39 protein-coding genes and 2 tRNA genes are annotated in these 43,981 nt (G+C 60.5%); 14 read left to right on the top strand and 27 right to left on the bottom strand.

Annotated elements, in window-relative coordinates:
• Nucleotides 1-60: 60 nt before the first annotated feature.
• The 5 genes from ACW9I6_RS10145 to rluD form a co-directional block, all read right to left on the bottom strand.
• Nucleotides 61-137, bottom strand: a tRNA-Pro gene (locus ACW9I6_RS10145).
• 10 nt (nt 138-147) lie between these two features.
• Nucleotides 148-223 (bottom strand) — tRNA-Asn (locus ACW9I6_RS10150).
• A 300-nt stretch (nt 224-523) separates the two neighbouring features.
• Nucleotides 524-3,088: an ATP-dependent chaperone ClpB gene (clpB, locus tag ACW9I6_RS10155; RefSeq protein WP_003215904.1), complete on the bottom strand. Its 2,565-nt coding sequence runs from the start codon at nt 3,086-3,088 to the stop codon at nt 524-526.
• A gap of 151 nt (nt 3,089-3,239) precedes the next feature.
• A complete protein-coding gene (pgeF, locus tag ACW9I6_RS10160; protein ID WP_134327335.1) occupies nt 3,240-3,965 on the bottom strand; it encodes a peptidoglycan editing factor PgeF in 726 nt (241 codons plus the stop codon).
• Complete coding sequence (gene rluD / locus ACW9I6_RS10165) at nt 3,962-4,924, bottom strand: 23S rRNA pseudouridine(1911/1915/1917) synthase RluD (protein WP_003215899.1); 963 nt, start codon at nt 4,922-4,924, stop codon at nt 3,962-3,964. Before rluD ends, pgeF begins: the two co-directional genes overlap by 4 nt.
• 149 nt (nt 4,925-5,073) lie before the next feature.
• Here rluD and ACW9I6_RS10170 point away from each other — a divergent pair, with 149 nt between their 5' ends.
• Both ACW9I6_RS10170 and ACW9I6_RS10175 read left to right on the top strand, forming a co-directional pair.
• Nucleotides 5,074-6,099, top strand: a complete 1,026-nt coding sequence (locus ACW9I6_RS10170) for an outer membrane protein assembly factor BamD (RefSeq protein WP_003215898.1) — start codon at nt 5,074-5,076, stop codon at nt 6,097-6,099.
• A 126-nt stretch (nt 6,100-6,225) separates the two neighbouring features.
• Nucleotides 6,226-6,459 carry a PP0621 family protein gene (locus ACW9I6_RS10175; protein WP_026078011.1) on the top strand — a complete coding sequence of 78 codons (234 nt, stop codon included), beginning with the start codon at nt 6,226-6,228 and terminating at the stop codon, nt 6,457-6,459.
• Here ACW9I6_RS10175 and thiO read toward each other — a convergent pair.
• The 5 genes from thiO to pilV all read right to left on the bottom strand — a co-directional run bounded on the left by thiO (nt 6,446) and on the right by pilV (nt 9,747).
• Nucleotides 6,446-7,555 (bottom strand): glycine oxidase ThiO, encoded by a 1,110-nt coding sequence (gene thiO, locus ACW9I6_RS10180; protein WP_008432849.1) that lies wholly within the window; start codon nt 7,553-7,555, stop codon nt 6,446-6,448. The two genes, ACW9I6_RS10175 and thiO, sit on opposite strands and share 14 nt — an antisense overlap.
• Before the next feature lie 62 nt (nt 7,556-7,617).
• Nucleotides 7,618-8,019: a type IV pilin protein gene (locus ACW9I6_RS10185; RefSeq protein ID WP_003215892.1), complete on the bottom strand. Its 402-nt coding sequence runs from the start codon at nt 8,017-8,019 to the stop codon at nt 7,618-7,620.
• Between the two features lie 12 nt (nt 8,020-8,031).
• A complete protein-coding gene (locus ACW9I6_RS10190) occupies nt 8,032-8,559 on the bottom strand; it encodes a pilus assembly PilX family protein (protein WP_087695242.1) in 528 nt (175 codons plus the stop codon).
• Between the two features lie 7 nt (nt 8,560-8,566).
• Nucleotides 8,567-9,274 carry a PilW family protein gene (locus ACW9I6_RS10195; protein WP_457339248.1) on the bottom strand — a complete coding sequence of 236 codons (708 nt, stop codon included), beginning with the start codon at nt 9,272-9,274 and terminating at the stop codon, nt 8,567-8,569.
• Entirely contained in the window at nt 9,271-9,747 is a 477-nt protein-coding gene (pilV, locus tag ACW9I6_RS10200) for a type IV pilus modification protein PilV (RefSeq protein WP_102369926.1), read from the bottom strand. Before pilV ends, ACW9I6_RS10195 begins: the two co-directional genes overlap by 4 nt.
• Before the next feature lie 218 nt (nt 9,748-9,965).
• Here pilV and ACW9I6_RS10205 point away from each other — a divergent pair, with 218 nt between their 5' ends.
• Nucleotides 9,966-10,547, top strand: a complete 582-nt coding sequence (locus ACW9I6_RS10205; RefSeq protein ID WP_003215883.1) for a GspH/FimT family pseudopilin — start codon at nt 9,966-9,968, stop codon at nt 10,545-10,547.
• On the opposite strand, the gene ispH is transcribed toward ACW9I6_RS10205, so the two are convergent.
• The 6 genes from ispH to murJ all read right to left on the bottom strand — a co-directional run bounded on the left by ispH (nt 10,501) and on the right by murJ (nt 17,952).
• Nucleotides 10,501-11,448, bottom strand: a complete 948-nt coding sequence (ispH, locus tag ACW9I6_RS10210) for a 4-hydroxy-3-methylbut-2-enyl diphosphate reductase (RefSeq protein WP_003215881.1) — start codon at nt 11,446-11,448, stop codon at nt 10,501-10,503. The two genes, ACW9I6_RS10205 and ispH, sit on opposite strands and share 47 nt — an antisense overlap.
• Before the next feature lie 116 nt (nt 11,449-11,564).
• Nucleotides 11,565-12,002 (bottom strand): FKBP-type peptidyl-prolyl cis-trans isomerase, encoded by a 438-nt coding sequence (gene fkpB, locus ACW9I6_RS10215; RefSeq protein WP_003215879.1) that lies wholly within the window; start codon nt 12,000-12,002, stop codon nt 11,565-11,567.
• A 7-nt stretch (nt 12,003-12,009) separates the two neighbouring features.
• The gene (lspA, locus tag ACW9I6_RS10220) at nt 12,010-12,519 is read right to left on the bottom strand and encodes a signal peptidase II (RefSeq protein ID WP_003215877.1); all 510 of its coding nucleotides are present in this window, start codon (nt 12,517-12,519) and stop codon (nt 12,010-12,012) included.
• Nucleotides 12,512-15,343: an isoleucine--tRNA ligase gene (gene ileS, locus ACW9I6_RS10225; protein ID WP_457339249.1), complete on the bottom strand. Its 2,832-nt coding sequence runs from the start codon at nt 15,341-15,343 to the stop codon at nt 12,512-12,514. Before ileS ends, lspA begins: the two co-directional genes overlap by 8 nt.
• Nucleotides 15,344-15,356: 13 nt before the next feature.
• Nucleotides 15,357-16,295 (bottom strand): bifunctional riboflavin kinase/FAD synthetase, encoded by a 939-nt coding sequence (ribF, locus tag ACW9I6_RS10230; RefSeq protein ID WP_003215874.1) that lies wholly within the window; start codon nt 16,293-16,295, stop codon nt 15,357-15,359.
• Between the two features lie 118 nt (nt 16,296-16,413).
• Nucleotides 16,414-17,952: a murein biosynthesis integral membrane protein MurJ gene (gene murJ, locus ACW9I6_RS10235; RefSeq protein WP_003215872.1), complete on the bottom strand. Its 1,539-nt coding sequence runs from the start codon at nt 17,950-17,952 to the stop codon at nt 16,414-16,416.
• A 254-nt stretch (nt 17,953-18,206) separates the two neighbouring features.
• Between murJ and rpsT the strand changes: the two genes are divergently transcribed.
• Nucleotides 18,207-18,485 (top strand): 30S ribosomal protein S20, encoded by a 279-nt coding sequence (rpsT, locus tag ACW9I6_RS10240; RefSeq protein ID WP_003215870.1) that lies wholly within the window; start codon nt 18,207-18,209, stop codon nt 18,483-18,485.
• Nucleotides 18,486-18,585: 100 nt separating this feature from the next.
• Here rpsT and ACW9I6_RS10245 read toward each other — a convergent pair whose 3' ends face one another.
• The 5 genes from ACW9I6_RS10245 to rplU all read right to left on the bottom strand — a co-directional run bounded on the left by ACW9I6_RS10245 (nt 18,586) and on the right by rplU (nt 22,351).
• Complete coding sequence (locus tag ACW9I6_RS10245) at nt 18,586-19,050, bottom strand: CreA family protein (RefSeq protein ID WP_008432835.1); 465 nt, start codon at nt 19,048-19,050, stop codon at nt 18,586-18,588.
• 17 nt (nt 19,051-19,067) lie between these two features.
• On the bottom strand, nt 19,068-20,186 hold the full coding sequence (gene proB / locus ACW9I6_RS10250; protein WP_003215866.1) for a glutamate 5-kinase: 1,119 nt from the start codon (nt 20,184-20,186) through the stop codon (nt 19,068-19,070).
• Between the two features lie 123 nt (nt 20,187-20,309).
• Entirely contained in the window at nt 20,310-21,533 is a 1,224-nt protein-coding gene (gene cgtA, locus ACW9I6_RS10255; protein WP_003215864.1) for an Obg family GTPase CgtA, read from the bottom strand.
• Nucleotides 21,534-21,726: 193 nt separating this feature from the next.
• On the bottom strand, nt 21,727-22,002 hold the full coding sequence (gene rpmA / locus ACW9I6_RS10260) for a 50S ribosomal protein L27 (RefSeq protein ID WP_003215862.1): 276 nt from the start codon (nt 22,000-22,002) through the stop codon (nt 21,727-21,729).
• A gap of 34 nt (nt 22,003-22,036) precedes the next feature.
• Nucleotides 22,037-22,351, bottom strand: a complete 315-nt coding sequence (gene rplU, locus ACW9I6_RS10265; protein WP_003176051.1) for a 50S ribosomal protein L21 — start codon at nt 22,349-22,351, stop codon at nt 22,037-22,039.
• Nucleotides 22,352-22,590: 239 nt separating this feature from the next.
• On the opposite strand from rplU, the gene ACW9I6_RS10270 reads away from it, so the two are divergent.
• The 3 genes from ACW9I6_RS10270 to ACW9I6_RS10280 all read left to right on the top strand — a co-directional run bounded on the left by ACW9I6_RS10270 (nt 22,591) and on the right by ACW9I6_RS10280 (nt 24,544).
• Nucleotides 22,591-23,559, top strand: coding sequence for a polyprenyl synthetase family protein (locus ACW9I6_RS10270; protein ID WP_457339250.1), 969 nt, complete (start codon nt 22,591-22,593; stop codon nt 23,557-23,559).
• Nucleotides 23,560-23,747: 188 nt separating this feature from the next.
• On the top strand, nt 23,748-24,089 hold the full coding sequence (locus ACW9I6_RS10275; RefSeq protein ID WP_003215858.1) for a zinc ribbon domain-containing protein YjdM: 342 nt from the start codon (nt 23,748-23,750) through the stop codon (nt 24,087-24,089).
• 197 nt (nt 24,090-24,286) lie between these two features.
• Entirely contained in the window at nt 24,287-24,544 is a 258-nt protein-coding gene (locus ACW9I6_RS10280; RefSeq protein WP_003215856.1) for a PA4570 family protein, read from the top strand.
• Nucleotides 24,545-24,598: 54 nt separating this feature from the next.
• Here the strand turns inward: ACW9I6_RS10280 and ACW9I6_RS10285 are convergent, their stop codons facing one another.
• Nucleotides 24,599-25,216, bottom strand: coding sequence for an FKBP-type peptidyl-prolyl cis-trans isomerase (locus ACW9I6_RS10285; protein ID WP_003215854.1), 618 nt, complete (start codon nt 25,214-25,216; stop codon nt 24,599-24,601).
• A gap of 113 nt (nt 25,217-25,329) precedes the next feature.
• Entirely contained in the window at nt 25,330-25,818 is a 489-nt protein-coding gene (locus ACW9I6_RS10290; protein ID WP_003215853.1) for a TIGR00645 family protein, read from the bottom strand.
• 166 nt (nt 25,819-25,984) lie between these two features.
• On the opposite strand from ACW9I6_RS10290, the gene ACW9I6_RS10295 reads away from it, so the two are divergent.
• Entirely contained in the window at nt 25,985-27,820 is a 1,836-nt protein-coding gene (locus ACW9I6_RS10295; RefSeq protein WP_003215851.1) for a hypothetical protein, read from the top strand.
• Between the two features lie 51 nt (nt 27,821-27,871).
• On the opposite strand, the gene ACW9I6_RS10300 is transcribed toward ACW9I6_RS10295, so the two are convergent.
• Both ACW9I6_RS10300 and ACW9I6_RS10305 read right to left on the bottom strand, forming a co-directional pair.
• On the bottom strand, nt 27,872-28,198 hold the full coding sequence (locus ACW9I6_RS10300; RefSeq protein WP_457339251.1) for a PA4575 family protein: 327 nt from the start codon (nt 28,196-28,198) through the stop codon (nt 27,872-27,874).
• Between the two features lie 200 nt (nt 28,199-28,398).
• On the bottom strand, nt 28,399-30,837 hold the full coding sequence (locus tag ACW9I6_RS10305; protein WP_003215847.1) for a Lon protease family protein: 2,439 nt from the start codon (nt 30,835-30,837) through the stop codon (nt 28,399-28,401).
• A gap of 267 nt (nt 30,838-31,104) precedes the next feature.
• On the opposite strand from ACW9I6_RS10305, the gene ACW9I6_RS10310 reads away from it, so the two are divergent.
• The 4 genes from ACW9I6_RS10310 to ACW9I6_RS10325 all read left to right on the top strand — a co-directional run bounded on the left by ACW9I6_RS10310 (nt 31,105) and on the right by ACW9I6_RS10325 (nt 34,854).
• On the top strand, nt 31,105-31,593 hold the full coding sequence (locus ACW9I6_RS10310; protein WP_003215845.1) for a DUF3015 domain-containing protein: 489 nt from the start codon (nt 31,105-31,107) through the stop codon (nt 31,591-31,593).
• Between the two features lie 93 nt (nt 31,594-31,686).
• Nucleotides 31,687-33,540 (top strand): Lnb N-terminal periplasmic domain-containing protein, encoded by a 1,854-nt coding sequence (locus ACW9I6_RS10315; RefSeq protein WP_087695249.1) that lies wholly within the window; start codon nt 31,687-31,689, stop codon nt 33,538-33,540.
• A 389-nt stretch (nt 33,541-33,929) separates the two neighbouring features.
• Nucleotides 33,930-34,286, top strand: a complete 357-nt coding sequence (locus tag ACW9I6_RS10320; RefSeq protein ID WP_003215838.1) for a hypothetical protein — start codon at nt 33,930-33,932, stop codon at nt 34,284-34,286.
• A gap of 70 nt (nt 34,287-34,356) precedes the next feature.
• Entirely contained in the window at nt 34,357-34,854 is a 498-nt protein-coding gene (locus ACW9I6_RS10325; RefSeq protein ID WP_003215837.1) for a GreA/GreB family elongation factor, read from the top strand.
• On the opposite strand, the gene gdhA is transcribed toward ACW9I6_RS10325, so the two are convergent.
• Together gdhA and ettA are read right to left on the bottom strand one after the other, a co-directional pair.
• Nucleotides 34,851-36,188, bottom strand: coding sequence for an NADP-specific glutamate dehydrogenase (gdhA, locus tag ACW9I6_RS10330; RefSeq protein ID WP_457339253.1), 1,338 nt, complete (start codon nt 36,186-36,188; stop codon nt 34,851-34,853). The genes ACW9I6_RS10325 and gdhA overlap by 4 nt on opposite strands.
• A gap of 350 nt (nt 36,189-36,538) precedes the next feature.
• Nucleotides 36,539-38,203, bottom strand: a complete 1,665-nt coding sequence (gene ettA, locus ACW9I6_RS10335) for an energy-dependent translational throttle protein EttA (protein ID WP_003215833.1) — start codon at nt 38,201-38,203, stop codon at nt 36,539-36,541.
• A gap of 285 nt (nt 38,204-38,488) precedes the next feature.
• On the opposite strand from ettA, the gene ACW9I6_RS10340 reads away from it, so the two are divergent.
• Both ACW9I6_RS10340 and glyA read left to right on the top strand, forming a co-directional pair.
• Nucleotides 38,489-42,340 (top strand): bifunctional diguanylate cyclase/phosphodiesterase, encoded by a 3,852-nt coding sequence (locus tag ACW9I6_RS10340; RefSeq protein WP_023659180.1) that lies wholly within the window; start codon nt 38,489-38,491, stop codon nt 42,338-42,340.
• Nucleotides 42,341-42,581: 241 nt separating this feature from the next.
• A complete protein-coding gene (gene glyA, locus ACW9I6_RS10345) occupies nt 42,582-43,835 on the top strand; it encodes a serine hydroxymethyltransferase (protein ID WP_008432824.1) in 1,254 nt (417 codons plus the stop codon).
• The last annotated feature ends 146 nt before the right edge of the window (nt 43,836-43,981 follow it).

Consider the following 43,981-nt stretch of genomic DNA (forward strand, 5'->3'; position numbering starts at 1 on the left):
AACCTACGACCAATTGGTTAAAAGCCAACTGCTCTACCAACTGAGCTAACGACCCAAATATGGTCGGGGTAAGGGGATTCGAACTCCTGACATCCTGCTCCCAAAGCAGGCGCGCTACCGGACTGCGCTATACCCCGGTTTTGAAATTGGCTCCGTGACCAGGACTCGAACCTGGGACCCAATGATTAACAGTCATTTGCTCTACCGACTGAGCTATCACGGAACTACGTATTTCAAAGTGTTACGTTGTTGCATGTTACCTTCTCTTCGACGCTTCCGTATCGCTACGTTAGTGTCTCTGAGGCGCGCTATTCTACAATCTTAAAAACCCCTGTCAACCCTTTAAATTGCTTTTAAGACAATGATTTGCGCTTCTTTCTGATTTCTCCTTGGGGAGAAGAAACCGTTGGGCTGACGTTGCTGCGGGGCGCACTTTACAAGCCTTTGCCTTACAGTTCAACGCCCTATCGAAAAAAAAGGCCCCGCAATGCGGGGCCTCTTCTTATAGCAGTACCGCTTGGGCTTAGTGGAAGACGATTTCGTCGTTCTCCACCGTCGCCTCGACGCTGGTGCCCGGCATAAAGCTGCCCGACAGGATCAGCTGCGCCAACGGGTTCTCGATCCAGCGCTGGATCGCACGTTTCAACGGCCGTGCGCCATAAACCGGGTCGTAACCAACCGCGATCAGCTTGTCCAACGCCTCGCGGCTCAGCACCAGGGACAACTCGCGCTCCGCCAGACGGCTGCGCAGGCGGCCCAACTGGATCTCGGTAATGCCCGCGATCTGATCCCGCGCCAGAGGCTCGAAGATCACCACTTCATCGACCCGGTTGATGAACTCCGGCCGGAAGTGGCTGGTCAGCGCGTCCATTACCGCTGCACGCTGGGCTTCACGGTCACCCACCAGCTCCTGAATCTGTACCGAGCCCAGGTTGGAGGTCATCACGATCACCGTATTGCGGAAGTCCACGGTACGCCCGTGACTGTCCGTCAGGCGGCCATCTTCCAGCACTTGCAGCAACACGTTGAACACATCCGGGTGGGCCTTCTCGACCTCGTCCAGGAGGATCACCGAGTAAGGCTTGCGCCGTACCGCTTCGGTCAGGTAACCGCCTTCCTCGTACCCTACATAGCCTGGTGGCGCCCCGATCAGGCGAGCCACGGAATGTTTCTCCATGAACTCGGACATATCGATCCGCACCATCGCCTCTTCGGTATCAAAGAGGAATTCGGCCAGGGCCTTGCACAGCTCGGTCTTGCCCACGCCGGTCGGGCCGAGGAACATGAACGAGCCGCTCGGACGGTTCGGATCGGACAACCCGGCCCGCGAACGCCGCACCGCGTTGGACACCGCGACCACCGCCTCTTCCTGGCCGATGACGCGCTGGTGCAACAGGCTTTCCATCTTCAGCAGCTTGTCGCGCTCGCCTTCGAGCATTTTCGACACCGGGATACCGGTCCACTTCGAGACGACTTCGGCGATTTCTTCCTCGGTCACCTTACTGCGCAGCAGCTGGTTCTCGGGCTTGCCGTGCTGGTCGACCATCTGCAGGCTACGCTCCAGGTCCGGGATCACCCCGTACTGCAACTCGGCCATGCGGTTCAGGTCGCCTTTACGGCGGGCTGCTTCCAGTTCCTGACGGGACTGCTCGATCTTTTGCTGGATCTGCGCAGAACCCTGCACTTCGGCTTTTTCCGAGGTCCAGATTTCTTCGAGGTCCGAATACTCACGCTCGAGGCGAACAATTTCTTCCTGGAGTTTTTCCAGGCGTTTCTTCGCCGGCTCGTCTTCTTCTTTCTTCAGGGCCTGGGATTCAACTTTCAGCTGAATCAGGCGCCGATCCAGACGGTCCAGCACTTCGGGCTTCGAATCGATTTCCATCCGAATGCGGCTGGCCGCTTCGTCGATCAAGTCGATGGCCTTGTCCGGCAACTGCCGATCAGTGATGTAGCGATGGCTCAGTTTCGCCGCCGCGATGATCGCACCGTCGGTGATCGCGACTTTATGGTGGACCTCATACCGCTCTTTCAAGCCACGCAGGATCGCGATGGTGTCTTCTTCGCTCGGTTCTTCCACCAATACTTTCTGGAAGCGACGCTCAAGGGCCGCGTCCTTCTCGATGTACTGACGGTATTCGTTCAGCGTGGTCGCACCCACGCAATGCAACTCGCCCCGCGCCAGTGCCGGCTTGAGCATGTTGCCCGCGTCCATCGAGCCTTCGCCTTTACCGGCGCCGACCATGGTGTGCAGTTCGTCGATAAACAGAATGATCTGCCCTTCCTGCTTCGACAGTTCGTTCAGCAGGGATTTGAGGCGCTCTTCGAACTCGCCACGGAACTTGGCGCCGGCAATCAGCGACCCCATGTCCAGGGATAGCAGGCGCTTGCCTTTAAGGCCGTCCGGCACTTCACCATTAATGATGCGCTGGGCCAGGCCTTCGGCAATCGCGGTTTTACCCACGCCAGGTTCGCCGATCAGCACCGGGTTGTTCTTGGTGCGACGCTGCAGGACCTGGATGGTGCGACGAATTTCGTCGTCACGGCCGATCACCGGGTCAAGCTTGCCTTCTTCGGCGCGCTTGGTCAGGTCGACGGTGTATTTGTCCAGGGCCTGGCGGGACTCCTCGTGGTTAGGGTCATTTACCGCCTCGCCGCCGCGCAGGTTGTTGATGGCGTTTTCCAGGGCTTTTTTGCTCACGCCCTGGCCCAGCAACAATTTGCCGAGTTTACTGTTGTCGTCCATCGCGGCGAGCAGCACTACTTCACTGGAGATGAACTGGTCACCCTTTTGCTGCGCCAGTCGATCCGCCTGGTTAAGCAGACGCGCCAGATCCTGGGACATATTCACGTCGCCAGTCGGGTTTTGGATTTTCGGCAGTTGGTCGAGCTCTTTGCTCAACTCCTTGCGCAGGCTGTTGACGTCGAAGCCCACCTGCATCAGCAAGGGTTTGATGGAACCGCCTTGCTGCTCCAGGAGCGCTTGCATCAAGTGCGCAGGCTCGATGGCCGGATGATCCAGGCCAACCGCCAGAGATTGGGCGTCAGATAAAGCCAACTGCAATTTGCTGGTTAAACGATCAATACGCATTAGTCACCTTCCTTTTGAGCAGGCCGGAGCTATGAACAAACACATCCTGAATGAAGAAACCTGCCAGATACCCTTATAGATGGGGTGGATTCTGGAAGATTCAAGCGGGCGACCGCTGACTTGCGTCAGGATTGACCCAAGTCAAAGGAGTCTAGCGTTCAAGCCAGACAAGGGAGGCAAACCGACCGGTGCGCGGGCTGCGACGGTAGGAATAGAAGCGGGGATCCGTCACGGTGCACAAACCACCACCGTACACGGCAGTGACGCCGCGGGCGGCAAGCCGCAGGCGAGCCAGTTGGTAAATGTCGGCCATGAACTTGCCCGGGTTCTGACTGGGCACGAACGCCTCAATCGTTTCCGGAAGTTGCTGCATAAAGGCTTCACGCACTTCCGGGCCGACTTCAAAGGCTTGCGGACCGATGGCCGGCCCCAGCCACACCAGTACGTCGGCAGGCTCGGTATCCAGGCTTTCAACGGTCGCTTCCAATACGCCAGCGGCCAGGCCACGCCAGCCGGCATGGGCTGCCGCGACGCGGGTACCGGCGCGATTGCAAAACAAGGCAGGCAGGCAATCAGCCGTCATCGAAGTGCAGGCGATGCCCGGAGTGCTGGTCCAACTGCCATCGGCTTCGGCAGTCCGGCCGGGATCCGCCTCGACGACAACCACACCGTGAACCTGGCGCAACCAGGCGGGCTGGATATTGAAGGCAGCGCAGAGACGACGGCGATTTTCGAGCACGGCTTCGAGGCTGTCCTCGACATGATCGCCGAGATTTAGGCTGTCGAACGGCGCCACGCTGACGCCGCCCGCACGGGTGGTAACGCAGGCTTTCACCCCGGCCGGCGCGGGCCAGTCAGGAATCAGCCAGTCACTCATCCGATAAACGCCTCGCGATCCTGCTTGAGCAGCGACAACAACCAGACAAAATCGTCTGGGAGTGGCGATTCCCAGCTCATGCGTTTACCGCTCGTCGGATGATCCAGCTCCAGGAAGCGTGCATGCAGCGCCTGGCGCGGGAAGGTTTTCAGCGAATCAACCATGGTTGCACTGGCCGCCGGCGGAATGCGGAAGCGCCCACCGTAGGCCGGATCTCCGACCAACGGGAAGTTGATGTGCGCCATGTGCACCCGAATCTGGTGGGTACGACCGGTTTCCAGCTTTACCCGCACGTGAGTGTGGGAGCGGAAACGCTCAAGCACGCGGTAGTGGCTGACGGCTTGCTTGCCGCCTTCCATCACCGCCATACGCTGGCGCTGCTGGCCGTGGCGGCCGATCGGGGCATTGATTTTGCCACCGGCGGTTACCACGCCGATCACGATGCATTCGTAGATCCGGCTGACGCTGCGGCTCTGCAGTTGTGTGACCAGCTGCGTCTGCGCCTGAATGGTCTTGGCTACCACCATGAGGCCGGTGGTGTCCTTGTCCAGGCGGTGCACGATGCCGCAGCGCGGGACATTGATGATGTCCGGCACGTGGTGCAACAAGGCATTGAGCAGCGTGCCATCAGCGTGCCCGGCGGCCGGGTGAACCACCAGGCCGGCAGGTTTGTTGATCACCAGGATGTCGTCGTCTTCATAGACGATGTCCAGTTCAATGTCCTGGGCGATCCATTCTCCCTGGGCTTCCTGCTCGGCAGTCAGCTCAAGAATCGCACCACCATGGACTATGTCTCGCGGGCGGATAACCGCTCCATCCACAGTCAGGCGGCCGTCTTTGATCCAGGCGGAAAGGCGCGAGCGCGAGTGCTCAGCGAATAATTGTGCGGCGACTTGATCGAGGCGTTGGCCGCCCAATTCGGACGGCACCTCTGCGCGAAGTTCAATTTTATCGGACATGCTCAGACTAGGCGTGGCACAGCCTTTGGTTTCGGCTGCGCGCTTGTGGTTAAATACGGCGTCTTTTGCCCCGAGGCTTTCCAAGGGGCGCTCATCATAACAGGACGGCCCCGCCCAAGACAGCGGCCGTCATAGGGACGCAAGCCGCCATGCAAGTGAAACACCTGCTGCTGATCGCCATCCTCGCCATGACTGCTGCTTGCTCGTCAACAAAGGAAGTCGTCGACGAAAACCTGAGCGAGGTCGAGCTGTACCAACAAGCTCAGACCGACCTGAACAACCACAGCTACACCAGCGCCACGACCAAGCTCAAGGCACTGGAGTCGCGGTATCCGTTCGGGCGCTACGCCGACCAGGCCCAGCTCGAGCTGATCTACGCCAACTACAAGAACGCCGAGCCGGAAGCTGCCAAGTCCGCCGCCGAGCGTTTTATCCGCCTGCACCCTCAGCACCCGAACGTGGACTACGCCTACTACCTCAAGGGCCTGACCTCGTTTGACCAGGACGTTGGCCTGCTGGCGCGCTTCCTGCCGCTGGACATGACCAAGCGTGACCCGGGCGCTGCCCGCGACTCCTACAACGAGTTCGCCCAGCTCACCAGCCGCTACCCCAACAGCCGCTACGCGCCGGACGCCAAGCAGCGCATGATCTACCTGCGCAACCTGCTGGCTTCCTACGAAATCCACGTAGCCCACTACTACCTGACCCGTCAGGCGTACGTTGCTGCCGCCAACCGTGGCCGTTACGTAGTGGAAAACTTCCAGGAAACCCCATCGGTGGGTGACGGCCTGGCCGTGATGACCGAGGCTTACCAGCGCCTGCACCTGGACGCCCTGGCGGCCACCAGCCTGGAAACCCTGAAGCTCAACTACCCGGACCACCCAAGCCTGAAGGACGGCCAGTTCGTACCGCAGGTTGCCGAAGCCGACAACCGCTCGTGGTTGAGCAAGTACACCCTGGGCCTGATCGAGTCCCGTCCACCGCTGCCGCCGGGCGAAACCCGCGCCAACCAGGACATCATCAAGCAATACCAGGACGCCAAGGATTCGATTCCATCGGACCTCAAGCCGCGTGACGAAAACGGCGACATCATCGAAGAGCAAGGGCCTCAAGCCTTGGGCAATAACGAAGATCGCTCGTGGTTCAGCTACATGACTTTCGGTATCTTTGACTGATTGTTCGCCGCGATGCGAAAAGGGAGCTCTTCGGAGCTCCCTTTTTTATTGCGCTGCATAATTGCGCTGTGCGCCCATCACGTCCTTGGCTAAACTGCGGGATTCCTTGTCGAGAAGCTGCCCACCATGGTTCGTCTACTGTTCTGGATCGCCGTTATTGCTGCCGCGGTATGGTTTTGGCGCAAATTCAAAAGCCCGGCCGCCAAACAGCAGCGGCCCAGCGAACAGGGCCCGATCCAGATGGTTCGTTGCGCCCACTGTGGCCTTCACCTGCCACAGGATCGAGCCTTGAGCCTGCGCCAGGAATGGTATTGCACCCAGGCGCATCTGGAGCAGGGGCCGAAATCTATCCAGCGTTGACTCGGCCTGCCGGCGCATACGGGGCCGGATCAATGATCGGCTCATGTCCCAGCAACAAATCGGCAAACAGTTGGCAGGACGCCGGCGCCAGCACCAGGCCGTTGCGGTAATGCCCGCAGTTGAGCCACAGCCCGTCGAAACCTGGCACCTTGCCAATATACGGAATGCCCTCCGGCGAGCCGGGCCGCAAACCGGCCCAATGCCCCACCACTTCGGCATCGGCCAGGGCCGGAATCAACTCGACGGCAGAGGCTTTCAGGCTTTCCAGTGCAGAGTCGGTGGGCGTCTTGTCGAACCCCTCGTGCTCCAGCGTGCTACCAATCAGAATGTGCCCATCCCGCCGGGGAATCGCATAACGCCCCTTGGCCAGGACCATGCACGACAAGAAGTCCGACGCACACTTGTACAAGATCATCTGCCCCTTGACCGGCTCCACGGGCAACTCAAGCCCCAGGCGGCCCAGCAACTCACCGCTCCAGGCGCCGGCGGCCAGCACTACCTGATCGCCATGGATCGGCCCGAGCGCCGTATTCACCCCAACAACCTTGCCGCCCTGCTGAATAAACCCATCAACCGCACACTGCTCGTGAATCGTCACGCCCGGCAGGGCCAACAAGGCCGCCTTGAGGGATTTGACCAACCGCGGATTACGCACATTGGCCACATCCGCCATATAGATCGCCTGGGAAAACCCGGCACCCAGCACCGGCACAGCGTCATGGGCAGCTGAAACATCCACCTTGCTCAGCGGGCGCCCTTCGCGGGCTGCCCAGGCAAGCGCCTCGGTTTCATCATCCAGGTCCAGCCAATACAGGCCGGTGGTGTGAACTTCCGGGTCAATGCCAGTAGCCGCGAACAGACGCTCTGCCAGTTGCGGGTAAAAATCCTGGGACCAGTGCGCCAGGGCCGTCACGGCCGGGCTGTAGCGCCACGGGTAGAGCGGGGAGACAATGCCGCCGCCGGCCCAGGAAGACTCCTGACCGACCGCCGAACGATCCAGCAACACAACCGCTTGCCCTTGGGTCGCCAGGTTGAACGCCGTCAACAACCCGATTACCCCACCACCCACAACCACTACTTGCTGTTGCTTAGCCATTGTTCGATCCAGCCGATAAAAAGAAAAAGGCACGCCCGGCGCCCAATCGTCCAGCTTCCTCATCATTGCCCCCAGCACGCCTTGCGCGTCATATCAGGCGCGGCTCCCGGATTGCTTCGCGCACCGGTACTGCTCAGACTGAAGGCGGCACAGGGATCGCCCGCCATCACCGAGTCAATTGCCGGCGTGGCAAGCAGAACGAAATCCTGAGGGTTCAATGCAGGGGTGATTCTATAGCGATCATTGCCGGCGATGACGCCAGTCGCATCAATAAAAGTGCCGTTCCTCGCGTAATAGCGCTCAAGGTACTGTGCCTGCTCACTCAGCAACCCGGCAATTTCCGCGCGATAGACCTTTTTCATATGGCTGAGATACCCGGGATAGGCGACGCCCGCCAGGAGTCCGACGATCGCCACGGCGATCAGTAATTCGATCAGGGTGAAGCCTGTGCAATCCTTGCCCATCGTGCTGCTCACCTATTGAAGTTGTCGCCACATGATTCGTCGAAAACGCTCGCCGGGCCCACTGCCCACACGGGCATACACAGACTCCAGGACGGAGCGTGAGTGCCCACTGACGCCCACTGATGTCACGCGATAGACCGTGGCCTGGGCCTCTGCCGGGAGCTGAGCCAAACCCGTTCCCGGCCCCAGGTTTTGAATACCGTAGACGCCATCTTTCATCCCTATCCAGGTCACAGTCGATACGGGATTCGTCCCCGGCCCCACTACCGAAACCGATTCGGCAGGTGGCGCGCACGCAGCCGTCGAGTGGCAAGGGCGCAGGGCGAAACCTGACGCCTGCACCAAAGACTCGCCAAGCCTGAGGCCGCTTTCGGCCTGCTGAAACGACTGGTTGCGCTGCCGAAGGCTGCCGGTAATTTTTTCTTGCGAGATTGCTCCCTGCATCGAAGACAATCCGAGGAGTGCCAACAGCAGCAGGAATACCAGGCTGATCAGCAAAACCATGCCTGCCTGCCTCGAACGGGAGAGGTAATAACCCATGGGCACGCTACTCCAGGCGATTACGTAGTGCCGCGACCACGCTGTAGGCCTGGTCTTTCACCAACCCATTTGGATCCTGAAGTGTCAGCAGAATCCGCACGCTGCGGATGAGCGACTCATCGCCGGGGTTGGGGTCATATCGGCTGACAACCGTTGAGCCTGGCTTCTCGGCCACGCCGAAACTGATATCGAATGCCCCCACGTTATCCACCAGCACCGCTTTGCTCGGGGCCGCCAGCGTGCTGAACTTCAGCTGCCCGCCCTCAAAGGTGTAGGTCAGCTTGCGCAGTGGGAAGTGGATTTGCCGGGGCGTCGCTGCCGGCGGGCTCCCAACATAGGCGTGGGCAGAACCGGTGCAATCGGAAAGCACCGTCCAGTCCGGCTTGCTGCCACCCTGCCCGACGTCGGCGGTCACCAGCGTCAGGGACCGGGAGCTGCCGGTGGTACTCCATCCAATGGGACGATCAAAACCTGCGGGAGCGTTGCTGATTGATGCAGCGGACAAGCAGCCAAACATGCCCGCCTGGCGTATTTCCTGAATCAGCTTGCCAAGGGCGAACCGTGCATCATCCTGCAACAGCGAAGCCGCACTCTGGCTGGCATAAGTGGTTCGGGAGCTGAGTGCAATCTGGGTCACCCCCAGGATCAACATCAGGCCGAGGGCCAATGCCAGCAGCATCTCCACCAGGCTGAAACCGCACACTGGACCTCTCATGGCAACACCCTCGGGTCGACTGCAATCCGGCTGGTCAGGGTGAACGTTTCCCGGGTGCCTTGAGCCTTCGCTCCACGGGAGTCGTCCCAACTGATGCTGATGGTCACTTCTCGCTGATTGACCGCAACCGACCCCTTAGCGCTTTCCCCGGCGAACCCGGCGATATTCGCTTCAAAGTCGTGCAGGTCCAGATCACGCACACTCGCGACCGAGGTGCTGGAGGGCGCGCGTTCACCCTGGCCCCAGGAGTAATCAGCACCCGAATTGGCGCGGATCCGGTCGAGCATGTCGTAGGCAATGAAACTGGCCTGACTGGTCATCCTGGAACTGTCGGTGTATTTCAATGCATTGAGCTGAATGACTGCCGCCCCTAGCAGGCCGACAGCGAGGATCAGCACAGATACCAGGACCTCGATCAGGGTCATTCCGGCCTGGGTCGGTTGCGGGTGGGGCGTTACGGGAAAAGCGTTCATTACCATCGCCATCCATGTCGAAGGTCATCAGAAAGCAGCGCAAACCTGCTGTGCGACGCAAGACTAGCGCCGGTATTGCCTGAGCGCTGCCCCCCGGAACAAAGCGAAATACTTTGGACAGAATGGCCACCATTCGACCCGCCGGACTGGGCGCTATAACTATGTCTGCCATCCGGCACCGACTGAAAAAGCACACCGCGTCCACGGAGGGACGGCCCATGAAACAACGAGGTTTCTCGCTGATTGAACTGATACTCGGCCTGTTCCTGAGCGGCATCCTGGCCAATCTGGCAGTGCCGAGCCTCAAGGGGCTGCTCGAGTCGCAACGACGCCAGAGCGCCGCCGAATCCCTTGCCGGCGGACTGCGTTATGCCCGCACAGAAGCCATCGCACGCAATCGCACGGTGGTTATCCATGCATTGGACGATGACTGGAGCCGGGGTTGGAGGGTGATACTGGACCTGAACGGTCGCGGCCATCTGGACGACAAAAACCCGGTGCTGCTGGAGCGCCAGGACAGTGGGCAGATACCGATTGTGGGGAATACGCCGGTGAGAACCCAGATACGCTTCAGCAGCCTGGGCGAACCGCTGCTGTCAGCAGGGGCATTCAGCGCCGGCACCGTCCACGTGTGTGCGACGGACCAGCAACTGAGCCTGTATCAAATAGTGCTGGCCGCCAGCGGGCGTATCAGCCTGCGCAGTAACAAGACCGAGCAGGCTTTGTGCCGGGGCTATGCCGGTACTCCGGGCCTCAGAGCAGCGAACGAACCCGCAGCTCCTTGGGCATGGAGAAAGTGATGTTCTCTTCACGGCCAGCCAGTTCATCAGCGCCCGTGGCGCCCCAGGCCTGCAGTTGCTGAATAACGCCACGCACCAGGACTTCCGGGGCCGAGGCTCCGGCAGTGATGCCGATGCGTTCGACACCGTCGAACCAGCTGCGCTGCATGTCTTCGGCACCATCGATCAGGTAGGCCGGGGTGGCCATGCGCTCGGCCAGTTCGCGCAGGCGGTTGGAGTTGGAGCTGTTGGGGCTCCCCACCACCAGCACAACATCGCATTCGTCGGCCAATTGCTTGACCGCATCCTGGCGGTTCTGGGTGGCGTAGCAGATGTCATCCTTGCGTGGACCGCCGATGGCCGGGAAGCGCGAGCGCAAGGCATCGATGACGCGGCTGGTGTCGTCCATGGACAAGGTGGTCTGGGTAACGAAAGCCAGCTTTTCAGGGTTGTGCACCTGCAATGCAGCGACGTCTTTTTCGTCTTCCACCAGGTAGATCGCACCACCATTGCTGCCATCGTACTGGCCCATGGTGCCTTCGACTTCCGGGTGACCGGCGTGGCCGATCAGGATGCATTCACGACCATCACGGCTGTAGCGCGCGACCTCGATATGCACCTTGGTCACCAGCGGGCAGGTGGCGTCGAACACTTTCAGGCCACGGCCTGCTGCTTCGGTGCGTACCGCCTGGGAAACGCCGTGAGCGCTGAAGATGACGATAACGTCGTCCGGCACCTGGTCCAGTTCTTCAACGAAGATGGCCCCGCGGCTGCGCAGGTCTTCGACCACAAACTTGTTGTGGACGACTTCATGGCGCACGTAAATCGGCGGCCCGAAAACTTCCAGGGCGCGGTTGACGATTTCAATCGCCCGGTCCACGCCGGCGCAGAAGCCACGGGGGTTGGCGAGTTTGATTTGCATGCTGTGCCTCGTGTCTTGCCCTGTAGGATCGAGCTTGTGTGGCGAGGGCGCTTGCTCCCGCTGGGCCGCGAAGCAGCCCCAACAAGCTCGCCCCTGCAGTAGGCCGATTTCGTTAGTTACAGCGCTTTAACGTCGATGATTTCGACATCAAAGGTCAAGGTTTTCCCGGCCAACGGGTGGTTGAAATCGATGGTCACTTGCGCGTCATCAAAGGCCTTCACCACACCCGGCAGTTCAGTATTCGCCGCATCGTTGAAGATCACCAGCAAGCCTTCCGACAGCTCCATGTCCTGGAACTGCGAACGCGGGATGATCTGCACGTTTTGCGGGTTGGGCTGGCCAAAGGCGTTTTCCGGCAGGATCTGCAGGTTGCGCTTGTCGCCGGCCTTGAAACCGAACAGTGCCGCTTCGAAACCCGGTAGCAGGTTGCCGTCGCCGACCTTGAAGGTCGCCGGGGCCTTGTCGAACGTGCTGTCGACCGTGTCGCCATTCTCCAGGCGCAATGCGAAATGCAAGGTGACTTCCGTGTTCTGGCCAATGCGTTGCTCAGCCAATACCTGTTCAGTCATGAACGGTCTCTCCGGTTTTCTTGCTTTTGAACATATCCAACGCCAGCATGATTGCACCGACGGTGATGGCGCTGTCGGCAAAGTTGAACGCCGGGAAGTACCAGCGGTTCTGCCAATGCACCAGAATAAAGTCGATCACATGGCCCAGGGCAATGCGGTCGTAGAGGTTGCCCAATGCGCCACCCAGCACCAGCGCCAACGCAACGGCCAGCCAGGTGTCGTTACGCCCCAGGCGCTTGAGCCAGACTACCAGCACGGCACTGACCACCACGGCGATCAGGGCAAACAGCCAGCGCTGCCAGCCGGAGCTGTCAGCCAAGAAGCTGAACGCAGCGCCGGTGTTGTAGGCCAGGGTCCAGCTGAAGTAGTCGGGAATCACCACGATCTGCTGGTACATCTCCAGGGCGCCTTCGAAGTGAGCCTTGCTGAGCTGGTCAATGACCAGCACCAGCACGCTCAACACGAGCAAGCCCAGGCGTCCAAAACGACTGGCTTCAGGCATAGTGACGAACCTCGCCAGCGCCAGAGATGTTGTCGACACAGCGACCGCAGATTTCCGGATGCTCGGGGTTCACGCCGACATCTTCACGGCAGTGCCAGCAACGGGCGCACTTGGCGAAGGAGGACTTGACCACCTTGAGCTTGAGACCCGGGACTTCGGTCGCGACTGCGTCTGCAGGCGCCTGGGCAAACGGCGCCAGGCTGGCGGTCGAGGTGATCAGGACGAAGCGCAGTTCGTTGCTCAGCTTGGCCAGGTCAGCGGTCAGGCCTTCCTCGGCAAACAGCGTGACTTCGGCCTGCAGGTTGCCGCCAACGGCCTTCGCCGCGCGCTGCACTTCCAGCTCCTTGTTCACGGCAACCTTGACGGCCATTACGCCTTCCCAGTACTCGCGGCCCAGCTCGAAGTCGGCCGGCAATTCGGTCAGGCCTTCGTACCAGGTGTTGAGCATCACGGACTCGTTCCGCTCGCCCGGCAGGTATTCCCACAGTTCGTCGGCGGTGAATGCCAGGATCGGGGCGATCCAGCGCACCAGCGCTTCAGAGATGTGGTACAGCGCGGTCTGCGCCGAACGGCGGGCCTTGCTGTTGGCGCCGGTGGTGTACTGGCGGTCCTTGATGATGTCGAGGTAGAAACCACCCAGCTCCTGCACGCAGAAGTTGTGGATCTTCGAGTAGACGTTCCAGAAGCGGTATTCGCCGTAGTGCTCTTGCAGCTCGCGCTGCAGCAACAGGGTACGGTCCACGGCCCAACGGTCCAGGGCGAGCATTTCCTCGGCCGGCAGGATGTCGGTGGCCGGGTTGAAACCGGTCAGGTTCGACAGCATGAAGCGTGCGGTATTACGGATCCGGCGGTAGGCATCGGCGCTGCGCTGCAGGATCTGCTCGGAAACGGCCATCTCGCCCGAGTAATCGGTAGAGGCAACCCACAGGCGCATGATGTCGGCGCCCAGGGTGTCGTTGACCTTTTGCGGCGCGATCACGTTGCCCAGGGACTTGGACATCTTGCGACCGTTCTCGTCGACGGTGAAACCGTGGGTCAGCAGCTCGCGGTACGGGGCGTGATCGTCGATCGCGCAACCGGTCAGCAACGAGGAGTGGAACCAGCCACGGTGTTGGTCCGAACCTTCCAGGTACAGGTCGGCACGCGGGCCGGTCTCGTGGCCCATCGGGTGCGAGCCGCGCAGTACGTGCCAGTGGGTGGTACCCGAGTCGAACCAGACGTCGAGGGTGTCGCTGATCTTGTCGTACAGCGGCGCTTCGTCGCCCAGCAACTCGGCGGCGTCCAGCTTGAACCAGGCTTCGATGCCCTCTTGTTCAACGCGCTGGGCAACCTCTTCCATCAGCTCGACGGTACGTGGGTGCAACTCGCCGCTTTCCTTGTTCAGGAAGAACGGAATCGGCACGCCCCAGTTGCGCTGGCGGGAGATGCACCAGTCCGGACGGTTGGCGATCATCGAGTGCAGGCGCGCCTGGCCCCAGGCCGGAACGAACTTGGTGTCTTCGATCGCCTTGATCGCACGCTTGCGCAGGGTTTCGCCGCTGGTCGGCTCTTTGTCCATGCCGATAAACCACTGCGCAGTGGCGCGGTAGATCAGCGGGGTCTTGTGACGCCAGCAGTGCATATAGCTGTGGGTGATGGTTTCGGTGTGCAGCAGCGCACCGACTTCCGCCAGCTTGTCGACGATCGCCGAGTTGGCCTTGAAGATGAACTGGCCACCGAAGAATTCCAGGGACGGCACGTACACGCCGTTGCTTTGCACGGGATTGATGATGTCGTCGTTGACCAGGCCGTACTGCTTGCAGATCACGAAGTCGTCTACGCCATAGGCAGGCGAGCAGTGAACCACGCCGGTGCCGGCGCCCAGCTCAACGTACTCGGCCAGGTAGATTGGCGACAGGCGGTCGTAGAACGGGTGACGGAAGTTGATCAGTTCCAGCGCGGACCCGGTAGTGGTCGCGATCACCGAGCCTTGCAGGTTGTAGCGGGCCAGGCACGCCTCCACCAGCTCTTCAGCCAGCACCAGCAGTTTGTCACCGACGTCCACCAGGGCGTAGGTGAATTCCGGGTGCACGTTCAGCGCCTGGTTGGCCGGGATGGTCCACGGGGTGGTGGTCCAGATCACGATGGAGGCTGGCTTGGCCAGGCTCGCCAGACCGAAGGCTTGCGCCAGTTTGGCTTCGTCGGCGATCGGGAAGGCCACGTCGATGGTCGAGGACTTCTTGTCTTCGTACTCGACTTCGGCTTCAGCCAAGGCCGAGCCGCAATCGAAGCACCAGTTCACGGGCTTGAGGCCCTTGAACACGAAACCGCCCTTGACGATTTCGGCCAAGGCACGGATTTCACCGGCCTCGTTCTTGAAGTTCATGGTCTTGTACGGGTTAGCCCAGTCGCCCAACACACCCAGGCGGATGAATTCGGACTTCTGCCCTTCGATCTGCTCGGTGGCGTAGGCACGGCACAGTTCGCGGGTTTTATCCGCGCCCAGGTTCTTGCCGTAGGTCACTTCGACCTTGTGTTCAATCGGCAGGCCGTGGCAGTCCCAGCCCGGGACATAAGGCGCGTCGAAACCCGAAAGGGTTTTCGAGCGGATGATCATGTCCTTGAGAATCTTGTTCAGCGCATGACCGATGTGAATCGTGCCGTTGGCATAAGGAGGGCCGTCGTGCAGGACGAATTTCGGACGATCCTTGCCAATCTCGCGCAACTTTCCGTACAGGCCAATACTGTCCCAGCGCTGCAGGATCTGCGGTTCGCGCTGTGGCAGGCCGGCCTTCATTGGGAAGGCGGTGTCCGGAAGGTTTAGCGTGGCTTTATAGTCGGTCATTTAAGGCTCTTCATTAGCGATGGGCGCTAGGTGCGGCTAGTGCACGGGCGGCGGCGACATCCGCATTGATCGCCGTTTTCAACGCCTCCAGGGAGGCGAAACGCTGCTCTTCACGCAGCTTTTGGTGGAAAGCCACCGTCAAACGCCGGTCATACAAATCACCGGCAAAATCCAAAAGGTGAACTTCCAGGTGGGCTTTGCCATCACCTGCAACCGTGGGCCTGACGCCTATGTTGGCGACTCCGGGCCACGATTGGCCGTCGATGTCGACACTCACCAGGTAAACCCCGGTCAGTGGCACACGACGGCGCTTGAGCTGCACGTTGGCGGTTGGCGTGCCCAGTTGGCGCGCCAGCTTCTGGCCGTGCAGCACCCGCCCGGCAATCCGGAACGGGCGACCGAGCAAACGCTCGGCCAAGGCGAAGTCGGCAGCGGCCAGGGCGTTACGCACCTGGGTACTGCTCACGCGCAGGCCGTCCAGTTCGACGGTTTGCGCGGCTTCGACGGTAAAACCCTGGGTGACGCCGGCCTGCTGCAGGAAATCGAAATCCCCTACCCGGTCGCAACCGAAACGGAAGTCGTCGCCGACCTCCAGATGCTGCACGCCAAGGCCGTCCACCAGGATACGGTCGACGAACTCGGCGGCGCTGAGGCTGCGCAAGCGCTGGTTGAAAGCCAGGCAGAGGACGCGGTCCACACCTTCTTCAGCCAGCAGTTGCAGCTTGTCCCGCAGGCGGGCCAGACGCGCCGGCGCCGTCTGCGGGGTAAAGAATTCTCGCGGCTGTGGTTCAAAAATCACCACGCAGCTGGGCACGCCCAACTCAACCGCACGCTCACGCAGGCGGGCCAGGATAGCCTGGTGGCCACGGTGAACACCGTCAAAGTTGCCAATAGTGGCGACGCAGCCCCGATGCTGGGGGCGCAGGTTGTGGAGACCTCGAACCAGCTGCATAACGCGCTTCTTGCTCATAAAGTGGTCGATTATAACCACACCCGGCCCCGGACGACAGGCAACAGCGCAGGCCATTTGCGCGAATCGATAAAACAACCGTCTTATCGACGAAAAGTCTCTAGCTCAGCGACTTGCGATTGAAATCCCGCAAGCGGAAGCCCATCAGCAGCAACATGCCGAAGTACACCAGCACACCAGCCGCCACCAACGCTCCCAGGCGCATGAAGCGCTCGAGCATATGGCCCTGCTCCCAGGCCGGCATGAAGTGCATCAGGCCCAGCAGTACCGCGGCCATCGTCCCCACCGCCACCACCAACTTGAGCGCAAACAAGCCCCAGCCCGCCTGAGGCTGGAACATTTTCTGTTTACGCAGCTGATAAAACAGCAGCCCGGCGTTGATGCAGGCCCCCACACTGATCGCCAGCGCCAGCCCGGCATGCTTCAGCGGACCGATGAACGCTAAGTTGAGCAGCTGGGTAACCACCAGGGTGAAGATCGCGATCTTTACCGGGGTACGGATGTTTTGTTGAGCATAAAAGCCGGGAGCCAGCACCTTGATCACGATAATGCCCAGCAGCCCAACGGAATAGGCGATCAGCGCACGCTGGGTCATCGAGGCGTCAAACGCAGTGAACTGGCCGTACTGGAACAGCGCGACCGTCAGTGGCTCGGCGAGCAACCCCAGGGCCACGGCACACGGCAGCACCAGCACGAAGCACAGGCGCAGGCCCCAGTCGAGAATCCGCGAATATTCGTGGCGGTCTTTGCTGGCATAGGTACGCGACAGCGTTGGCAGCAGGATGGTGCCGAGTGCCACGCCGAGCACGCCGGACGGCAATTCCATCAGACGGTCGGCGTAGTACATCCACGACACCGAACCCGAGACCAGCAGCGAGGCGAAGGCGGTGTTGATGATCAGGGAAATCTGGCTGACGGAAACCCCGAGGATGGCCGGCAGCATGTTGCGCATCACCCGCCAGACGCCGGTGTCCTTGAGATTCAAACGCGGCAGCACGAGCATGCCGATTTTCTTCAGGTGCGGCAGCTGGTACAGCAGTTGTGCCAGGCCACCAGCCAGGACCGCCCAGCCGAGGGCCATCACAGGCGGATCGAAATACGGTGTCAGGAACAGCGCAAAAATAATCATGCTGACGTTAAGCAGGGTCGGCACGAAGGCCGGCACCGAGAAACGGTTCCAGGTATTGAGGATCGCCCCGGCCAGGGACGACAGGGAAATCAGCAATATATAAGGAAAGGTCACCCGCAACAGATCAGTGGTCAGGGCGAATTTTTCCGGTGTATTGGCAAAACCGGGGGCCGTGGCCCAGATCACCCAGGGCGCGGCGAGCATCCCGGCGATCGTCACCAGCGTCAGCACCAACGTCAGCAAACCCGAAACATAGGCAATGAAGGTGCGGGTCGCCTCCTCGCCTTGCTGGGCCTTGTACTCCGCCAGAATCGGCACGAATGCCTGGGAAAAAGCCCCCTCGGCGAAGATCCGCCGCAGCAGGTTGGGCAGTTTAAAGGCAATGAAGAAGGCATCCGTGGCCATGCTGGCGCCAAAAATACGTGCCAGCAGCGTGTCACGCACAAACCCCAGAACCCGGGAAATCATAGTGATAGAGCTGACAGCGGCCAACGATTTGAGCAGATTCATTGAAAGAGTTTTTGCCTATAGATAAAGAGCAGGCGAACAAACGGCCCACATATGCGATACTCCGCGCCTGCAACAAGCACAGAGCCAAAGCTCGCGAGTTTACAGGTCAAGCGCCGGAAATAAATCACCCGCCTCTTAAGATCGACCACTCAGCAGTTCGCATCACACGCCCTTGACAAGACTTCAACTCATCGGCATGATTCGCGGCCTATTTTGTTTGCTATTTCCTAAAAAGTCTTTCGAGGAGCTCGACGGTGGCCAACACACCTTCCGCCAAAAAACGTGCAAAACAGGCTGAGAAGCGTCGCAGCCACAACGCCAGCCTGCGTTCCATGGTTCGTACCTACATCAAGAATGTAGTTAAAGCCATTGACGCAAAAGACGCTGAAAAAGCTCAAGCTGCTTACGTTCTGGCTGTGCCAGTTATCGACCGTATGGCCGATAAAGGCATCATCCACAAGAACAAAGCTGCTCGCCATAAAGGTCGTCTGAATGGCCACATCAAGGCTCTGAACCTTGCTGCTGCAGCCTAAGCGATAAGCTTGTTAAAAAACCGACCCCAGGGTCGGTTTTTTATTGCCTGCGATTTGGGAAAGCCAAAAAAAGAGCCGGCATGCCGGCTCTGCTTCAGATTTATTGCGCTGTGGGCCACGGCAGGATCGGAATCGCCGTCACCGCATTCTGGGGGCTGCCTTCGATCAAGCGGTCGCTGTAGACCAGATACACCAGGGTATTGCGCTTCTTGTCGAGGAAACGCACCACCTGCATGGTCTTGAAGACCAGGGACGTGCGCTCCTTGAACACCTCATCCCCATCCTTCAGCTCGCCCTTGAAGCGAATCGCACCTACCTGGCGACAGGCAATCGACGCCTCGGCGCGATCCTCCGCCAGACCCAACCCACCCTTTACCCCGCCCGTCTTGGCGCGAGACAGGTAGCAGGTCACGCCATCCACCTTCGGGTCATCAAAGGCCTCGACCACGATCCGGTCATTGGGGCCGACAAACTTGAACACCGTCGACACCTGGCCAATCTCTTCGGCCGACGCCAGCAACGGCATCGCCAGCAGCAAACCGAGCAATCCCTTCATTACGCGCATCGAGACTTCCTTTTTACTTAAACCAGAATCAGGTTATCCCGGTGAACCAGCTCCGGCTCAGCCATGTAACCCAACAGACCGACAATCGCCTCAGACGACTGCCCGATGATTTTCTGCGCCTCAAGGGCGCTGTAGTTGGCAAGGCCACGGGCAATCTCACGACCGTCCGGCGCCACGCACACCACCATTTCGCCACGGCGGAAGCTGCCCTGGACCAGTTTTACACCCACCGGCAGCAAGCTTTTGTTGCCTTGGGACAACGCTGAAACCGCACCAGCATCCAACACCAGGGTACCGCGCGTCTGAAGATGCCCCGCCAGCCACTGCTTGCGCGCCGCCAGCATGCCACGCTCAGGCGACAGCAGCGTACCGATGCGCTCGCCCGCCTTGAGGCGATCCAGCACCCGCTCAATCCGACCGCCAACGATGATGGTATGCGCGCCGGAACGCGCCGCCAGCCGTGCCGCACGCAGCTTGGTCTGCATGCCGCCACGCCCCAGGGCACCGCCGACACTGCCAGCCACCGCATCCAGCGCCGGATCATCGGCACGCGCTTCGTAAATCAGCTGGGCCTCAGGGTTATTGCGCGGGTCAGCGTCGAACATGCCGTCGCGATCCGTGAGGATCACCAGCAAATCAGCCTCAACCAGGTTGGCCACCAGCGCTGCCAGGGTGTCGTTGTCACCGAAGCGAATCTCGTCGGTCACCACGGTGTCATTCTCGTTGATCACCGGGATCACCTTGAGTTCAACCAGGGCACGCAGGGTGCTGCGGGCATTCAGGTAGCGCTTGCGGTCGGACAAGTCGTCATGGGTGAGCAGAATCTGCGCCGTGTGGCGCCCGTGCTCGGCAAAGCTGGACTCCCAGGCCTGCACCAGGCCCATCTGACCAATGGCAGCAGCGGCTTGCAGCTCGTGCATCGCGCTGGGTCGCGCGGTCCAGCCAAGGCGGCTCATGCCGGCGGCAACCGCCCCGGACGACACCAACACCAACTCGACGCCGGCCTCATGCAAGGCCACCATCTGGTCCACCCAGACACTCATGGCCGCACGATCCAGCCCCTTGCCATCCGCCGTCAGCAGCGCGCTACCGATCTTAACGACCCAACGCTGCGCACCTGTCACCTTGCTCCGCATCATCTTCAACCTTAGATAGAGGGCCGCGCGACCCAGCGCCGCCCATAACGTTATTCGTGACTACCGATTTCCAGATACCAAAACGCCGCTCGATTGAGCGGCGCTTAAGTTTACTGCAACGAATCAGTCGCGCACGTAAATGATTTCCGGACCATCTTCATCATCCACGTCTTCCTCGTCCCAATCATCGTCACCGATATCATGGACCGACTTGACGCCACTGCGACGCAGGGCACGCTGATCATCCAGCGCCTGCAACTGGGCACGAGCCTCGTCTTCGATGCGCTGATCCAGTTCAGCCAGCTCGGCCTTGTAGACAGGGTCGGCGGCCAGGCGATCGGCACGGTCTTCGAGGTAACGCATGATGTCGCGAGTCAGGCGCTCAGTGCCTTCTTTGGCAATGGCCGAGATCACGTAGACCGGACCGGTCCATTCCAGGCGATCAACGATCTCCTTGACGCGCTCTTCGTGCTCTTCCTCGAGGATCTGGTCGCACTTGTTCAGCACCAACCAGCGATCACGCTCAGCCAGGGACGGGCTGAACTTGGTCAGCTCGCTGACGATCACTTCAGCAGCGTCCGGTGCACTGGTGTCATCCAGCGGCGCCATGTCGACGAGGTGCAGCAGCAAACGGGTGCGGGACAAGTGCTTGAGGAAACGGATCCCCAGGCCTGCGCCGTCGGAAGCGCCTTCGATCAGGCCCGGAATGTCCGCAACCACGAAGCTTTTCCAGCGGTCGACGCTGACCACACCCAGGTTCGGCACCAGGGTAGTGAACGGGTAATCGGCGACTTTCGGCTTGGCAGCAGACACCGAGCGAATGAACGTACTTTTGCCGGCATTCGGCAGACCCAGCAGGCCCACGTCAGCCAGCACCTTCATTTCCAGCTTCAGGTCACGCTGCTCGCCTGGCTTGCCCGGCGTGGTCTGGCGTGGCGCACGGTTGGTACTGGACTTGAAACGGGTGTTGCCCAGACCGTGCCAGCCGCCATGAGCCACCAGCAGGCGCTGACCGGCTTTGGTCAGGTCACCGATGACTTCCTGGGTTGCGGAGTCGATCACGGTGGTACCAACCGGAACCCGCAGCACCAACTCTTCGCCTTTTTTACCGGTGCAGTCAGTGCTGCCGCCGTTGGAGCCACGCTCGGCATCAAAGTGCCGGGTGTAACGGTAGTCCACCAGGGTGTTGAGGTTTTCGTCGGCGATCATGTAGACCGAGCCGCCATCACCACCATCACCACCGTTAGGACCACCGTTTTCGATGAATTTTTCCCGACGGAAACTCATGCAACCGTTACCGCCGTCGCCAGCTTTTACTCGGATCGAAACTTCATCAACGAACTTCATAACAAAACGCCTCTCGTCGCACGGACGAGCTTAAGAAACCAAGACATAAGACTCTTGCAAAAATGAGCGCAGCGACCTCAAGCAACGACCGCAAATCCACTGCTTTCGCCCATCACAAACAGCTTTGCAAGAGACTCACCCCACAAACGAAAAAGCCCCGTCGCGAGACAGGGCTTTTCCAGCAACTACGTAATTATGCCGCGACGACTTCAGTCTTCGGGACAATGCTCACGTAACGGCGGTTGAAAGCGCCTTTTACTTCAAACTTGATCACGCCGTCGATTTTAGCGAACAGAGTGTGATCTTTACCCATGCCAACACCGTAACCGGCGTGGAATTGGGTGCCGCGCTGACGCACGATGATGTTGCCCGGAATGATAACCTGGCCGCCATACATCTTCACGCCAAGGCGTTTGGCTTCTGAGTCGCGACCGTTACGGGTACTACCACCAGCTTTTTTGTGTGCCATGAGTCAATTCTCCTAGTGAGGAATTAGGCTGAAATTAAGCCTGAATACCGGTGATTTTGATCTCGGTGTACCACTGGCGGTGGCCCATACGCTTCATGTGGTGCTTACGACGACGGAACTTGATGATGCGGACTTTATCGTGACGACCTTGGGAGATCACTTCAGCCACAACGGTAGCGCCTGCAACAACTGGAGCGCCGATGTTCACGTCATCGCCATTGGCGACCAACAGAACGCGATCAAAAGTAACGGATTCGCCAGTAGCGATTTCCAGCTTCTCGATCTTCAGGTATTCACCTGGGGCGACCTTGTATTGCTTGCCACCAGTAACAATTACTGCGTACGACATGGTATTTCTCCGATAATCCTGCTCACCCAGCGCTTTATAAGAAGAGGTATTGGCTGGCATGGCTGCATGGGATGGACGTCCCGAATGCAATTGCGTAAGGCAGGTGCTGCCCAGGAAGTTCAGGGTGCGCGATTGTACGCAAGCTATGGAGGTGTTGCAAGTAGCCGTCTATCGCGCCTTGACACTACGGGACGCGGGTCCTAGCATGCCGCGCAACCCTTCTGGAGCGACTGTCGCTGATGCAACCCCAAGCTTTCTACCGCGCGGTGGCGGACGATTTTAGCGCCGTCGACGGCATCATCAAGAAGCAGCTGACTTCTAAAGTGCCGCTGGTCTCCAAAATTGGCGACTACATTACGTCGGCCGGCGGTAAACGCCTGCGTCCTTTATTAGTGTTGCTGTGTGGCAAGGCCCTGGGCCGCGAAGGCGATGACCTGCGCCTGCTGGCCGCGACCATCGAGTTCCTGCACACCGCCACCCTGCTGCACGACGACGTGGTCGACATGTCCGGCATGCGCCGTGGTCGCGAGACGGCCAACGCGATGTGGGGCAACGCGCCGAGCGTGCTGGTGGGCGACTTCCTGTACTCGCGCTCGTTCGAAATGATGGTCGAGCTGGGCTCGATGCAGGTGATGAAGATTCTTTCACAGGCCACGCGCATCATCGCCGAAGGCGAAGTGTTGCAGCTGTCGAAGGTTCGCGACGCCAGCACCACCGAAGAAACCTACATGGAAGTGATTCGCGGCAAAACCGCGATGCTCTTCGAAGCCTCGACCCACAGCGCCGCCGCCCTGTGCGAAGCGACGCCCGAGCAGAGCGAAGCCCTGCGCACCTTCGGCGATCACCTGGGCGTGGCCTTCCAGCTCGTGGACGACCTGCTGGACTATCGCGGCGACGCCGAAACCCTGGGCAAGAACGTCGGTGACGACCTGGCCGAGGGCAAGCCGACCTTGCCACTGATCTACACCATGCGCGAAGGCACGCCGGAACAGGCCGCCCTGGTGCGCAAGGCGATCCAGAAAGGCGGGATCGAAGACCTGGAAAGCATCCGCGAAGCCGTGGAAGCCTCGGGTTCCCTCGAATACACCGCGCAACTGGCCCGTGACTACGTGGCTCGCGCGATCCAATGCCTGGAAGCCCTTCCAGCCAGCGAATACCGGGACGCCCTGGTTGAGCTGAGTGAGTTCGCGGTCGCCCGTACTCACTGATTCTGCTCTGCTCCATGCAGGAGCTGGCTTGCCTGCGATTGCATCACCGCGGTGTAACAGACAAACCGAGGTGCCTGCATCGCAGGCAAGCCAGCTCCCACGGCGTTCTCTGGGGTTGCTGCCCCCTGCCCGGCTAAAACCCTATACAATGTGCGCTTTTTAGCCATCCTGAAACCAAAGGAGCTTTAGTGAGCACGTTGCCACCCTGCCCGAAATGCAATTCCGAATACACCTACGAAGATGGCGCCCAGCTGATTTGCCCGGAATGCGCCCATGAGTGGGCCGTCGGCGGCGAAGCCGAGGCGGCCAGCGATGAATCCGTGAAGAAAGACTCTGTGGGCAACGTCCTGCAGGACGGCGACACCATCACCGTGATCAAGGACCTCAAGGTCAAGGGCACGTCCCTGGTGGTCAAGGTCGGCACCAAGGTCAAGAACATCCGCCTGTGCGATGGCGACCACGATATCGACTGCAAGATCGACGGTATCGGCCCGATGAAACTCAAGTCCGAGTTCGTCCGCAAGGTCTGAATATGCTGCCTCCATCCCGTGCCCTGCACGGGATGGCGCTTCACCCTCCCCGCGTCAGTTCCGCACTGGCGGCAAAAGGCCAGGCCTTTTGATCAAAAACAATATCCACACAGAAAAGTCCGGAAATGGCCAATAGGGACTTGCTATTCTACGAATAAGAATTATTCTCATTGAAACCCATCAAGGAGATACTTCCCATGACTTATTTGATCGATGCCTGGCTGGACCGTCCACACCCTTACCTGCGAATCCTCCATCGGGAAACCGGGGAAGTCTGCGCGGTGCTGGAAGAAGAGGCGTTAAGCGAACTGCAGGATCAGGGCGACCTGGACGTCAATGGCCTGAGTTCCAGTGAGCCCGGGGTGCTGAAGGAAGTGGTGAGAAATCTGTTTCTGTTCTGCTATGCCCGAGCGTTGCGCCCGGTGACGGATCTCAATGGCAAGTTTCATCCATGAGCAACCGCGCAAAACACTGCAGGAGCGAGCAGGCTCGCTCCTGCAGGTAAGGTCTTACAGAACGTCGAGCAGCTCGACGTCAAACACCAGAACGCTGTGCGGCGGGATGCTGCCAACACCTTGAGCGCCGTAAGCCAGTTCGCTCGGCACGTACAGGCGCCATTTGCTGCCGGCATTCATCAGTTGCAGGGCTTCGGTCCAGCCGGCGATCACGCCGCCAACCGGGAATTCCGCGGGCTGGCCGCGCTCGTAGGAGCTGTCGAACACAGTGCCGTCGATCAGGGTGCCGTGGTAGTGAGTACGCACCTGGTCTTCACGGGTCGGCTTGGCGCCGCTACCGGCAGTCAGCACTTCAAATTGCAGGCCGGAAGCCAGGGTGGTGATGCCGTCACGCTTGGCGTTTTCAGCCAGGAAAGCCAGGCCTTCGCCAGCAGCAGCTTCAGCCTTTGCAGCGGCTTCGGCTTGCATGATTTCGCGGATGACCTTGAAGCTGGCGGCCATTTGCTCCTGGTCCACACGGCTAGGCTTGCCGGCAAAAGCGTCGGTCAGGCCAGCCAGGATCGCGTCCAGGCTCACGCCCGGTGGCGGGTTGTCGCGCAGCTGGTCGCCCAACTGACGGCCAATGCCGTAGCTCACGCGGGTTTCGTCGGTGGACAGATTAACTTCGGACATAGAAAGGCTCCGCTGTAGGACGACACAGGTGCCGTCCAAACTAAAAGGGCGAGCAGACTAGCACACAAGCCACACCCTTGATGAGCCCCGCGCGGGAGAGCGCCAGGGGCTGATTAATGCTTGGTAACCTTGTCCAGGTAGCCCATGGCAAACGCCGACACCACGAAGGTCATGTGAATGATCACGTACCATTTCAGGTGCTCGGGATCGACGTTCTTGGCGTCCATGAAGACCCGCAGCAGATGGATCGACGAAATCGCCACGATGGACGCCGCGACCTTCATCTTCAGCGACGAGGAGTCCATGGTCCCCAGCCAGTTGAGCTTCTCCTTGCTTTCGTCGATGTCCAGTTGGGAGACGAAGTTCTCGTAGCCGCTGATCATCACCATCACCAGCAGGCCGCCCACCAGGGCCATGTCGATCAACGACAGCAGCACCAGGATCACATCCGACTCGCTCATGGTGAACACGATGGGAATCACATGAAACACTTCCTGGAAGAACTTCAGGCCCAGCGCCAGCAGCCCCAGGGACAGCCCGAAATAGATCGGCGCCAACAGCCAGCGTGAGGCATACATTGCATTTTCGATAAAGCGTTCCATTGAATCTCACACAGCTTGGCTAAAAATGGCGGCGAGTATACCAGCCGCACCCAAACCCCAGAAACCGTCGAGAAAACTGATCTGTACGGCATCTGTTAAGGAATTTTTCTGCTAGTGTCGAGCTCATCAACTCGGCTCGATGATGTCGGACAGGAAAACTCAGATAATGGATGTGCGATCCCCTTTGGCCAGCCTTGGCCTGTGTGCGGCGTTGCTGATGGGCAGCGGTTGTTCCCCAAGCGATGAACACAAGCAAGCCAGTCTCGAAGAGAAAACCGCCAAGTTCGAACAATCCCTGGACGCCATCCAGGACCCCAAGCTCAAGGACGCCGTGTCCGAGCTCGGAGGCTCGCTGCTGTTGCTGGAACGGGCGCGCGCCAAGCTCGCCACCAAGCCCATCGAGGCCGAGTACAGCGAAGACGCCCTGGCGCTGCTCAAGCATTACCCTACGCCGCAGGCCCTGGTCGATACCTACATCAATGGCCTGTTTGTCCTGCGCAAGGCGTCCCATTCGGACTACCTGACGGACCTGCAGCCGATCTTCCCGTTCAACTTCAACATGCCCGACCAGTTCCCCTTCCCACACGGCCTGGAATGGCAGTCGGTGACCCTGAGTAACAACAAGGTCATCCCGTTCCAGCCGGAATGGTCGGAAACCGACCCGGGCATCCAGTTGAGCCCCACCAGTTCCAACCTGACCAACCCCGATGACCTGACGGTGACCTACCCGTTCGTCGAAGGCGTCGAGACGGAGAACAAAAGCCAGCCGCAGCCCGTCACCCTCAAGGGCAAGGTGGAAGTGATTGCCCCGCGTAAAGTCTTCACCTTCGACTTGTCGAAAAAGGACGTGGGCCGCAAGCGCACCGAAGAAAACGTCACCGTCACCCTGCTGGCCCTGGAAAAGAACTACGCCGAGATCGAACTGACCAACAGCGCCCCGCTGGCGCCGGAAGTCGCGGACGAATCGCCGAACCCGTTGCTGGTGCAGGCTCGTGACACCACCGGGCAATTTCTCTCGCGCTCGGGCTCGATCAACGAAAACGCCGCGCAACTGGCGTTCTACGAGAAGCAGCTGGCCGAAATGCAGAAGCAGAAGGCCTGGTCCGACGCCTTCGAGAAACAGCTGGAAGACGAGCAGAAAGCCTTCGAGCTCAAGCAGAACAGCCACTACACCAAGGTGTACTTCAATGGCCTGATCGACAATGTGCAAGTCAGCGTGCTCGACTTTTCCCAGGCCACGGTGACCCGCAAGGACCTGGACCTGCCCGTACGGCGCTTCGACAAGAACAGCCTGGAAAAAACCGTACAGCCGTTGCCGATGCCCGTCACCGTGTATGACGACCAGGCCGCGGATTGGCTCAAGGACGCCACCCTGTCCGAAGACCAACTGAAGAAAAGCGTCACCATCAACCAGTCGGTGGATGACGCCAGTGCGGCGCACGTTGAGTTCGATCACCCCTACACCTTCAACGACGACCTGCTGGGCGAGGACCGCGGCGGCGGCGATGCCCCGGTGACGTTCCTCACCGCCAACGACGAAGGCAAGCTTGGCGAGCCGATCGAACTGCCCGCCGAAGCCTACGAGGTCGACCCGGGGCGCGGCACCATCACCTATGACCTGAACCTGTTCCCTGAAAACCCGGGGTTTGCCGTCGGATCGATGCCGCTGTTCCTGGCGACCATCGAGAAAGGCAGCCTCACTGCCGGGCAACTGCCCAAAGGCCTGGAGCTGAAGGACAACGCGCTGATTGTCGACCAGAAGCTGTTCCCCTCTGACAGCTGGCGGTTCTATGCCAAGGACGCCAGCGGCAACTACCTGAAGGAAATTCTCGGCGTCAGCCACCGCGCCGAGGAATACGGCACGGCGCTGTTCGACGTGCATTACTTCTACGGCCAGCCGACGACATTGGAAACCTACCAGCGCACCGGCCTGGACACGGTGCAGTATGGGTTCGAGGTCAAGCTGGACAAACCCGAGGCGGCCCCTGCCCCCAAGCCATAGCCCCTCCCCCGTAGCAGCTGTCGAGCGCCAGCTGCTACGGGGGGAGTGCGGTCAGCGGATACCGCTTAGCACCGTCTGCCGCCCACCGTTGAGTTGTCGCAAGTGCGCCTGCAGGTGCAGGCACCAGATCTGCGGGTCGTCAGCCAGCTCGTACCCGTGCAGGGTCAGGCTTTCAACAATCGAATCGAGGATGGTTTGTGCCACGAAAGGTCCGTGGAACGGGCCTTGGGACTTGATGGTGGAGGGTTGTTCGCCGGTCATTCCGGCGGCAAACAACAAGGTCCACATCCCGGTATCCCCCGCGAGAGGGCGAATGGAACATTCGATACGGGTGACCAGGCCCAGGCACTGGCGGGTGAGGCAGAGGTTGCGCGACATGGCGGCGACCCTCGGTAGATCCGGTATTCAGCCTCGCAGGGCAAGACTGTTTCTATCCAGCGACTCCTGTGGCTATCCCTTGAGCTGAGAATAGAAGAAACCCGGTACAAACCAAGGCTGGGGGACCAACGGACGACTGCCGTCACGACGGCGTCAAAAATATGCCGAAGGGACCTGGAACCAGGCCCCTTCGGCATTGATTACACCGGCTTGGTCTCAGCCAGTGCTTCCTGCGCCAACTCCTTCTCGGCTTCCTTCAGGTCATCTTCACTGATCATCTCGGCGATCGCCCGCAGACGCTCCACCACCCGCGCATTGACGCTGCCTTCGGGGAATTGCCCCTCTTCGTCGGGCGAACCCGCAGGCTCACCCACCAGCAGGCTCAAGGCCTCGTCGGCCTGACGCACGGCATAGACGTGGAATTGCCCCTGCCGCACGGCCTGCAACACCTTCTCATCGAGCATCAGTGTCGCGACGTTGGCCTGGGGAATGATCGCCCCCTGCTCGCCGGTCAGCCCGCGGGCCTCGCAAAGACGGAAGAAACCTTCGATCTTCTCGTTGACCCCGCCGACCGCCTGCACCTCACCAAACTGGTTGATCGAGCCGGTGATGGCAAAGCACTGCTTGAGCGGCGTCTTCGACAGGGCCGAGATCAAGGTGCAGGCTTCGCCCAGGGACGCGCTGTCGCCGTCGACATAGCCGTAGGACTGCTCCAGGGCGATACTCGCCGAGATCGCCAACGGGAATTCCTGGGCATAACGGCTGCCCAGGTAACCGGTGAGGATCATCACGCCCTTGGAGTGAATCGGCTGGCCGAGGTTAACTTCACGCTCGATATCGACGATGCCGCTGCCGCCCGGGTACACCGTGGCAGAAATCCGCGCCGGCACACCAAACGCCGAGTCACCCACCTCCAGCACCGTCAGCCCGTTGCACTTGCCCACCGCCGCGCCGGCGGTGTCGATCAGGATCACCCCGGCGAGCATGTCGTCGAGAATCCGCGCCGACACCCGCCCGGTGCGCGTGGCCTTAGCCTTGAGTGCGCGCTCGATGTGCCCGGAGTCGGTGCGCTCATCACCGGCCAGGTGACGAATGAAGTCCGCTTCGCTGACCAGCTGGAACAAATCACCGATACGCGCCGACAAGCGGCCCTGGTTCTCCGCCAACCGCGCGCTGTAGGTCGCCAGCCGCGCCACCGCATCGGAGGTCAACGGCGCCATGCCTTCTTCCGAGGTGCGGGTTTTCAGCAACTGGGCGAACTGCTCCAGGCTTTCATCCACCATCGGGATGTCTTCGTCAAAATCCACCAGTACCCGGAACATCTCCTGGAAGTCCGGATCCGCGTCCTGCAACGCGTAGTACAACTGGCGGGAGCCGATGATGATCACCTTGAGCTGCAACGGGATCACTTGCGGGTTGAGGGTCACCGTGGCCAGGCGGCCCAGTTCGCCCAGCGGTGATTCCATCTTCAGCTTGCGCGATTGCAAGGCACGCTTGAGGGCGTCCCATACAAACGGCTCGCTGAGCATCTTCTCGGCTTCAAGGATCAGGAAACCACCGTTGGCACGGTGCAGCGCACCCGGACGCAATTGGCGATAGGTGGTGTAGAGCGCGCCCTGGTCGGTGCTGTATTCAATACGACCGAACAGGTTGTCGTAGGTCGGATGCGGCTCAAAGACCACCGGCGCGCCACCGTTGATCGGATGCCCCACCACCAGGCTCGGGCAGTACTGTTCTTCCAGCAACTTGCGGGCCTGGGCGTCGGTTTTCGCGTCGTCCACCAACTGCTCGACCACGGTTTTCAGCAGGTAGACCTGCATCGCCTGCAAGTAGCCGCAGACGGCCGCGTTCTCCGCATATTTTTCGGACAACGGCGCCAGCAGTGGCTGCAAGGCCAGCGTGATGGTTTCTTCGTTGAACTGGCGCATCTGGTTATTGGACTCGCGCTTCCACTGGGGCAGGCTGGCGAGTTCTTCGTTGAGGCGTTCTTCCAGTTCGGAAATATCGGTGTGGAAACGCTCGCGGTCGGCTTCGGGCAACTGCGAGAACTCGGCCTCGTCCAGGGCCTTGCCGTCGAGCATCGGGGTAAACGCAATGTTGGTGCTGTCACGGTACAGCGCCACGTCTTTTTCCAGGGCCAGGCGCTCGATGACGTCCAGGGCACGGTCGTAACGCTGGTTGAAGGCACGGTCGATGGCGCTTTTGCGCTGTTGATACGTCGGGTGTTCAAACACCGCCGGGAAGGTCGCGACCAGGTTGTCGATCAGGCCGTTGATATCGGAGATGAACGCGGCAGCACCACCCGCAGGCAGTTCCAGCGCGCGGGGTTCGCGAGGCTCATCGAAATTATTGACGTAGACCCAGTCGGCCGGGGTCTGCAGGCGCTTGCCTTCGGCCTTGAGGTAGCGTTTGACGAACGAAAAGCGCCCGGTACCGGGCTCGCCCATCACAAATACGTTGTAACCGGGGCGTGGCATGGCCACACCAAACTGCAAGGCTTCGACCGCACGTTCCTGGCCAAGCACACCGCGAAAGGGCTCCAAATCATTGGTGGTCGAGAAGCTGAACTGTTCAGCGGAAAAAGGACGGGTCAGCGCTTCGGGCGCTAGACGCAAGCTGGCAGCAACAGGATCAGGCATCGGGCTTCCTTACATCAGGCGGGGCAGATGACGGCATTCTGGCGCCGGGTTGGGCCGGCTGGCAAGGACGGCTTGGGGAAAGCATAGCCCCGTGTTCGGGGCTGTAAAAAAACCGAGTGTTTCCGGCTTGTTTCATAAAAAGTCACGGAACCCTTGGATCATGCCTAAACTCCAACCTGCTGCGGGTTGGACTAATAACCGACCCCTAGGGTGCTGTCAGGCACCTGAACCCTTGTCCATTGGTTTGCACACAAAGAGAACAAAGCTATGAAACGGATCCTTCTCGGTACTCTCTTCACCGTCGTCTCCCTCAATGCAATGGCAGAAGCGCCAGGTGGCCCGAACTGCGGTTGGGGCAACATGTTGTTCGAAGGCCAACGCGGCACTCCGGCTCACTTCCTGGCCTCCACCACCAACGGTACCTCGGGTAACGCCACGTTCGGCATGACCTCGGGCACCAACGGCTGCAGCACCAACAGCGCACTGACCTACGGTGGCAAATCGTGGATTGCCATGAATGGCATGATGAACGAGCTGTCCGAAGACATGGCCAAGGGTAACGGCGAAGCGCTGACTACCTACGCTGTAGTACTGGGCGTTGCTCCTGAAGACCGCGAGCACTTTGCCGCTGTGACTCACGAGCACTTCCAGCAAATCTTCAGCAAGGCTGACGTAACCGCTGATGACGTGCACAACAACACCCTGGCTGTACTGAAAAGCGACACCCGTCTGGCGAAATACGCTACCCAGGCTTAAGCTCGACCCGCCCGTGCCTTTCGAGGCACGGGTTTTATTATTTTTGGACCTGCCTCCCCTTTGGGTCTTTTTATCTCGACTTAAGTTGCCCACATGCTCAAACGCCTTGCCTACCTGGCACTCTTCGCCTGCGCCCCGCTGTATGCGGCGCCGCACCTTGATGATCAACGTTTGCAGCAACTGGCCAACGACCCGTTCTGGCTTTCACTGGGGCACTACGAATCCGGCAAGTTCAAAGGCTGGCGTAGCTATGTCAGCGACAAGAAATTCTTCCTCGCTCCCGATGGCGCCCACCATCCGGACCAGGAGCTGAAGGCCACTGTCGAGGCGCTGTATGCCCCGGCCAGCCTCGGCGAAAAGCACGCCCAATGCGTTTACCCGGCACGTACACGCTGGCTCAAGGACCAGTTGCACCTGAGCGACTTGCCGGCGCTGGACTGCAAGGAGTTCAAGCAATGGTTCAAGGACGTCGCCCCCCACAGCGCGGTGATGATCTTCCCGGCGGCCTACCTCAACAGCCCATCATCAATGTTCGGCCATACCCTGCTGCGCATCGACCAGGCTGACGTGCAGAGCAACAACACCGCCCTGCTCAGCTACGCGATCAACTTTGGCGCCTATATCGAAGGCTCGGACAACAGCATCCTCTACGCCTGGAAGGGCCTGATGGGCGGCTACCCGGGCCTGTTCGCGCTGGTGCCCTACCAGGAAAAACTCTCGGAATACCGTAGCCTGGAGAACCGCGACCTGTGGGAATACCGCCTGAACCTGACCCAGGTCGAGACCGAGCGCATGGTCGAGCACGTGTGGGAACTCAAGCAGATCCAGTTCGACTACTTCTTCTTCGACGAAAACTGCTCCTATCGCCTGCTGGAACTGCTGCAAGTGGCCCGCCCAAGCCTGCGGTTGACCGAACAATTCCCGCTGACCGCGATCCCTACCGACACGGTAAAAGCCGTGAAAGAAGCCGGCCTGGTGGAGAAAATCGATTACCGCCCTTCCCGTGAACGGGAGCTGCTGGAACGCGCCAAGCCGCTGGACAGCGACGAGCAGCAATGGGTGCTGAAGATCAGCGACGACCAGAAACAACTGCAGGACCCGGCGTTCAAGGCCATCGCCAAAGACCGCCAGGCCCTGATCATCGACGCCGCCTACCGCCTTGGCCGCTACCGCGCCAACGGCCTGGAGCGCGACACCGAACGCTCCCAGCGCAGCTTCGAACTGCTGCGGGCGATCAACCAGAACCCGGCGCCGGACCTGAAGATCGAACGCCCCGGCCTGCCCGAAGACGGCCACGAATCCCGCACCTGGCAAGCCGGCATCGGCACCCGGGGCGACAAGGCCTTCGGCGAATACGGCCTGCGCATGGCCTACCACGACCTGAACGACAACGCCGAAGGCTTTCCCTTGGGCGCGCAGATTGAAATCCTGCAAATGAAACTGCGCCAGTACGAAGGCAACCACTGGCAATTGCAGCAACTGGATCTGGCAACCATCCGCTCACTGACCCCACGCAACGAGCTGCTGCAACCGTGGTCGTGGCAAGTCACCGGCGGCCTGGAGCGCGTACCGGGCAAGCATGACGACGAGACACTCGTCAGCCACGTCAACGGTGGCGCGGGCGGCACCTGGCAACTGCGCGACGACATGCTTGGCTTCGCCCTCGGCACCGTGCGCGTGGAGCACAACAGCGACTTCGGTGAAGCCATCTCCCCGGCTGCCGGGTTCAATACAGGTGTGTTGTGGCGCAACCCGCTGGGCAACCTGAGCCTGGAAGCCAAGGGTGACTTCTTCACCAATGGCGAGGTGCGGCGCAGTATCAGCCTGAATCAACAGTGGGAATTGTCGCGCAACCTGGGGCTGAGACTGAGTGCGCAGCGGGAATACAGCCACCTCGCGACACCGGTGAACGAAGTGATGCTGGAAGTGAAGTGGTATCACTATTAATCCCTGAGCCGTAGATCGTTCCCACGCTCCGCGTGGGAATGCATCCTGTGACGCTCTGCGTCACGACCTTTAAAAGCGGACGCAGAGCGTCCAGAGCGGCATGCCCACGCAGAGCGTGGGAACGATCTCTAATTAGTCCATAAGGAGCTTGCTCCCGCGGGGCTGCGCAGCAGCCCCAAAACCAGACACCTCACCCTCTCTGGAATATCTCAATACCCTGAACAGGGGCCGCTTCGCGCCCCAGCGGGAGCAAGCTCCCTCGCCACAGGGCGCGCGTGATCGCCCGAAGCCGCAGCGTCACACGGATTTCTCACATCCGTTTCACATACCCCGAACGAATCCACTCCTACACTTCCCCCATCAGCCGTTCAACGGCCAGGGAGCAAGCGATGTGGCGGTACGCTGTAGTGCTGGGCCTGTTGGCCCTGCTGTCGGGTTGCCAATCAACCCATGAGGATTTGCTGGCCAAGGGTTATCCACCCGCCTTCGCCGATGGCTATGACGACGGTTGCAGCAGCGGCCGCCAGGCTGCCGGGGTGATCACCGGGGAATTTCGCAAGAACGTCCCGCGCTACCTGAAAGACCGCACCTACGCCGAAGGCTGGGATGATGGCTTTCGCCAATGCAAGGCCATGCGCGAGAACGAAGACCTGAACGACTACAAGAATCGCCACTGGGACGACCGCGAACGCGCCTGGCAACAGGAAAAAGACCGCGACGCTGCCAGGGCCTTTCGCTCGCAATAGGTCGCTTCCAGACATCCAGCGAAACTTAACCCCTGCGACCATGGCCCAAACTCCATAGCAGGAGAACGTCATGAGTCGAGCTTTCGTCAACGAAGACAGCGCCGCTGCCCAGGCCAGCCAACCGGTGGAACGCCAGGTCAGCGCGCAACCCAATCACCTCACTGCCCGCGGACTTGCACAATTGCAGGCCAGGGTCGCGCAGTTGCAGCATGAGCACAGCGAAGAATCCGCCAAGGGCGAGCAGGCCGATAAACAGCGCCAGGCCGACCTTGAGCGGGATTTGCGTTACTTCAACCAGCGCCTGCAAAGCGCACAGGTGGTGGCGCCGGCAACCTCCACCGACAAGGTGCAAATCGGCAGCTGGGTGACCTTTGCCAACGAACAGGACGAAGAGCAGCGCATTCAGTTAGTGGGCGAAGACCAGGCCGACGCCACGGTGGGCCTGATCAACTGGGGTTCGCCACTGGGCCGCGCTCTGCTGGGTGCACAGGTGGGCGACGAGGTGCTGTGGAGGCGCCCCGTCGGTGATCAGTTGATCGAAATCCTGCGCATCGAACCCGAGGGTTAAACGATGCCCTGGGCCAGCATTGCATCCGCAACCTTCACGAAGCCTGCAATGTTGGCGCCCTTCACGTAGTTGACCCGGCCGTTCTCTTCGCCGTAGTGCACGCACGCATGGTGGATCGACTGCATGATGTTGTGCAGCTTGCTGTCCACTTCACCGGCGGTCCACAGCAGGCGCATGGCGTTCTGCGACATCTCCAGCCCGCTCACCGCCACCCCGCCGGCATTGGACGCCTTGCCTGGCGCGAACAGGATGCCGGCCTCGATAAAGATATCCACCGCCTCCAGGGTGGTCGGCATGTTGGCGCCTTCGGCCACGCAGACGCAGCCATTGCGCAACAGGGTGCGCGCCGCTTCGGCGTCCAGTTCATTCTGAGTGGCGCAGGGCAACGCGATGTCGCAGGCCAGCTCCCATGGTGCTTTGCCGGCGCGGAATTCCAGGCCGAAACGCGATGCCAGCTCGCTGATGCGCCCGCGCTGTACGTTTTTCAGTTCAAGCAGTGCCGACCATTGTTCTTCGGTCAAACCGCTTTCGCAGTACAGAGTGCCTTCGGAGTCGGACAAGGAAATCACCTTGCCGCCCAGGTCCATGACCTTGCGCGCCGCGTACTGAGCGACGTTGCCGGAGCCGGAGATGGCCACGCGCTTGCCTTCGACCCGCTCGCCGTCGCGCTTGAGCATTTCTTCAGCGAAGTACACGCAGCCAAAACCGGTGGCCTCCGGGCGAATCAGGCTGCCGCCGTAGCTCATGCCCTTGCCGGTCAGCACCGAGGTGAACTGGTTGCTCAGGCGCTTGTACTGGCCGAACAGGAAGCCGATCTCCCGGGCGCCCACGCCAATATCACCGGCGGGCACGTCCACGTCCGAGCCGATATGGCGATACAGCTCGCTCATGAACGCCTGGCAGAAACGCATCACCTCGGCGTCGCTCTTGCCCTTGGGATCGAAGTCGGAGCCGCCCTTGCCGCCGCCCATGGGCAGCGAGGTCAGGGAGTTCTTGAAGGTTTGTTCGAAGGCGAGAAATTTCAGCACGCCCAGGTTCACCGACGGGTGGAAGCGCAGGCCGCCTTTGTAGGGGCCGATGGCGCTGTTCATCTGGATCCGGAACCCGCGATTGACTCGTACCTTGCCCTGGTCATCTTCCCACGACACCCGGAACACAATCGCACGCTCCGGCTCGCAGATGCGCTCCAGGATGCCCGAGTTCAGGTAGTGGGGATTGGCTTCAAGAAACGGCCACAAACTGCGCAGGACTTCTTCCACGGCCTGGTGGAATTCCGGCTGGTCGGGGTCGCGTTTCTTGAGGCGGGCAAGGAAGGATTCAACGGATTCGATCATGAAAAGTCTCGGCAAATTTATTGTCGTTAAAGGAGATTTGTCCCGGACTTTATCAATTCATGTCGCACCGCGACAGGGCAAAATGTCGCTTTTGTGAATTTAAATGGTGCATTAGATATAAATACAGGCGTTTTTTTGCACCTTAATGAGGATTTCAATCCAGGCCTTGCACCAACAGTTAATCCGCTATCGCAGGCAAGCCAGCTCCTACATTTGATCCAGTACATCCATGACAATGCGGTCAACTGTGGGAGCTGGCTTGCCTGCGATGCAGACGACGCGGTCCACCTGAAAACACGCAAAAAAAAGCGGAACCCGAAGGCTCCGCTTGTTCAAACCACCAACCCGGATCAGGCCAGCTTCTTGTGCCGTACACGATGCGGCTGGGCAGCAGCTTCGCCGAGGCGTTTCTTGCGATCGGCTTCGTATTCGGTGTAGTTGCCTTCGAAGAACACCGCCTGGGAGTCGTCTTCGTACGCCAGGATGTGAGTGGCCACGCGGTCAAGGAACCACCGATCGTGAGAGATCACAATGGCGGCGCCCGGGAAGTCCAGCAGGGCTTCTTCCAGGGAACGCAGGGTTTCAACGTCGAGGTCGTTTGACGGTTCGTCGAGCAGCAATACGTTGCCGCCTTCTTTCAGGGTCAGGGCCAGGTGCAAGCGACCGCGCTCACCACCGGACAGGTCCTTGACGAACTTCTGCTGGTCGCCGCCCTTGAAGTTGAAGCGACCCACGTAGGTGCGCGACGGGATTTCGTAGTTGCCGATACGGATCTGGTCGGAACCGTCGGAAATCTGCTGGAACACCGTCTTGCTGCCGTCGAGGTCGTCGCGGCTCTGGTCAACGCAAGCCAGCTGCACGGTTTCGCCGACTTCGATGGTGCCCGAGTCCGGTTGTTCCTTGCCCATCAGCATGCGGAACAGCGTGGATTTACCCGCACCGTTACCGCCGATCACGCCAACGATGGCGCCTTTTGGCATGGAGAACGACAGGTTGTCGATCAACACGCGGTCGCCGTAGCCCTTGCAGACGTTCTTGAACTCGATGACCTTGTCACCCAGGCGCGGACCGGCCGGGATGTAGATTTCGTTGGTCTCGGAACGCTTCTGGAATTCCTGGGACTGCATCTCTTCGAAACGCGCCAGACGGGCCTTGGATTTCGACTGACGCGCCTTGGCGCCTTTACGCACCCATTCCAGCTCGTCCTTCATGGCCTTTTCATGGGCCGACTGTTGCTTGGATTCGGCGGCCAGACGGTCGGACTTGGCTTCCAGCCAACCGGAGTAGTTGCCCTCGTAAGGGATACCGGCGCCACGGTCGAGCTCGAGGATCCAGCCAGCAACGTTGTCCAGGAAGTACCGGTCGTGCGTGATCGCAACCACGGTGCCCGGGAAGTCGTGCAGGAAATGCTCCAGCCAGGCGACGGAATCGGCGTCCAGGTGGTTGGTCGGTTCGTCGAGCAGCAGCATGTCGGGGGCCGACAGCAGCAGGCGGCACAGGGCCACACGACGCTTTTCACCACCGGACAGGTGTTCAACCTTGGCGTCCCACGCCGGCAGGCGCAGCGCGTCGGCGGCGACTTCCAGCTGGCGGTCCAGGTTGTGACCGTCGGCGGCTTGCAGGATGGCTTCGAGCTTGGCCTGTTCTGCCGCCAGTTTGTCGAAGTCGGCGTCTTCTTCAGCGTAGGCCGCGTAGACCTCGTCCAGGCGGGCCTGGGCGTTCTTGATCACGCTGACCGCTTCCTCGACCACTTCACGCACGGTCTTGGTCGGGTCCAGGATAGGTTCCTGTGGCAGGTAGCCGATGTTCAGGTCGGGCATCGGGCGGGCTTCGCCGTCGAACTCGGTGTCGACGCCGGCCATGATTTTCAACAGGGTGGATTTACCCGAACCGTTGAGGCCGAGCACGCCGATCTTGGCGCCCGGGAAGAAGGACAGAGAAATGTTTTTCAGGATTTCCCGCTTCGGAGGAACAACTTTTCCCAGCCGATGCATGGTGAAGACGTATTGAGCCATGGTGAACCTAGCGTCAGTGACTGATGAATTAAGCGGGCGAAACCCGTGCCAGGCCATGCGCCGCGCGGGCCGTTGATGTCTATCAATGCCTGCGTGCGGTAGATGCCTGATTGTCTGGGGCTGGAACGCCCTCGCGTAACCGGCAAAGCTACCTGAATGCGGGTGGGCAGTCCAGCCAGGCGGGGCTGGCACTTTGCCACAACACAAGGCATGCTAGCCGCCCTCCGGGCGTCCGGCTTATAGTGCACGTCGCGCGCCAGTCCAGCCAAACCGCAGGATCACAGTTTGTCCAACGTAACGCCGCCAACTCCCCTGCGCGCCGCTCATATAGCGCCGGGAGCGCCCCTGCACGGAACCCTGAAGGGCGCATTGGCGACGCTGGTCCTGTTGCTGCTCGCGTTATTGTTCTGGCAACTGCTGGACCAGTTGCAGCAAAACCAGAAAAACCAGCAGCAATACACCATCGACTACAGCGCCGACCTGGCCGAACAGATCAGCCTGAACATGGCCCTCAGTGCGCAGATCGCGCTGAACCTGCTGCCGATCGTCGAACCGCCGCGGGACGCCGAACAGCAACAAATCCTGATGCGCACCTTGCAACGCTCCCTGCCGGAGTTGCGCAGCGTCGCCCTGCTCGCCCCCAGCGGCGCGATGATCAGTGACAGCGCCAGCGATAGCCAGGACAGCGCCTGGCTCGAAGAACTGGTCAAGCGCAGCCACGCCCAGTCCTATTACCTGAGCAACAACAACGACGGCACCGTCATCTACCTGCTGCTGCACCAGCCCAGCGGCGGCACCAAGATGTACTGGGCCTTGCGCCTGGCCCCCAATTACCTGGCCAACCTGACCCGCCAGGATGGCCAGGGCCAGCGCCCGATGTGGGTCATCGAAAACCGCCTGAACCACCGGGTGGTCAGCCGTGACAGCGGGATGCCGGCCCAATGGGCCACCGCGTTGACCCCGGACGAATTGAACAAAAGTGTACTGGTCACGCCCCTGAGCAAGAGCGACTGGCAACTGCGCGGCCTGTTCGACCGCGCCGCCGTGCTGGAGCAACTGCTGCCAGCCTTTATCGGCAAATGCCTGTTGGGCCTGGCCTTCTCGCTGATCCCGGTGATCGTGCTGCTGAACATGCGCCGCCGCCAGCGCCAGGTGCACGAGGGGCGCCGGCGCTACCAGGATATTTTCGAAGGCACCGGCGTGGCGCTGTGCGTGCTCGACCTGTCGGGCCTGCGCGCGTTCTTCGATAGAGCCCGACTGCAAACCCGCGAGCAGTTGCAACAGTTGCTGCAAGACAACCCGGAACAGCGCCAGCAACTGCTCAAGGAACTGCGCATCACCGAGGTCAACCAGGTGGCGGTGCGCTTGCTGAATGTTGCCTCTTGCGAGCAGGCCTGGGAACGCCTGATCGACGCCTGCCCGTCGAGCCCGACCGCCATCGGCAACCAGGTGATCGACGCGGTGCTGACCCAGCAGAAGCAGCTTGAACTGGAAATCCAGCTCAGCGATATCGAAGGCAACGACCAATACCTGTGGCTGGTGATGCGCCTGCCGGAACAGCAGGACGACTTCAAGGCCGTGATCCTGAGCATCAGCGACATCACCAGCCGCAAGCTGATCGAGTTGTCACTGGTGGAGCGCGAGAGTTTCTGGTCGGACGTGGTGCGCACCGTGCCCGATCACCTGTATGTGCAGGACGTGATCAGCCAGCGGATGATTTTCAGCAACCACCACCTGGGCCACACCCTGGGCTACAACAAGCCCGAGCTGCAGCAGATGGGCGAGTACTTCTGGGAGATCCTGCTGCACCCCGAAGACGCCGAGCGCTACCACGACCTGCGCCTGCAACAGCGCCAGGCCGGCTACCTGAGCCAGTTGCAGTGCCAGTTGCGCTTTCGCCACCGCAACAACCAATGGCGGCGCTTCGACATCCGCGAACAGGCCCTGGCCCGTGACAAGACTGACCAGGTGACGCGCATCATCGGCGTGGCCAAGGACATCACCGACCAGATCGAAGCCAGTGAATCCCTGCGTGACAGCGAACAGCGCTACCGCATGCTGGCGGAAAGCATCAGCGACGTAATCTTCTCCACCGACAGCAAGCTGGCCCTCAACTACGTCAGCCCTTCGGTGAACGCGGTGCTGGGCTATGACGTCGACTGGATCTTCGAAAACGGCTGGCAATCGACCATCGCCAACCCGCAGCAACTGACCGGTATCTACTCCCTGGTGGAGCAAGTCAGCCGCGCCCTGGACCAACCCGAATCCCTCGCGGCCTTGCGCAACGACGTGCAGACCCAACTGTTCCTGTTCGACTGCCTGCGGGCCGACGGGCGCAAGATCCCCATCGAACTGCGCCTGGTGCTGGTGTGGGACGAACACGGCGCATTCGAGGGCATCCTTGGCGTGGGTCGCGATATCAGCCAGCAGCGCCGTGCGGAAAAAGACCTGCGCATGGCGGCTACTGTATTCGAACACTCCACCTCGGCGATCCTGATCACCGACCCGGCCGGCTACATCGTGCAGGCCAACGAGGCGTTCAGCCGGGTCAGCGGTTATGCGGTGGCGGACGTGCTCGACCAGTTGCCGAACATGCTCACCGTCGACGAACAGCAGGAAGCCCACCTGCGCTACGTGCTCAAGCAATTGCACCAGCACAGCACCTGGGAAGGCGAAGTGTGGCTCAAGCGCCGCAACGGCGAGCACTACCCGGCCTGGGTCGGAATTACTGCCGTGTTCGATGACGAAGGCGACCTGGCCAGCTACGTGTGCTTCTTCAGCGACATCAGCGAGCGCAAGGCCAGCGAGCAGCGCATCCACCGCCTGGCCTACTACGACGCCCTGACCCACCTGCCCAACCGCACGCTGTTCCAGGACCGCCTGCACACCGCGCTGCAATCGGCGGAACGGCAGAAGTCGTGGGTGGTGTTGATGTTCCTCGACCTCGACCGCTTCAAGCCGATCAACGACTCCCTGGGCCACGCCGCCGGCGACCGCATGCTCAAGGAAATGGCCACCCGCCTGCTGGGCTGCGTCGCCGAAGACGACACCGTGGCACGCATGGGCGGCGACGAGTTCACCTTGCTGCTGCAACCGCGGGTCAACCGTGAGATGGCGCTGAACCGGGCGATTCACGTGGCCGAGCAGATTCTGGCCAGCCTGGTGAAGCCGTTTGTGCTGGAGGGCCGCGAGTTCTTCGTCACCGCCAGTATCGGCATCGCCCTGAGCCCGCAGGACGGCAACGAACTCAGCCAGTTGATGAAAAACGCCGACACGGCGATGTACCACGCCAAAGAGCGGGGCAAGAACAACTTCCAGTTCTACCAGGCCGACATGAACGCCAGCGCCCTGGAACGCCTGGAGCTGGAAAGCGACCTGCGCCACGCCTTGGAACAGAACGAATTCGTGCTGTATTACCAGCCGCAGTTCAGCGGCGACGGCAAACGTTTGACCGGCGCCGAAGCCCTGCTGCGCTGGCGCCATCCGCGTCGCGGGCTGGTGCCGCCGGGGGACTTCATCCCGGTGTTGGAGGAGTTGGGGCTGGTGGTGGACGTGGGTGACTGGGTGATCAGCGAAGCCTGCCGCCAACTCAAGACCTGGCACCAGAACAAGGTGCGGGTACCCAAGGTTTCGGTCAACATTTCGGCCCGGCAGTTCTCCGACGGGCAACTGGGCGAGCGCATCGCCACCATCCTCAAGGACACCGGCCTGCCGCCGGCGTGCCTGGAGCTGGAGCTGACCGAAAGTATCCTGATGCGCGAGGTCAACGAAGCGATGCAGATCCTCGCCAGCCTGAAAAACCTCGGCCTGAGCATCGCGGTAGATGACTTCGGCACCGGTTATTCATCGTTGAACTACCTCAAGCAGTTCCCCATCGACGTGCTGAAGATCGACCGTACCTTTGTCGACGGCCTGCCGTCGGGCGAGCAGGATGCGCAGATTGCCCGGGCGATTATCGCCATGGCCCACAGCCTGAACCTGGCGGTGATCGCCGAGGGTGTGGAAACCCATGAGCAGCTGGACTTCCTGCGGGAGCACGGTTGCGATGAGGTGCAGGGCTACCTGTTCGGGCGACCGATGCCGGCGAACCGGTTTGAGGCGCAGTTCAGCAATGATGCGCTGTTTATGTTCGATTGAAATCCTCAGGTGATGCTGATGGCCTCTTCGCGAGCAAGCCCGCTCCCACATTCGACCGTATTCCACTTGAAGGAACCCGATTGAATGTGGGAGCGGGCTTGCTCGCGAAGGGGCCCGAACAAACACCACCTATCCCCAGATGAGCCCCGCTTGTCCGCGACATGATGTCCTTTCATATGCCATCTAAAACCCATTGGGTTAGAATGCGCTTCTTTTCTGCCCCCGATCCTTGAGGACCGCCATGTTCAGCCGTGATTTGACTATTGCCAAGTACGACGCCGATCTCTTTGCCGCCATGGAGCAAGAAGCTCAGCGCCAGGAAGAGCACATTGAGCTGATCGCTTCGGAAAACTACACCAGCCCCGCCGTGATGGAGGCTCAAGGTTCGGTTCTGACCAACAAGTACGCCGAAGGCTACCCGGGCAAGCGCTACTACGGCGGTTGCGAGTTCGTCGACATCGTTGAGCAACTGGCCATCGACCGCGCCAAGGAACTGTTCGGCGCCGATTACGCCAACGTCCAGCCACACGCCGGCTCCCAAGCCAACAGCGCCGTGTACCTAGCCCTGCTGCAAGCGGGCGACACCATCCTGGGCATGAGCCTGGCCCACGGCGGTCACCTGACCCACGGCGCCAGCGTTTCCTCCTCCGGCAAGCTGTACAACGCCGTTCAGTACGGCATCGACGGCAACGGCCTGATCGACTACGACGAAGTCGAGCGCCTGGCCGTTGAGCACAAGCCAAAAATGATCGTGGCTGGTTTCTCTGCCTACTCGCAGATCCTGGATTTCCCACGCTTCCGCGAAATCGCTGACAAGGTCGGCGCCTACCTGTTCGTCGACATGGCCCACGTGGCCGGTCTGGTCGCCGCTGGCGTCTACCCGAACCCGGTGCCGTTCGCTGACGTCGTGACCACCACCACCCACAAGACCCTGCGCGGTCCACGTGGCGGCCTGATCCTGGCTCGCGCCAACGCCGAGATCGAGAAGAAGCTGAACTCCGCCGTATTCCCAGGCGGCCAGGGTGGCCCGCTGGAGCACGTGATCGCCGCCAAAGCGATCTGCTTCAAGGAAGCGCTGCAGCCTGAGTTCAAGACCTACCAGCAGCAAGTGGTGAAAAACGCCAAGGCCATGGCCGGCGTGTTCATCGAGCGTGGTTTTGACGTGGTGTCCGGCGGTACTGAGAACCACCTGTTCCTGCTGTCGCTGATCAAGCAGGACATCTCCGGTAAAGACGCTGACGCCGCTCTGGGCAAAGCTTTCATCACCGTGAACAAGAACTCGGTACCGAACGACCCACGTTCGCCGTTCGTCACCTCCGGCCTGCGCTTCGGCACCCCGGCTGTGACCACTCGTGGCTTCAAGGAAGCAGAGTGCAAGGAACTGGCTGGCTGGATCTGCGACATCCTGGCTGACCTGAACAACGAAGCAGTGATTGACGCTGTGCGTGAGAAGGTCAAGGCCATCTGCAAGAAGCTGCCGGTATACGGCGCTTGATTGCAGTTGCTTGAATGAAAAGCCCGGCTCTTGAGCCGGGCTTTTTTATGCCTGAAAACGCTGCTTTCTCAATTTGAAATGACATCAAATGTGGGAGCGGGCTTGCTCGCGAAAGCGCTGTGTCAGTTGATGCATGGGCTGACTGA

The organism is Pseudomonas sp. SDO5522_S412 (assembly GCF_054071215.1).

Bases quoted from the DNA above. Each gene is read 5' to 3' on its own strand.
- clpB (WP_003215904.1), bottom strand. From the start codon at position 3,088: ATGCGTATTGATCGTTTAACCAGCAAATTGCAGTTGGCTTTATCTGAC.
- pgeF (WP_134327335.1), bottom strand. From the start codon at position 3,965: ATGAGTGACTGGCTGATTCCTGACTGGCCCGCGCCGGCCGGGGTGAAA.
- rluD (WP_003215899.1), bottom strand. From the start codon at position 4,924: ATGTCCGATAAAATTGAACTTCGCGCAGAGGTGCCGTCCGAATTGGGC.
- ACW9I6_RS10170 (WP_003215898.1), top strand. From the start codon at position 5,074: ATGCAAGTGAAACACCTGCTGCTGATCGCCATCCTCGCCATGACTGCT.
- ACW9I6_RS10175 (WP_026078011.1), top strand. From the start codon at position 6,226: ATGGTTCGTCTACTGTTCTGGATCGCCGTTATTGCTGCCGCGGTATGG.
- thiO (WP_008432849.1), bottom strand. From the start codon at position 7,555: ATGGCTAAGCAACAGCAAGTAGTGGTTGTGGGTGGTGGGGTAATCGGG.
- ACW9I6_RS10185 (WP_003215892.1), bottom strand. From the start codon at position 8,019: ATGGGCAAGGATTGCACAGGCTTCACCCTGATCGAATTACTGATCGCC.
- ACW9I6_RS10190 (WP_087695242.1), bottom strand. From the start codon at position 8,559: ATGGGTTATTACCTCTCCCGTTCGAGGCAGGCAGGCATGGTTTTGCTG.
- ACW9I6_RS10195 (WP_457339248.1), bottom strand. From the start codon at position 9,274: ATGAGAGGTCCAGTGTGCGGTTTCAGCCTGGTGGAGATGCTGCTGGCA.
- pilV (WP_102369926.1), bottom strand. From the start codon at position 9,747: ATGAACGCTTTTCCCGTAACGCCCCACCCGCAACCGACCCAGGCCGGA.
- ACW9I6_RS10205 (WP_003215883.1), top strand. From the start codon at position 9,966: ATGAAACAACGAGGTTTCTCGCTGATTGAACTGATACTCGGCCTGTTC.
- ispH (WP_003215881.1), bottom strand. From the start codon at position 11,448: ATGCAAATCAAACTCGCCAACCCCCGTGGCTTCTGCGCCGGCGTGGAC.
- lspA (WP_003215877.1), bottom strand. From the start codon at position 12,519: ATGCCTGAAGCCAGTCGTTTTGGACGCCTGGGCTTGCTCGTGTTGAGC.
- ileS (WP_457339249.1), bottom strand. From the start codon at position 15,343: ATGACCGACTATAAAGCCACGCTAAACCTTCCGGACACCGCCTTCCCA.
- ribF (WP_003215874.1), bottom strand. From the start codon at position 16,295: ATGCAGCTGGTTCGAGGTCTCCACAACCTGCGCCCCCAGCATCGGGGC.
- murJ (WP_003215872.1), bottom strand. From the start codon at position 17,952: ATGAATCTGCTCAAATCGTTGGCCGCTGTCAGCTCTATCACTATGATT.
- ACW9I6_RS10245 (WP_008432835.1), bottom strand. From the start codon at position 19,050: ATGCGCGTAATGAAGGGATTGCTCGGTTTGCTGCTGGCGATGCCGTTG.
- proB (WP_003215866.1), bottom strand. From the start codon at position 20,186: ATGCGGAGCAAGGTGACAGGTGCGCAGCGTTGGGTCGTTAAGATCGGT.
- cgtA (WP_003215864.1), bottom strand. From the start codon at position 21,533: ATGAAGTTCGTTGATGAAGTTTCGATCCGAGTAAAAGCTGGCGACGGC.
- rpmA (WP_003215862.1), bottom strand. From the start codon at position 22,002: ATGGCACACAAAAAAGCTGGTGGTAGTACCCGTAACGGTCGCGACTCA.
- rplU (WP_003176051.1), bottom strand. From the start codon at position 22,351: ATGTCGTACGCAGTAATTGTTACTGGTGGCAAGCAATACAAGGTCGCC.
- ACW9I6_RS10270 (WP_457339250.1), top strand. From the start codon at position 22,591: ATGCAACCCCAAGCTTTCTACCGCGCGGTGGCGGACGATTTTAGCGCC.
- ACW9I6_RS10280 (WP_003215856.1), top strand. From the start codon at position 24,287: ATGACTTATTTGATCGATGCCTGGCTGGACCGTCCACACCCTTACCTG.
- ACW9I6_RS10285 (WP_003215854.1), bottom strand. From the start codon at position 25,216: ATGTCCGAAGTTAATCTGTCCACCGACGAAACCCGCGTGAGCTACGGC.
- ACW9I6_RS10290 (WP_003215853.1), bottom strand. From the start codon at position 25,818: ATGGAACGCTTTATCGAAAATGCAATGTATGCCTCACGCTGGCTGTTG.
- ACW9I6_RS10295 (WP_003215851.1), top strand. From the start codon at position 25,985: ATGGATGTGCGATCCCCTTTGGCCAGCCTTGGCCTGTGTGCGGCGTTG.
- ACW9I6_RS10300 (WP_457339251.1), bottom strand. From the start codon at position 28,198: ATGTCGCGCAACCTCTGCCTCACCCGCCAGTGCCTGGGCCTGGTCACC.
- ACW9I6_RS10305 (WP_003215847.1), bottom strand. From the start codon at position 30,837: ATGCCTGATCCTGTTGCTGCCAGCTTGCGTCTAGCGCCCGAAGCGCTG.
- ACW9I6_RS10310 (WP_003215845.1), top strand. From the start codon at position 31,105: ATGAAACGGATCCTTCTCGGTACTCTCTTCACCGTCGTCTCCCTCAAT.
- ACW9I6_RS10315 (WP_087695249.1), top strand. From the start codon at position 31,687: ATGCTCAAACGCCTTGCCTACCTGGCACTCTTCGCCTGCGCCCCGCTG.
- ACW9I6_RS10320 (WP_003215838.1), top strand. From the start codon at position 33,930: ATGTGGCGGTACGCTGTAGTGCTGGGCCTGTTGGCCCTGCTGTCGGGT.
- ACW9I6_RS10325 (WP_003215837.1), top strand. From the start codon at position 34,357: ATGAGTCGAGCTTTCGTCAACGAAGACAGCGCCGCTGCCCAGGCCAGC.
- gdhA (WP_457339253.1), bottom strand. From the start codon at position 36,188: ATGATCGAATCCGTTGAATCCTTCCTTGCCCGCCTCAAGAAACGCGAC.
- ettA (WP_003215833.1), bottom strand. From the start codon at position 38,203: ATGGCTCAATACGTCTTCACCATGCATCGGCTGGGAAAAGTTGTTCCT.
- glyA (WP_008432824.1), top strand. From the start codon at position 42,582: ATGTTCAGCCGTGATTTGACTATTGCCAAGTACGACGCCGATCTCTTT.